Here is a 57073-nt window from a genome sequence, read left to right as displayed (position 1 = left end):
TCTGATAATCTCCCTTTTTCCCCCAGCCCTTCGCTTCTTCCATGAAGGAACCGAAGTCTTTTACAAGTGTATTCAGCAGGATGGCCTGTTCACCGGTTTGGCGACGGACACCGGAAGCATCAAACATGATGATAATGCTGAAGACACAGGAAACGGCAAAGATTCCGGAATCAAATCCCTCCTGCATCCCGATACCGGTTGATACCGCTGCAACTGCAGCGGAGTGGCTGCTTGGCATGCCGCCTGTACTGAAAGCCAAGCCAGGCTTGAATTCCCGTTCAGCTACCATATGAATCGGAACCTTTACTGCTTGGGCTATCACGATACCTGCCAAAGCAGCCAACAAGGGAAAATTGAACAATAAATCCATAAAACCATTACATCCTTTCCTGGCCAATATCTCGTCTTATAGTTTTCCCCAACATCCTGTCCACATAACGTTCGTTTTGCAAAAGTGCAGATGCATACGGCAGGCGTTTGAATTAAGTTCGATTATATCATAACTGAAAAGCAAACCGTAACAGAGAAAGGGCTGACCCTGCAAGCAAATCTTGTCTTGCGGGCCAGCCCCGGTTGGGCAATAACCTATGGAGTTTCCGGCAGTCCTTATTAAAGCAAAAAGGGAGATGGCAACTGTGGCTTTATACCTCTATTGTTTCCCACCTCCGGGCTGCGCTTCAACTGGTTGGCAGCGGATATATGAATAAAAGATTGCTTTTCAGCTGCTGTTGCCAGTTTTCTATCTTATCGGGGAGTGGAGGAAAAGGGAGCGGAACGGTGCTGCAAGCTGTTGGCTATTTTCAGCATTAAGGCAGCCGCGACCATTGTCAGGCCGACATCTTTTATCAAAAAAGGCACCATGCCGAGCCAGGCAGCTTGATAAGAAATGTGGAGGCCGAGCCACGTGTTCATTGCCACATACATATAATTGACGCCAATCAAGTAATTAGCGAGCACCCCGGCGAAAGCTGCCCCGGCTAATGGAAGCAACTTAGGGGGCTCCATCTTATCTGCAATCCACCCGGTAATAAAGGCGACAGCTAAAAAAGAGAGCAAAAATCCTCCAGTGTAATCAAACAGGACAAAAAGTCCCGATTTCATGTTGGCGAAAACAGGCACACCTGCAAAACCAATCATGATATATGTAAACATCGTAAATACACCTAACTTTTTGCCGAGCAGCAAACCCGCAAGGATGGCAAAAAACGTTTGTAGCGAAAGTGGAACAGAAACCCCTCCGATTGGAACCGCCAAAAAGGGGAACCAGACTGCGATATTGGCGCCAATGGCCATCAATCCAACAAAAACAGCTCCCATTGATAAGTCTGCAGCAGTAAATTTTTTCATTTCAAGCCCCTCCTTTTTATTAAGAATAGAACCATCTGTCTTTATTGTCAACCCATCGAATTAATCGGTTAACGTATTGATCAAACAAAGGCCGGCACCTTTGAAGAAGCCGGCGTGTTTCCTTACTTGATTGCAGTTTCCAGAGCAACTTCGATCATCTCATTGAAGGTGGTCTGTCTTTCTTCCGCACTTGTTTCCTCGCCAGTAAGAATGTGATCGGAAACAGTCAATACAGACAGTGCCTGCCGTCCGAATTTAGCTGCCAACGTATAAAGGGCGGTTGTTTCCATTTCCACACCCAGTACGTTATATTGAGCTAATTGTTTAAACAGCTCCAATCCATTATCCCGATAAAAGCTATCGCTGGTGAAGACGTTCCCGACACGAAGGTGAAGTCCCTTTTCGTTTCCAGTCTCATATGCATTTTTCAGCAGTTCAAAATCTGCTGATGGCGCGAAATCTATACCGCCGAACACCATCCTGTTGATTTGCGAGTCAGTCGTGGAAGTGGAAGCCAGGATGACGTCGCGGACTTTGACATCCTCTTGAATAGCCCCGCAAGTCCCGACACGGATCAACTTTTTCACATCATAACTTTGAATTAATTCATTGACGTAAATAGAGATAGAAGGGACGCCCATGCCGGTTCCTTGTACAGACAACTTCTCGCCTTTGTATGTACCGGTGAAACCATACATTCCTCTTACTTCATTATAGCAGTGGACATCTTCCAAAAAGTTTTCTGCAATATATTTAGCACGCAATGGGTCTCCGGGAAGGAGAATCTTATCGGCTATATCTCCTGGTTGCGCTCCAATATGTACGCTCATGGCAATACCTCCTGTTTGTTAGCTATGTACAAACTTAAGTTATCATAATCAAAATTTAAATACAAATAACGGACGAGAATTCCCTTTAGTTATTTCGGTATCGAAAAACAGGAGATTTTTGTTTCTAAATCAAAGGTTTTCGTATATAATAAATTGGAGTTCAACTTTTCACATATGGGTTTGAAACACATAGCTTATGGAAAAGTGATATATAAATGGGAAGACTGAAAGGATGGATAACAATGCAAGAAAGAAAATTCACTATTACAGACGACACAGGAGTTCACGCACGACCGGCTACTCTTCTTGTGAATAAAGCAGGTCAGTATGAATCAGAAATCGAAATGCATTACAACGGCAAAACAGTTAACCTTAAATCGATCATGGGCGTTATGTCACTTGGTGTGCCAAAAGGTGCTGAAATCACTGTTACAGCCGACGGAAGCGACGAAGAACAAGCACTCCAAGGCGTGGCAGAAGTTATTACAGAACATCTTGGTGAATAATTTCACTTATAGCAAGGAAGAAAAAAAGCTAGAGACTCTCTCTAGCTTTTTTTTACAGACAATTATGCAAGAAGTAAGCGAGGTGTACAAAAATGAATGTATCGGTTTCACAGTTGCCGGGGATTGGACAAAAAATCACGTTGAAGACATGCGAGGACAGCATGCTTGTGGTAGTGGTCCACCACTCGGGCAAACGGGAGTTGTACTTTTTTAATGATGCAGACAGCGATGAGGCTGATTTCGGTATGGACCTTACACCCGACGAAACGAGGGAGCTGGGAGCTCAACTGTTGGGGGCCACTTATCAGCCAGTCGATGCAGACAAATTGAAAATTTTTCAAAACCAAATTGTCATCGATTATGTGAAGTTAAAAGAAAGTTCGTCGCTGGCTAATAAAACAATCGAAGAATCTGGAGTGAGAAACAAGACAGGGGCTACTATCATCGGTATTGTCCAAGGGGGAGAAACGATTGCCATTCCTGAAACAACGACTAAATTGGAGCCGGGAAATCTGTTGATGTGTGTGGGCAAAAAAGACCAAATCGCCGCATTGACCGCTTTGTGCAAAGGGGAGGAATGATCGTCCTTGCATACTGAACTACCAGTATTACTGGGTGCTGGCTTAATCCTTCTGGGCATTTTCTACTTGGGTTTTTTAAGCTTGAAAATAAAATTCCCGAGTGTCATTTTATATATTTTGTTCGGGATTGTTCTGGCCGACTATTTGAATGACAATGAAATCCTTCACGTCGCCAGTGAAATCGGCATTGTACTGCTGTTTTTTTTACTTGGAATGGAATTCAGTGTTTCCAGGCTTGGCGGAATTGCAAAAAAAGCCTGGACTTCAGGGCTTTTGGATGTTGTATTGAGCTTTGGTGTTTCGATGATGATTGCGGTCGGTTTTGGAATGGACTTATTTTCTGCTTTTATTGTTGGCGGCGTGGCATATGCTACGAGTTCGTCCATTACGGCCAAACTGTTGGACGACAATAGCAGGATGGCCAACACTGAAACCGAATTCATTCTGGCTATTCTCATTTTTGAAGATTTGGTCGCCCCGGTGGTCGTGGCGATTTTGATTGGCATGGGAAGCGGTGGCAGTTTTGCCGCAAATGATCTGGTATTCTTGCTGGGGAAAATTGTCGGGCTGGCTCTGTTGGCGGTTTTCCTTGGTAAAGTGGTTTTCAAGAAGTTCGATCATTTGTGGGAGAAAGTTGAAGATGAAGATTTTAAAATGGCCCTGTTGGTCGGGATTGCTGTGGCTTATGGAGGATTGGCCCTGCTTCTCGGCTTATCGGAGGTGTTGGGGGCGTTTCTGGCCGGCATGATGCTTGCTGAAATCCGCTACCTTCACCGGGTCGAGCAAGCCGTTGTTCCGCTTCGGGATTTGATGCTGCCGACATTCTTCATCTACTTCGGAACCACCATTGAATTAGGCAATGGAATTCCGATGCCTTTGCTGCTGGTTTCCTTACTAGCTTGGTCGGTGGTTTCCAAAGTGTTGGTGGGCACCATCGGCGGTAGATGGTATGGATTGTCGAAAAAGGTATCATTACGTGCTGGTTTATCGCTATGTGCCCGCGGAGAGTTTTCCGTGGTGATGGCTGCCACAGCGGCCGGGACAGTAAAGGTAATGGCCGGTATCTATATTTTGGTTGCTGCTTTTTTAGGCATGCTGTTGTTTGAACAGGCTCCGAAAATAACCAATAAGGTTTACGGAAAAGCAAAGCCGAAGAAGAAGGATTTACGGGTACCTGGTACATAATGCCGAACAAGCCAAGCTGTTATCGGGGCAGTCTGTTCTTTTAATTGCCAGAGAAGCAAGCAAAGCCAAAGCCTCGGTGCCGGAAGCCCCGAGGCTTTTCTTGAGCATGTGGGCGCAAGGTGCTGACTACCTATTGAAAATAGGAACGTTCTAGTTCTTCAAGGCTTTTGATTGCCTTCTGGTTAAATGGATTATCTTGTTTGCTCAATTTCTTTTTCAATTCATCAACCGATTGTCGGAGGGATGATTCATAATCAGGGATCGAGTTTTCCGTATATGGATGGACTGCAGGTTTCGACACATTCATTTTTTCCTGCCAGCTCAATGCTTTTCGTTGATGGAAAAACACATCTTCTGTTTTTCCGTAATTGTGTAAGTCACCTTGTAACGGGTGCTTTGCGACTGCCAGCACTTTAATCAAGTAGTTTGCACCGCGATCCTCGATGACCTCTCCTATATATGTTCCCGATTTGTAATGGGCTTTGACGATTTCACCTATTGTGGCATTCTCCATTCAGGTCACTCCCTTTTGTAGGTTAATTCAATTTTGCCAGATGCAGAATATATGTACAAGAATTAACCCGTTTTGCTATAATGAGGGCAGAAGGACGTGATTTATCATGATGGAATTTTTATATTTTCCTGAGGATAAAACAGAATATATACCTGCTGTGATATCCTTGGTGATATTTTCTATCGGCGCCGCTGTCACCATGTACCTTATATACAAGCATTCGAAAAAAGAGGAAAGACGAATGGAAGAAAAGTACTCGATCGACTCTTCTTCTTCACCTATCTCGAATGAAAACCATCGTCCCAAACAGTGACCCGGTGAGCCTGGGACAAAAGCATCGAGACCAAAATAACAACCGAACGAATCCACCATTCGTTCGGTTGTTTTGATTAGCGGAAACTTATGAATATTGTAATGATCTATTCCCGCAAGGTATTTCGCTTTCAGTTCGTGCCAGACAAGATGGACAGTACCGTATTCTTCGATTCACTGATAAGTATCTAAACAGTGACGAAGGCAGGCATCGTGTAGAAATTAGAAATCTGACCACAAAAACGCAGCGATTCGAATCGCGTACCAAACAACAGGATTAAAAGAAGTTTACTAAAGAGATACAAATAAAAACCATATGAATTCGATTAGCTTTTGGAGTTTGTTCGTTTTTTGCTTGGTGACCATGCTTTTTTTGTCTGAAAGCACGTCTGAAAAAGGATAAATCCGCAGTTAACCGGCTATACTATTCCCATATGAAGTTTTGGGTGGGAGTTGATTTCTTGGTTAAGCTGTTACTGAAGGCAGCTCTTAGTGTGCCGTTGGTTTTCATGGTCGGCTGTCAGGAGGATACCCGATCCCCTTTAAAGATTGACATGTTGAATAGCGACGGAGATTCCCTGGGGACAGCTGAACTGTCAGAACAATCAGATGGTGTTCAAGTAAAACTGTCCTTGGAGGGGTTGGAGCCTGGCCTTCACGGCATTCATGTACATGAATTTCCTAAATGCGAAGGGCCGGATTTCACAACGGCAGGCAGTCACTTGAATCCAGAAGGTAAGGAGCATGGATTGATGCATCCAGAAGGCGCTCATCTTGGAGACCTTCCCAATGTGGAAGTGGCGGAGGATGGGATAGCCGAAGCGGAATTGATGCTCAGCGGTGCCACGTTGACCGATGGAAAAAATTCATTGCTCAAAGAAGATGGCACTTCCCTGGTCCTCCATGAAAGCCAGGATGATGGTGTAAGTCAGCCTGCAGGCGAATCTGGTGCCAGAATTGTTTGTGGAAAAATACAAGCAGAAGATTCCGCGGCTGAGCAGTCGCCGACAGATCCGACGGAAGATAATCAGGAGAAAGAACAAGAATAGGCTGTCGCCGAAACTGCTCCATTAAAAGCGGTTGCGACAGCCTGTTTTTTGGCATGTATTTTTCGTTTCATAAGAACTGGAGTTATTTTTTTCGGGCATCCAAGGCGGATAGAATCCGGTTCAACCCTTCTTCGACTGTCGCGCGGGGACAAGCGATATTGATGCGCATGAACCCTTCCCCATCTTTCCCAAAGGAGGCTCCGTCATTAAGTCCTACTTTAGCATCTTCCTGCATGAACCTTTTCAGTTCCTCCTGCGACATGTTTAACGACCTGCAATCAAGCCAGATAAGATAAGTGCCTTCGGCTGGTATAACATTTATTTCATCCCGGTTGTCAAAAGCTTTCTCGACAAGCTGCCTGTTCCCGTCCAACAGTCGCAGCAGCTGTTCCAGCCAATCATCCCCTTCGTTATACGCCGCTTCCAAAGCTGTTATTCCCATCGTATTGATCATTTTTATCCCTTGCTTATGGAAAAAGTGATCGATTTTTTCACGTTTATGTTTGTCTGGCGTAATCAAATAAGAAACTTGCAAGCCGGCCAAGTTAAAGGACTTGGTAGGAGACATGCACGTGATGGTGATCTGGTTTATTTCATCGGAAAGGGAAGCAATTGGAACATGTGTATGGCCAGGGTAAACTACGTCTGCGTGAATTTCATCGGAGAAGATCAAAACATTGTGTTTCAAACAGAGCTGGCCGATTTTTCGCAGTTCTTCTTCGGTCCATACCCTTCCGACCGGATTGTGCGGATTACAAAGGATGAGCGCTTTTACCCCTTGGCTCAAGGACGTTTCGAATGCATCAAAGTCAACTTCATAACGGCCCTCTTTCAATTTCAGCGGGCATTTGACCAGCTGTCTATCATGCATTTCGACAAGATCATAAAAAGGTGGATAAACCGGTGTTTGAATCATGATCTTGTCGTTTGCTTCTGTCAGTACCTGTACAGCCATATGGAGACTTGTGATAACACCCGGGCTATATAGCAGCCATGACGGTTTGATTTTCCATCCATGCCGTCTTTCCAGCCAACTGATGACAGAATCACTGATTGCTTTATCTGTCACCGTATATCCAAATATTCCATGTTCTGCCCTGTCTACGAGGGCGTTTTTGACGGAATCAGGTACGGCGATGTCCATATCGGCGACCCACATTGGCAGAACTTCTTCAGATCCATAAATAGATTTTAATAAATCCCACTTAACCGATCTGGTGCCGGTACGCTGTGGGGCTTGATCGAAATTAACCATGGTCTTTTCCTCCTTCAGTACTCTTAACTGCACTGGTGGTCCTTCAGCACGCCAACTTGCAGTCTTGTAAGTGCATAAAATCGTTTCACGGTTTGTTATCCTTTCATGCTCTTCTTCATTATATAAACAGGAAAAATAGATTGGAAACAATTTGAACTCATTTCTCTCTTCGGATGGTTTTAGCCAATATATAATCACAGATGAGTCCTGGGGCTTCTTCCGGCAAGAAGTGACCAGCCCTGCTTAACGTACACAATTCTGCATTTGGTAAATCACGCAAGAGTCGGTAACTGTTGGAAACAGGCAAAATCAAGTCCTGCTTTCCCCAAATAATCAGACATGGCTGGTCAATGGCACGCAGGCTGGAAGATGGCAAATCTCCTTCTCTGTCCCGGATCAATTTGGTGAGACACGGATAAATGTCGTATTCTAAAAAAGGTTTCGTATAGACAGCAATCATTCGTTTGGTGATCAATTTTTCATCGTGCATACACTTTTTCAGAATACCGTCGACACCCGCGCGGCGCAGAACCGCTTTTAAGAGTTTGGGGGAGGTGGGGAATGCACTAAAAGCATTCAGCATTTTGGAAGCTTTTTTCATGTAACAGGAAGGGGCCATCAAAATCAGTTTTTCTATTCTCTCCGGGTAACACATCGCGCAACGAAGTGCGATTTGACCACCCATCGAGTGAGCACCTATCCAAACTTTTCCGATGTTCAATGCATCAAGTACATATATAACCAAATCGGCCATATTTTGATAGGAATAATAAAAGGATGTCACTTTTCCGCTTTTTCCAAAGGGTGGGAGGTCGATGGTGAGTATATGGAAATGGCGGCGGAGTTGCGGAATCATCTTACGGAAGCAAAACTGACTGGATAAGAAGCCGTGCAGCAAAAAAAGGCAAGGGTTGTCTGATTTTCCGGTAGATTGATAAAGGCGATAGTGGATGTCGGCATTTTGAAAGTGAATGGTTTTTTTCTGTTTAGTGGTTTCCATGTAAATCCCCCGGTATTAAAAGATAAAGATTATTATTCCACAGTTTTTGCGGTTTATTTGAGTGTCGGAGTTGTTAAAAGACAAAAAAAAGACAAAGCAACGTTGCTTTGTCTTCAACAGGGGGAATACGAGAAAGTCTTACAGTTATAGGTATAACCGTATTGATCTCTTTTTAAACATTAAAAAACAAAAAAATTTTATCAAAAGGTTATTTTTTTATAATCGACGTCTGAAATTCCTCGGATTATGCATTTTTTTGCGGGAAAACACTTTATATGCTAAAATTGTTTATTGTGTATTAATCATAGAAAATAAAATCGGGAGTTGTTCAGCATGGCAGAGAAGTTTGAAACAGGACAAATTATTGAAGGTAAAGTAACAGGTATCCAGCCATACGGTGCGTTTGTGGCACTGGACGATGAAGTGCAGGGACTTGTTCATATTTCAGAAGTGACACATGGTTATGTGAAGGATATCAACGATCATCTTTCAGTTGGCGATCAAGTAAAAGTGAAAATTCTTCAAATAGATGAGGAAAAGAATAAGTATTCTTTATCCATCCGTGCTACAGAAGAGGCGCCGAAAAAGCCTGAACCGAAGCGACAAAAGTCTAATGCTGCCGTTCAGCAGGACAGCCAGCAAGCAGGTTTCAACACATTGAAAGACAAGCTGGAAGAATGGATCGAGCAGTCGAAAGAACGCGAAAACACATACAAAAACTAATTTGATTTTGAAACTGCCTTTTTTCAGGCAGTTTTTTTATATGATTAAAAAGTATAAAATTCAGGGATGTTTAGCGCAAGCGCCTGCCTTCTTGCAACTGTTAGGTTATTTATATGTGCAAATTCCTGACCAGTTTCTTTTTTCTTGTAAAGAACCGTCCTGTACTTTGGAAGTACAAGACGGTTGTATGCATTATCTTTCTGTTTCTGGTTCTCTTTTATCAGCAAATTGCTCGTCCGGTTTAAACAGCATCGATAAACAAATCAGCCCGCTGATGCCGACCAATGTGTATATGATCCTGGCAAAAGCACCGCTTTGCTCTCCGCCGCCGAATAAGGCTGCAACTAAATCGAATTGGAATAAACCTACAAGACCCCAGTTTACCGCACCGATGATCACAAGCAGTAAAGAAATACGCTGTAATGCATTCACACAGCATCCCTCCTTCAAATTTAACTTCCAGTAATAGCAATCCCCAGAAGGAAGGGAAATATGCAAAAAAATCACTGCCAAACAGGATAAGATGCGCGGAACGATCTCCGACTTCCTTTCATCTCTGGCCCGTGTGATGTTGGATGATGGGCATTGCTTGATTTACCGATTAGGTTTCGGTACATTTAAATCAGGTTGATTTTTTAATTTTGGAGGTAGAATGATGACACATATAAGCTTTGAATATGAACGCGCCCTATCATTTTTTGGCAAGCATGAAATTGATTATTTACAAGAGCCTGTGAAGCTTGCACACCAGGATTTGCATAATCAAACGGGAGCAGGCAGCGACTTTTTAGGCTGGCTCGATTTACCTGAAAACTATGATAAGGAAGAGTTCAGCCGGATTAAAAAGGCTGCAGAAAAAATCAAATCTGATTCTGACGTTCTGTTGGTGATCGGCATCGGCGGCTCTTATTTGGGAGCAAGAGCAGCAATCGAAATGCTCAATCATTCATTCTATAATGAATTGACTAAAGAGCAACGTGGAACCCCACAGGTTTTCTTCGTCGGAAACAGTATCAGCGCACCTTATATGAACGACTTGTATGACATGCTTGAAGGCAAGGACGTTTCGATAAACGTTATTTCCAAGAGCGGTACGACAACAGAACCGGCGATCGCGTTTCGTCTGTTCCGTAAATATCTGGAAGATAAATACGGTGTGGAAGAAGCAAGAAAACGTATCTATGCAACGACAGACAAACAAAAAGGTGCATTGAAAACACTGGCTAACGAGGAAGGCTACGAGAGCTTTGTCATTCCCGATGATGTAGGCGGCCGTTATTCCGTTCTAACTGCGGTAGGTTTGCTGCCGATAGCTGCAAGCGGGATTGATATCGATGCGATGATGGATGGAGCATACAAAGCGCAGCAGGAATTGTCCTCTGAAAACCTGGATGAAAACCCTGCCTATCAGTATGCTGCTGTCCGTAATATCTTTTACAATAAAGGAAAAAACATCGAAATGCTGATCAACTATGAACCAGCCCTCCAATATTTTGCGGAATGGTGGAAGCAGCTGTTCGGGGAAAGTGAAGGGAAAGACTTCAAGGGGCTGTACCCTTCTTCAGCCAATTTTTCTACTGACCTCCATTCATTAGGCCAGTATGTTCAAGAAGGTAGAAGAGATTTGTTTGAAACCGTACTTCATGTTGAAGAGCCGAAGTCGAACATCACCATCGAAGAAGATGCTCAAGACTTGGATGGTTTGAATTATCTTGCAGGTAAAACGATCGATGAAGTAAATCAAAAAGCATACCAGGGTACCATGCTTGCCCATACAGACGGACAAGTGCCTAATCTGATCGTTCACCTGCCGAAACTGGATGCCTACACTTTCGGTTATGTCGTCTATTTCTTTGAAAAAGCATGTGCAATCAGCGGCTACTTGCTGGGTGTCAATCCATTTGATCAACCAGGTGTGGAAGCATACAAGAAAAATATGTTTGCTTTATTGGGCAAGCCAGGATTTGAGGAACAAAAACAAGAATTGGAAAATCGTTTAAAAAAATAAATCGGCAATACAAAAAGGGAGTGTCAAAAAGTTTTTAACTTATTGGCACTCCCTTTTTTATTTGAGAGAAAAACCTTCGGCATGATGTGAATGAGCCCCTCATCACCTGCAGTGAATGTTGCTGAGGCAACCTTGCGCATTCCAATAGTGGCGCCAAGCGTACTCCCGAGCGTTTGACGAGTTCTCACCAAGGCTTTTCTTTACACCTCCATGACATTCAGCTTCTACAGGCTCATTGGATTTCTCATGAAATTGCTTGATCGGGGCAAGCTGATATCAAAGGAGGTAGTTGAAAATGATTCCAATACCATCTGATTTGGAAAATCGTGATTTTTCACTTCATGCACTGGAAGAAACATTAAAACCGATGGGCTTTTCCATCGGCGGCAACTGGGATTATGACCAAGGATCGTTTGATTACAAAATGGGGGTAGAGGACGGCTACCAGTTTTTGCGAATTCCCTTCAAAGCAGTAAAAGGCATGCTTGACTCACCTGGAGTGATAGTCAAATTGGGCAAACCGTTCGTGCTTTCCCATGTGTACCAGTCCGGAGTGGACGCAGACGGCCGCAATGGCGCCCTGAGGGGTGCGGTGGACCAATTTCAAACACCGGTGGATCCTGATGGAGAAGTAAATGATCAATTTGTAGAAGAGGGGAAAGAGCTTCTCCAGGAAGTGGAACGATCACTCATGGAGCGATGAAAGGACAATTAACGTGTCACCTTTTTGGAGCGTGGTGCTAAAAGCTGGATTGACGAGCATCTGCCCCTTCCTCATGATACCGATCAACAGTTGTTCTGAAACGGCATAATAATCGGCGCATTGTAAGAAAGTCTTATCATAAAGATTTTCAGGCAAAGGGAATTGATGGAACTGCTGATCTGCCAGTACTTGTATCAGCAAATCAAACGGTTTGACCGGTTTGTGCCGGAATAGCTCGTGGAATAACAGGGTACTCATAAAGTCATTTGACCGAATGATGGAATCTGCGCCAGCCCGGCTGGCGTTTTTGATTTGCTCTTTTGTCAATATTTCTGTGATCAGGACAATATCAGGATTGTTCCCTTTGATAGCGACTGCTGTCAGGATTGTCGACTGGTCGGCTTGAAGTTCTTTTTTGGAAGGATCAGCGGTGACGACAGCGTACTTGGCATCTTTTAAATTGGCTTTTTCCAATGTCTCATCCTCAAAGGCGGAGCCACGCACAAAATGCAATTGGTGTTTTTGATAAGGCAAATTATTCATGGTATGGTCGATCAACACGATTTGTTTTTTCATGTTCCTTTCCACAATCATTTCCATGAGCTGCTTAGTCCGTTCGTTCCAGCCTACTAGGATGATATGATCTTTGCCTCTGTACTTTACCAGTCCTTTTGAAAGGTCTCGTTCATGTTTGATTGTCCCTGCAGAGATGGTGGCCATATAAAATGTCACCAACCCACCGCCGGCGAGAATCAACAGAATGGCAACCAGTCTTCCGGCAGAGCTGAGCGGTACATAATCACCGTACCCAACCGTCGACCCGGTAACAAATGCCCACCAAATACCATCAAAAATAGTCGGAAAGTGAACGGGCTCCAGAATGTGAATAGCAATACCGAATAACATCATCAATAGAAGGACAGATGATAATAAACGGAAAAATATCGGCATGCGGAAATAAACCTGCAGAAGTGTTTGCATTGGGTAAGCTCACCTTTTGTTTTTTTACTATCCAGTATTTCCAAAATGTCTTTCCCATAGTATAAAAATCCCCGACTTGCGGCCGGGGAAAATAAGATTAGATTGCATGTTCTAAAGTGGAAAGAATGCTTTGATACGTTTGCTGCCAGAAGTCCTTATTGTCTCGAAATGATTTGGTTACGAAAGTGAACAATTCCCGCTGTTTTTCCTGGTAATCTGCAGCTTCTTTTTCTGGAAGATTGGCCAGGGATTGGTCGATAAACTGCTGGACCTCGGACGCCCGCGGCCCCCATTTTGCAATCTCCCGGCCATTTTCATCGATAAAGATGAAAATCGGAATGGAGCGAGCTTTTCCGTTTGTCAGATATTGATCCATCAACTCCAGGTTTTGATCACGGGCAAGCAGACGCACGTCCATTTCCGCCCGTTCGGCAAGGTGGAACAAAATCGGTACATTCATCATGGCATCCCCACACCAGTCCTCTGTTAAGACGATGACACGCAGGTTTTCTTTTGCAAGCTTCTCGAAAAGCAAATCGTCTTCAGGCAAAGTGAAATGATCATATACGTACAACAAGTTTTCTCTATGCTGTTGCATCGATTCTATATAGTCATCCGGATCGATCCCTTTTTGGTACCATGTTTCTAAATTCAACTGTATCACTCCTGATTTTTTGATTCAAAATGGATTCTGGCTTCACAACATTTAGTGTTTTCCCAAATTTTTGGTATCATTAACATATGTGATAAAGGAGGAACTACATATGGAACAAAACAGACAACAATTTTTAATGGACTTGCTGCGAACGCCATCTCCATCCAGTATGGAGATGAACATTCAAAAAAAGTGGATCGACTATGTAAAACCTTTCGCTGACAAAATAATCACCGACAATGCAGGGAATGCAATCGGTGTACTCAATCCGGAAGCTGAATTCAAAATTCTTTTGGCTGGTCACTGTGATGAAATCGCCCTTGTGATCAACCGGATTGATGAACAAGGATATCTTCATTTCGACAAAATGGGCGGCATCAATCCGAAAGCAGCCATTGGAATGAAAGTGACGGTCTTGGGCTATGCCCAGGAAATCACCGGAGTGATTGGAGTCAATGCCCAACATCATGGCGGCATCAAGGGTGATTTCGATTTAGAGGACTTGTTCATCGATTGCGGTGCACGCTCGAAAGAGGAAATGGAGAAATATGTCCAAATCGGTGATTTAGCCGTTTACAAAAGGGAACCGGAAGTGTTGCTTGATCGATATATATCCGGCCGCGGCCTTGATAACCGGACAGGCGCTTTCATAGTGGCAGAAGTGCTTCGCCGCCTGGCGGAGAAGGAAGTAGATGTGGGCGTGTATGCCGCCAGTACAGTAAATGAGGAAACCAATATGGGTGGTGCTTATTTTGCTGCCGCAGGCATTGAACCTGATATGGCTATTGCTTGTGATGTAACTTTCGCGACCGATTATCCAGGTGTGAACAAAAATAAATATGGCGACGTTCAATTGGAAAAAGGGCCGGTTCTGGCTAAAGGGGCACCGATCAATATCAAAATCAACCAGCTGTTGGAGAAAGCAGCCCGTTCTCTGAATATGCGGGTGCAATACGAATTGACCCAACGAGCGACAGGAACGGATGCAGACAAGATGCGTCTTACGGGTCGGGGAGTTCCGGTCGGACTTGTCTCCCTTCCGCTGAGGTATATGCACTCACCTGTGGAAACGGTCAGTATCAAGGATATGGATGAAGAAATTGATTTGTTGGTCAAAATGATTGCCGAGATGACCGGCAATGAAAGTCTGAATCCGCTGGAGGACTGATCAAACGTTTCTATTTGCAAAAGTTTGGAAAGGTAGTATAATAAGATTACCAATTAAATATCGAATCTATCTTCGGGGCAGGGTGAAATTCCCGACCGACGGTGAAGAGCTTGAGCTCTAAGTCCGTGACCTGTCCGGCTAACGCCGGATGGCTGACCTGGTGCGATTCCAGGACCGACAGTTACAGTCTGGATGGGAGAAGATACGGAACAGAAAAGGCATGGATAAGACTGCCTTTTATTTCCCTCTGAACATAAACCCTGAAGCTTCTATACGCTTCAGGGTTTTCTGATGGATTTCTTGATTCATGGGAATTCTGTTTCACCTTCATCGCCAGATAGGATTCGATGCACAAGATGAAGGAGGAGAAGATATTGGCTACAACAACCAAGCAATCTTCAAATTTATTAAAATTGATTATTTTGGCACTGCTGGGAACTATTTCAATGATGTTGATGTTTTTGAATTTTCCCCTTCCGATGCTGCCGCAATATTTGAAAGTTGATTTCAGTGAAGTACCGGCATTGATTGCCGCCCTGATTTTTTCCCCTGGGGCAGGCATCATAGTGGAAGCAGTCAAAAATTTGCTTTATTTGATTTATACAGGTGCAGGTGATCCGATCGGCATTGCTTCCAATTTCCTCGCCGGTGTTCTGTTTGTAGTGCCTGTATCCATGCTCTATCATAAGTTCAAAGGGGTAAAGAGTCTGGTTTCCGGGTTAGTGACAGGCACGGTTGTCATGGCAGTGGGAATGGGGCTGCTGAATTACTTTGTCCTTTTGCCCGCTTACAGTATGTTTATGGGGTGGGAATCGATGAGTGACCAAGTGAAACTGGTGACGGTAACGGGAGGTATTCTTCCCTTTAATGTAATCAAAGGAATCGTTATCGGTGCGCTTTTCGTGCCGCTGTTTATAAAGTTGAAACCATGGCTGGAGAAAAAAAGGATGGCTGCGTCTTAATATCTCCTGAAAAGAAGCTGGGACAGAAGCAAAGTGCAAAATAAAAGCCGAACGTTTTCCATAAAAAGTACCCTATAAGAAGACTCTTTTTAAGTGTCTGCTCTATAGGGTGCTTTTTATTTCGGGCATTTAGAATTCGCTCGTTTTTTTGCTTTGGCGGCCGTGCTATTGTCCCGGCCGCTTTCAATTTATTAGTCGTTTCCGTCGACTTCCTCGACTAGATAACGCGCCGTCGGTTCTATTTCCAGACGCTCTTCGGGAATTGGTTTTCCTGACGATTCACTGAAACCGTAAGTGCCTTTGTCGATTTTATCCAAAGCATGTTCGATTTCGCTTAATCGTTGACGTGCTTGTGAGTTGAGGGTGGCCGCCTTTTCCCGCTCGAACATTTCCGTTCCCAAGTCAGCCGGGTGGTTGTCATAGTTGGTGAACTCTCCGATCGAGTCGTCCGGATATTCTTTATCCAGATTATAGCTGTCGGCATTTTGACCGAGTTCTTCTTGTGCCTCTTTTTTCATCGTTTCCAATAATTGTTTATAGTGTGCGAGTTTTTCTTGATCCATTAACGATACTCCTTTCTTGCAGGTTCAGAGGATAAGAGCAGATGTGATGGAAAGGACAAAGCGCTCCATGCTGTTCTTGTCTAGCTCCGGCGCCTTTCTCCTCACGTTCATAAGCCGATTCTTTCTGTGGTAGAAGACGCCGCCCCGTTGTCGGAGGCCCGCAGACGGAGTCATGCAGGCGTTGGTGCCACAGGCCGTGCGGGACTCTCTGCGCTTTTAAACAGGCGTCTTGCTCTTTTCTTAGTTTTTCAAGGGTACGACTCCCACTGTGCAGCGTGAAACAGAAATGAGTCGCTCTTGTTCGTCCACAATTTTAATGTCCCAAACCATAGTCGTCTTGCCGAGGTGGAGCGGGGTAGCTCTTCCGGTAACGATTCCGGAACGTTTGCTTTTTATGTGGTTGGCATTGATTTCTATACCAAAAATCTGGTGTTTGTCTGCATCTATATTCAAGAAAGAAGCGATGCTTGCTGCTGATTCTGCCAATGCAACGCTGGCACCTCCATGCAAATAACCCATTGGCTGGTGCGTTTGTTTGTTTACCGGCATGGTTATTTCGACTAAATTCTTCTCCTGTGTGATTACCTGCATTCCAAGTGCTTCCATCAAGGTGTTTTCAAGATTCATAGTGAACATCCTTTCTATCATATTTCCCCGGGACAATAGGTTGAAACGTCCATTTTCTTCCTGGCTATCCCGGCATTACGTATTATGGAATAAAAAAACGACAAGTCGGCAGCTTGTCGTTTACTTCGGTGTACTTAAAAATGAAATGGAATGAAATATTCAATCAGCAACGACAGTCCCAGCAGCAACCCGAAAAAGGTGTTCGTCTGCGCTGTTGCCTTCATTGCCGGCATCATTTCCAAATTGACGGTTTTTCCTTTAAAGCCTTTGACTGCACTTACCGCTTTTTTTGTTCCAAGCAGGGTGATGAAGGACCAAATAGGCAGAATTCCTGTAAACACATAAACTGCCATCAATAAATAACTGATAGTAAATAAGGACGCTAGCAGTAACACCGCATTTTTTCTGCCGATTAAAATAGCGATTGTTTTTCTGCCGTTTTCTTTGTCGCCCTCCAAGTCCCTGATGTTATTAGAAAGCATGATCGTGCCGATAAAGATGGCTACAGGAATGGAAATCCATACAACGGAGCCGGTCACTTCCATTGTTTGAATAAAGTAACTAATCCCGATGATGACTGTTCCCATGAAAAAACCGGCGATCAGTTCCCCAAAAGGGGTATATGCGATTGGATAAGGTCCCCCTGTGTATAAATAGCCGCACAACATGGAAATGATTCCGATTGCGGCAATCCACCAGCTGGATTCAAGGCAAATATAGACGCCGAGCATGACAGCTATGGCGAAGAAACTAAGCGCCAAACGAAGCACCGTTTGAGGAGCGACCCCGTCCCGGACAATGGTGCCGCCGATTCCGACAGATTTCTCGTTGTCCAACCCTCTGACAAAATCGTAGTATTCATTGAACATATTGGTTGCCGCCTGGATGAGCATGGAAGCCAACAGCATTGCTGCAAATAACCAGAAATTAACGGAAGCATCCAGCAGTGCTGCCATGGTACCGACAAAAACTGGTACAAACGAAGCGGTAAGAGTATGCGGTCGTAGCAGACGCCACCAGACTTGAAACCCTGCTTTTTCATTGAGCGCACTGCTGATTGCGTTTTTATCAAGGGATTGCATATGGTTCTCTCCTTACATAAGCCTTCAAATCGTGGTATATCATATTAAGTTTAGGGAAACGACAAGACCGTGTCAATTATCTATTATAATAATTTACTAGGAATTAGTGGCAATTGTTGAGAAACGGACGAAAAGGGAATAAAATAGATAGTGGTTCTCAAGTCTGCAGTGCAGGTGTGAATACTTGATTTTATAGCTTGGAAGTTATATTTTTTATTAATGTGCCTTATTTATGGGTAAATAGATACATGGGCCGGTTTGCCAGTCGAGGGACCGGTGCTCGTTTCTGTACTTATATTGGAAGAAATAATCACATACTTTCTCCCTATTGTATTGGAGGGTATCATACATGATTCAAACAGAATTGAAAGAATTGGGACTTGCTGTCGAGGAGGCGGTCACCGCAGCCAGGTCAAATCAGGAGCCCCAGTTATTAAGTTTTACCGAACCGGTTCCTGCAGTCAATCCGATTTCTTTTTTCGCCAATGGGTCTTCGTTTGATGGCGGCCGGATTTTTTGGGGGAATTCTGCAGGCAGTCTCATGCTGGCAGGAGCGGGAGAAGCCCATGCTTTAATTGCTTCAGGAGAAAAACGGTTCGAACAAATGGAGAATAAATGGAAAAAGATGATCCAGCAGGCGATCATCCACAATCCTCAGCGTCAACCGGGAACAGGGCCGATTGCCTTCGGCGGTTTTTCTTTTGATCCTGCTAAACCGGCTACTTCCCTTTGGAAGTCTTTTCCCGACAGCAAACTTCGAATTCCCGCTTACTTGCTTACAGTCGTAAACGGGAAACATTATTTGACTAGCAACATCGTTGTTTATCAGGACGATAGGGCAGCTGACATCGAACAGCGCATGGATAAAGACAGACGGTTGCTGTTATCTTCTGCTACATTGCCGGAGGGGCCTGTTGTTTCGGAAAAAAGCGAGGTGGAACCCATGGCGTGGAAACAGCTCGTTCGGGAAGCTACGGAAACGATCAAGCAAGGGGAAACCGAAAAAATCGTGCTTGCGCGTGAGCTCCGCGTACAATTTTCGGACAAGGCACATGTGGCCCCTGTCTTGAAAGCATTGACAGAATCCCAGACGAATAGTTACATTTTTGCCTTTGAAAACGACGAAGATTGTTTTTTAGGTGCCACACCGGAACGGTTGGTGAAGGTGGAAGATCAAAAGCTGCTGTCGACGTGTCTCGCTGGTACTGCGCCCAGGGGAACGACCGAAGCAGAAGATAACCGGATCGGCGAGCAGCTCTTGACCGATGAAAAAAACCGCAGTGAACATCAGTTTGTGGTGGAAATGATCAAGAAAGCTGTATCCGCATGTTGTGATCACGTCCGGGTTCCGGATGAACCAGTTTTATATCCGTTGAAAAATTTGCAGCATCTCTATACCCCTGTGGAAGCCGTCCTGCATGATGGCTATACCATACTCGATATTGTGAAACGGCTCCATCCGACGCCTGCATTGGGTGGTCTGCCAAGCGAGGAATCGGTTGCATTCATCCGTGAACACGAGCACCTGGATCGCGGTTGGTACGGAGCACCGATTGGCTGGTTGGATGCCTATCAAAACGGAGAATTCGCCGTTGCAATCCGTTCGGCACTGATCCAGGACGACCATGCTTCCCTATTTGCCGGATGCGGCGTTGTTAAGGACTCAAACCCGGAGGAAGAGTATCAGGAGACAAATATAAAGTTCACACCGATACTGTCTGTTTTAGGAGGACGATCATGAGTTATACCGAGGCGTTGACCAGATATACTGCCAATTTTGTCGATGAACTGTATCAAAGTGGACTGAGAGATGTAGTTGTTTCACCAGGTTCACGATCGACCCCGCTCGCTGTCACTTTCGCAGAACATCCGCATATCAGTCATTGGGTGAATATGGATGAGCGATCTGCGGCCTATTTTGCTCTCGGTATGGCAAAGCAGCAAAACAAACCTGTCGCCATTGTCTGTACGTCCGGGACAGCAGCGGCCAATTATTTTCCTGCGGTTGTAGAAGCATATTACAGTCGTGTGCCTCTCGTGGTATTGACGGCGGATCGTCCGCATGAACTTCGGGATGTCGGGGCCCCTCAAGCAATTGAACAAATCGAAATGTATGGAAAATACGCCAAATGGTTTCAGGAAATGGCGCTTCCGGAGCAGGAGCCGGCCATGCTGCAATATGCACGAAGTAAAGCAGCCAGGGCTTTCCATACTGCAGCGGAAGGAAACCCTGGGCCTGTGCATTTGAATTTTCCATTCCGCGAACCTTTAATGCCCGATTTCTCTTTGGAGAATATATGGGGAGACAGTAACGGCAAGTCCCACCATCAAACATATACGGGCGGAAAAAGATTGGAGCAACACCAGCTTGATAAACTGATTGAACAGCTGTCTGTGCATCAAAAAGGCTTGCTTGTCTGTGGTCCTCAATTCGATCCGGATTTGGCAGAGGCCGTTTGCCTTTTGGCAGAAAAGTGGCAGCTTCCTGTACTTGCCGATCCATTGTCCCAGTTGAGGGCAGGACAGCATGACAAAGTGAACGTCATGGAAAGCTACGATGCTGTACTGAAAAGTAAGCAAGTCAGGGATCGGATCGACCCGGACTTTATTATCCGATTTGGGGCTATGCCTGTTTCTAAGCCGTATTTGCTGTTTGTCAAAGAACATCCGGGTATCGAACATTTTGTGGTAGAACCGCATCATGGGTATCGGGAACCGGCTGGTACATCGGCTCAATTCATTTATGCCGATCCCATCCAGCTCTGTCGGGATCTAGCGCATGTTGGAACTGTTCCTCCATACAACCAGCAATGGCTGCAAACTTGGAGGGAAATGAATAAAACGGCCAAAGCCAAGCTTTTGGAAGAAAATGCAGAACCATTTTCTTTAACCGAGGGACATACGGTGAAACAACTGGCAGAAGCAGCTCCGGAGAAAAGCACTATTTTTGTCGGCAATAGTATGCCCATCCGGGATATGGACACCTTCTTTATGGCTACGCCGAAATCAATCCGCGTACTGGGCAATAGAGGAGCCAATGGGATAGATGGCACCACTTCTTCTGCGCTTGGGGCTGCTTCCCAAGGGGAAAGAGTGACTCTTTTATTAGGTGATGTAACCTTTTTCCATGATCTCAACGGCTTGATGGCGGCCAAACAATATCAACTCGATTTAACAGTGGTATTAATCAACAACAACGGTGGAGGGATATTTTCCTTTTTGCCGCAGGCAGGGCAGACCAGCCACTTCGAGACCATTTTCGGCACCCCGTTGGATCTTGATTTTAAACATGCGAGTGCGTTGTATGAAGGGAAATACACGAAGCCGGAAACTTGGAACGACTTGCGGCAAGCCTTATCTGACAGTTATCGTTATGAGGGATTGTCCATTATCGAAGTTCAAACGAATCGGCAGGAAAACGTGGAATGGCATCGAGAAAAATGGAATGAAATCGAACATCGTTTGCTAGATTATCTTGGCGGGTGATAAGGATGTATTACACAATCGACAGGAAACAATATTGGTTGAAAGAGGTTGGCAGCGGCCCTCCTTTGCTACTGCTGCACGGTTTTACCGGCAGCAGTGAAAGCTGGCAGCAATATGTCGAAAAGTGGAAGGATCGGTTTCGGGTTTTGCTGCTCGATTTGCCTGGTCACGGAAAGACGAAGACCCAAGCCCCTATCCGGATGGAGGATTTCTGTGATGATCTGGGACAATTGCTGGACCAGCTTTCTATTTCAAAGGTTAATTTGCTTGGTTACTCACTAGGTGGGAGGACGGCATTATCTTTTACGGTAATGAAACCTGAACGAGTTCAGTCATTGATGCTGGAAAGTGCATCCCCTGGTCTCGGTTCGCCTGACGAACAGCTTGCGAGAAAGACAAAAGACGAGGCACTGGCCGAAAGAATTCTGGAACAAGGTGTGACTTCGTTTGTGGACTATTGGGAGAACCTTCCCTTGTTTGATTCACAAAATAAACTTCCAGATTCCATCCAAAATCGCATCCGCCAGGAAAGATTAAGTCATACAGAGCGGGGACTTGCAGATTCGCTGATCGGGATGGGGACGGGGGCGCAGCCATCCTGGTGGGGAGAACTGGGCGACATTCGCTTGCCGGTTTTACTTCTGGCGGGTGAAATGGATCAGAAGTTCGTCGGCATTGCAGAAGAGATGCATCAGAGTATGCCTTCCAGCAAGTTGAAAATAATTCCTTTATCCGGGCATGCAATTCATGTGGAGCAACCACAAAAATTTGATACAATAGTACATGAATTCTTGTTGGAAAATGTCTGAGGAAGCTAATGGAGCATAGAAATCAGGGAAGTGCTTTTATGATTTTTCTATGAGGTCTTTCCCGAATAGCCCCCTTAGCTTCCCGGGAACAAGAAACCAAAACAATCTTGAATGGAGGGTATCCCTATGGCAATTGAATGGGTTACAGAACGGGAATACGAAGATATTCTTTACGAATCTTATAATGGAATCGCAAAAATCACGATTAACCGTCCAGAGGTACGCAATGCATTTCGTCCAGAAACAACGAATGAATTGATAGACGCGTTTACCCGGGCGCGTGACAACTCCAATATCGGTGTTATTGTCCTTGCAGGTGCAGGTGATGAAGCGTTCTGTGCAGGAGGAGATCAGAAGGTCCGCGGTCATGGCGGTTACGTCGGCGAGGATCAAATCCCCCGCCTGAATGTGCTGGATTTACAGCGATTGATTCGCGTTATTCCAAAACCGGTAGTAGCAATGGTTTCCGGTTATGCAATCGGAGGCGGCCATGTTCTACATATTGTATGTGACTTGACGATTGCTGCCGATAATGCGGTGTTCGGGCAGACAGGACCTAAAGTCGGGAGTTTCGATGCTGGTTATGGCGCCGGTCTTCTGGCGAGAATTGTCGGTCATAAAAAGGCAAGGGAAATCTGGTACTTGTGCCGTCAATACAGCGCAAAAGAAGCCGAGGATATGGGCTTGGTGAATTCGGTAGTGCCGTTGGATAAGCTCGAAGAGGAAACTGTTCAGTGGTGCCAGGAAATGCTGGAAAAATCACCGACTGCCCTCCGTTTCTTGAAAGCTTCTTTCAACGCTGATACAGATGGTTTGGCTGGCTTACAGCAAATGGGCGGCGATGCGACATTGCTGTATTACACCACAGATGAGGCGAAGGAAGGAAGAGACGCTTTCAAAGAAAAGCGTAAACCGGACTTCAAGCAATTCCCTCGTTTTCCTTGATAAGAACCAAGAACTGGGACAAAAGCATAGCGACCATCAAAAAACCGGACGATGATTGAAATCGTTCGGTTTTTGCTTTTGATCACACTTGGTACAAAATGCTGTTCGGCTGAGCTCGGGCCTTACGTTAATCCGCTATGCGGCAAAAGCCGTTGATTTAATCTTATCGGATATTTATGAAGTGCAAATCGAAGCAGAAAAGCAGATAAACTGATCGGGAGTTAGTTTCATTTGCATATAGTTGATTCTGGACATTTCCCTTCTTTTCACTTTAGGATAAAGATAAGGGTCTACTCATTATTTAGAGAGGATGAAAGCAATGAAAGTTTTAGTTGTTGGAGCAAACGGACAGATAGGCAAGCATCTTGTCACGATTATGCAGAATAAGGACAATCTGGAAGCGAAGGCAATGATCCGGAAACAGGAACAGGCTGCGGTTTTTGAAGAACTGAACGCTGAAACAGCAGTAGTGGATTTGGAACAGGACATCGATACTATCGCAAAAGCTGCCGAGGGAACAGACGCCGTTGTTTTCACCGCAGGTTCCGGCCCACATACGGGAAAAGACAAAACGATCATGGTTGACTTGGACGGAGCTGTCAAAACAATTGAAGCTGCCAAAGCGGCTGGCGTGAAACGCTTTATAATGATTAGCTCGTTTGATACTAGAAGGGAAGCAATACAGGCTGCTCCTTCCTCGTTTGCGCCTTATGTTGCTGCAAAACATTACGCAGATGAGTGGCTAAAGCGGACGGACTTGGATTATACAATCATTCATCCTGGTGCATTGACAAATGAGGAAGGAACAGGGAAGGTAAAGGCAGCAACTGAAGTGGAAAGAGGAGAAGTTCCACGGGAAGACATTGCAAACGTCATCGCTGCCAGTCTGGAGAACGATTCGACAATCGGCAAAGAATTTCAAGTAGTGGGTGGAACTACGCCGATTAACGAAGCAATCCGCGCCTTATAGAGCGCAGCTGTCAACCTGATTCAATTCTATAATCACGAGAAAAGGGCTGCAAACGCAGCCCTTTTCTCTCTATTTTACTTTTGCGCAAATGATAAACTACGCAGTAATTGTAATTGGGAGTACCATAGCCTATGTAAAAGCGTGTTAACCCCCGCTTCGGTAGCATACTTCGCTTTCAGCTCGTATTTTTCGTCATCAATAACATGTTGAAACGCAGCTTCGACCTTTTCTGTATTTACGTCCTCGACTCCGCTCATTTTTAATACCCGTTCAACATCCCGATAGTCTAACTTTGGTGTTTCTTCTTCTTCATTGTCTTCCATTACGCGGTTGATTTCCTCATAAACATTGGCGAGTGTGGATGTATTCAATTGATCTCCCGTTACATCCTTTACAATTTCCTCGAAAACGGTCTTATCCTCTTTGGCGGTGATTGTTTCTTGTGCATTCAACACTTCTTCTACGAAGCTTGGGTCTGGCTCATTCACTTTGCCGGCTGAATAGAGGATATGGTTGACGTCTGCGGCATTATCCGTGATACAAGGGAACAAGAACCCTGCCATCGGGGCGTTCAAGTTGATGATCGGATCGACGACGACATTGTATTTGAATTCCTTCTCGACATAATCAAAAAGCAGCTCCTTCTTTGGATCTTGTGTTTTGTTGATGCTGCAAAGAATAAACGGATTGGAAAAAACGGTATCCCGTTCACTTTCCTCCGACTCCTCACTCTGGCGTTTCATCGGTTTCAGATACTCTGCCTTGATAAAGGTGACTACGATATCCATCTCGTATTGTTTGTTTTGCAGCATTTTCTCAACGATATGCAGCATCCGCTGTTTCCAGTCTTCTACATCGCTGCTCAGCAACCCTTGATGTAAAACAAGCTGACTGCTGTTTTCTATGTCCCTTTCGAATTTCAGTTCGAATAGTTTTTCATCCAATTGTCCAGTAAGCAGTTTTTTAAAATTGTTCATGAATAATTCCTGCTGATCTTGTTCCAGCATTTCAAAAGGCTGGCTTTGATGATGATAAATTTCACTTGATTCCTTCATAATATAAACATTGAATATGTCAGATATTTTTAGTAAATCATTGTCTACTTTAAATTGCTTGCGGATAGCAGCGACATCTTTTTTGTTCATTGATAAACCCACCTTTATTTATGTGATTGCTATATCGAACAGCATGAGAAAGTGGAGAGCAAATAGTTGGTGTACCGCTTCATTCACTCTCCACCGATTTAGTATTTTTTTATTTTAACATAAGGTGTTAAAGATGACGTGATGAAATTGTTACTTAATTTGGATAGAAGGCCATCCGCTTTTGGATGGCCAAGCTTTTATTTTTTTCCGTTGTTCGATAAAATTGTGACATACTAGTTATCAGGTTTTTAAAGAAAGGATTCGAACATCATGACAGAAACTATTCCTCATTGGCTCAATAAACAAGCAGATTTATCACCAGATAAAACAGCAATTGAAACATCGGATGGAGAGGAGCTGACGTTTCTGCAGCTGCGGGATAAAAGCAGGTCCCTGGCAAGGAAAATAGCTGCCTCTGGTGTGCGGAAAGGAAACCACGTTGCTTTATTGGCTGCGAACTCTTCAGATATGGCGGCCGCCATTCATGCTTTGTCATATCTGGGGGCTGTCGCCGTTTTACTGAATGTCCGTCTTTCTGCTAGAGAACTCGCTTATCAATTAAATGATGCAGAAGTTTCGTTTCTGCTATATGACGAGGACCACACCGAGCTGGCCCTTTCTACTGTCTACCAAACCGATTGTCCAAATTTCAGCAGTTTTCAGGAGATTGATGAACAAACAGAAGCAACTGTCGATTTGCGGGAAGAGTTGGGACTGGATGAGCTGTTTACGATCATTTATACATCTGGAACTACCGGTTTTCCAAAAGGGGTGGAACATACCTATGGTAATCATTGGTGGAGTGCGGTATCTTCCGCTCTCAATCTAGGGTTGAGCAGAAATGATAAATGGCTGGCTTCCCTTCCACTGTTTCACGTTGGGGGTCTATCGCTGTTAGTGAAAAGTGTCGTCTATGGCATGCCGATTTATTTAATGAAAAAATTTGATATCGACCTGGCCCATCAGGCGATCATTTCAGGAAATGTCACCATTGTTTCCGTGGTAACAGTGATGCTTGAACGGCTGATCGACAAATTGGATGGAGGGCGTTATCCCGATTCCTTCCGGTGTATGCTTTTAGGCGGCGGACCGGCTCCGGAGCCGTTGTTGAAGAGGGCGAAAATACAAGAAATACCAGTTTTTCAAACGTACGGCATGACGGAAACTTCTTCGCAAATTGTCACGCTTAGCCCAGACTATGCCTTATCCAAGCTGGGGTCGGCAGGAAAACCCCTGGTTCCTGCACAATTGAAAATCATGCTGGATGGAAAGCCCGCTCCTGATGGAACGGTCGGAGAAATAGTAGTCAAAGGCCCGATGGTGACAAAAGGTTATTATCAAAATGACTCAGCCACCAGCAAAGCATTTCAGGATGGCTGGCTGGCCACCGGGGACCTGGGAAAATTGGATGAAGACGGTTTTCTTTATGTAATGGACAGACGGAAGGATTTGATCATTTCCGGCGGTGAAAACATTTACCCAGCTGAAATCGAGAGTGTTCTTGCCGGGCTGGATGGAGTAAAAGAGGCAGGCGTCATCGGCAGGGAGGACGATCAATGGGGGCAGGTGCCCGTTGCCTTCATCGTCCCATCCGATGCCGATTTAACCAAAGAGCAAGTTTTCCGGTACTGCAGGGAGCGTCTGGCTAAATTCAAAGTGCCGAAACATGTTTATTTTATTGCTGAATTGCCACGCAATGCATCAAATAAGCTCGTCAGGCACAAGCTTGTTGACCTGGCGGGGGATGGAGAATCCTAAGAGAGGAGCTGGGAAATGGGCCAGGAAAATATTTTGATTCGTCAGATCGAGGAAAGAGATTTGGAAACACTGTGGAAATTGGCTTACAGTGAAAAGTCACCTGAGTGGAAAAAGTGGGATGCCCCATACTTTGCCCATCGTCAAATCTCCCTGGATGAATATCTTGATAAAAAAGATCAGTTGATCCACCAGGATGAACGCTGGGTTGTTACAGTGGATGACAAGGTGATCGGTATGGTCAGCTATTATTGGGAGCATAAGCCTTCGCTATGGTTGGAAATGGGAATTGTCATCTATCAGCCCCAGTATTGGAGTGGAGGATATGGAACAGAAGCCCTGCGTCTGTGGATCAATCATTTGTTTCAGACCATGCCGCTGGTCCGGGTGGGTTATACTACTTGGTCCGGAAACCAGCGAATGATAAAAGTCGGGGAGAAGCTAGGCATGACCATGGAGGCAAGGCTGAGGAAGTGCCGTTATTATAATGGGAAGTTTTATGATTCGATCCGGATGGGTCTGCTTCGGGAAGAATGGGAAGCCAACCCCATCTTCCAATGATGCTGCCGGTTTTCCTCAGGCTTTGTGGCCGCCGATTTTATGGGTGCGGTTAAGGGTGACACCCAGATCCGTAAAGCTGGTGGCCCGAAGCAGGGAAGCGGCCCCGTGCTTTTGCCGGATTTGATCCATGACATAACCAAGATCTTTTTGTTTGGTTTTGTCCATGAACAAATCCAGCTGGGTTTCCTCATCATTTGCTAAGTTGTCCAAGGTGACGAACACGCGGCGGATTTTGCTGACACCGTCATAAAATTCACGGAACAACTGCATGCACACTTTGTATATTTCCATGGTGATGTTTGTCGGAAGTGCCACTGAACGGGACCTGCTGAATCCTCCGCCGTTTTCCCGGGAATAACCGATACCGAGATGGACCGTTCTGCCAGTCTGGCCGGCGGTCCTTGCTCTTCGGCACACTTCTTCGCACAAATCAAGAATACAGGCGAAAACTTCATCACCACGATAATCCCGCAGCAATGTAATTCCATGTCCGAATCCTTTTTGCTCCTGTTTTTGAAAATCGCCGATGACTGGGCTTGAATCGATGCCCCACGCGTGCCAATACAGTTGTTCTCCCATAATGCCAAATCGCTTCTTAAGCCGCTCCACGGGAAAGTCCGCCAGCTGACCCAATGTGACAATTCCCATTCGATTTAAATTACGCATCATCCGTTTCCCGATTCCCCAAATCTGTTCAATCGGTACCGGCCAAAGCATTTTTTCTACATCTTCGTACCGGCACTCGGCAATCCCTGTCTCTTTGGCGTACAAGTCCATGACAACTTTCGCCAAAAATTTGTTATCCCCAATCCCGATCGAACAGGTCAACCCCATTGTTTCCAGCAATTCTGCTTTGATCATCCGGGCGACTTGCCAGGAGTCCCCGTATAGCTTCTCCAGACCGTTCACCGTCACCCACAGTTCATCCACGGAGTACTGATGGATTGCTTCTTTCGGGACGTATTGGTTGACGAGCTTGGTTATTTCCATGGACACTTGTAAATAATCGCCCATTTTCGCTTCTACGATATGGATGTCCGGATCATCCGGAAGTTCGAAAAAGCGGCTCACATTTTTTATTCCGTGTTTTTTCTTCAATCGAGGGGATGCTGCCAGAATGATACTCCCTGACCGCTTTTTATCGCCTACGACTGCGAGCATATCCTGCATGGGGTCCAAATTGTTTTTCATGCATTCTACGCTGGCATAAAAAGAACGCATATCGATACAAAGAACATTATTTCTAGGAAGCTTCAGGTTTGTCGGCAGCATGTAATCCCTCCTATCGAAGAACGTATGTTCGTTTTGATTATAATATAACCCAGCTACAAGGATTTAAACAGCGTTAATTTATTCCAGACAGGCCCGGGCCTGCTTGTTTTTGTATAGAAGGCAGCCGAAGTGCGAACAATGCGGAAAAGACGAAAGACGAAGGCCTGTAAATCTCTGTCCATCCCCCTCGATGACACGCTAAAAGAAGCAGGGGCAGATAACCGGAAAAAAACTATATAAACAAACTGTATTTTTTGGTAAACTTACATTGCTGCAATTGAAAGGCAAGGAGAATCAAGATGAACATTTTTTCGCGATTATTTAAAGCAAGTCACCTATCGACAATCCGTTTGATTGTTTTGTTTTATTTGATGACCGTCCTTATATCGACTCTTTTGTTGGGCATCCCGCTTTTTCATCAGGGTGGTTTCAGCATATCCTTCATTGATTTGGTGTTTACAGCAGTAAGTGCCGTCAGTGTGACTGGCCTTACAGTTGTTTCCACAGCAGATACATTTAATGCTGCAGGAAAAATTGCATTGACGGTGGTACTTCAGTTCGGCGGTATCGGGATTATGACCCTGGGGACGTTCATATGGATTTTGCTGGGGAAAAAAATCGGTCTTCGGGGCAGACAGCTGATCCAGATTGATCAAAACCGGACCACTTTATCCGGACTGGTGAAATTAATGCTCAAGATTCTGAAGATCATTGTGACGATTGAAGTCATTGGTACCATTATATTAAGCACTTATTTTCTATCCTATTTTGATACATGGCAGGAAGCATTGCTGCAAGGTTTTTTTGCCTCGGTGAGTGCCACGACCAATGCAGGATTCGACATAACCGGAGCATCCCTGATTCCCTTTGCGGATGACTATTTTGTTCAGTTTGTCAATATTATCTTGCTGATTTTGGGGGCAATCGGTTTTCCTGTATTGATTGAAGTGCAGGAACTGATGAGAGGTCATCAATCGGAGATTAACCAGAAATATACGTTTTCCTTGTTTTCAAAGTTGACGACATTGACATTTTTTTCATTGATTTTGGCTGGTTGGCTATTGATATTCGTACTGGAACGAAATGCTTTTTTGGCTGATAAGATTTGGCATGAAAAAATTTTCTATAGTCTTTTTCAATCAGTCACCACGAGAAATGGAGGACTGGCTACCATGGATGTGGCCGATTTCACTTCACCGACTCTGGTAGTGATTTGTGTTCTGATGTTCATTGGCGCTTCTCCAAGCAGTGTCGGCGGTGGAATAAGAACCACCACCTTCGCGATTATGCTGTTGGCCATATACAATTATGCCAAGGGCAACACCAGCATAAAAGTGTTCGGAAGAGAACTTGATCAGGAAGATGTAATGCGGTCTTTCATTGTCATTACGACAGCGGCGATGCTTTGTTTAGGATCCATTATCGCATTGACATATTTGGAGCCATTCCCGCTAATATCCATTGCGTTCGAAGTGTGTTCAGCGTTTGGAACAACCGGGTTGTCGATGGGGATAACTCCCGATTTATCGACGGCGGGGAAAATCATCATCATTTTCCTTATGTTTATCGGGAGGATCGGGATATTCTCCTTCCTGTTCTTGCTGAGAGGTCGTGTTACAAAAGATATTTATCATTATCCAAAAGAACGGGTCATCATCGGTTAAGTGCATCGTCGACATTTCGTTGGAGGAAGGGCAGAAAAGGACATTACCTGGGCCGAGCCGCATAGCGGTTTGGTCTTTGGTGAGGTCAGGGATGTGCGTAACCTTTCATATGAAGAGAATCCAAACATTTGAGCGGAGTAAAGGAAATAAAAAGCTCCGTTTATGTCCCTTTACGAAAACCGGGCACAAAAAATAAATGAGAACAATTATCAAAATCATTGACGCCGAGCTCTAAAGCAAATAAACTGGTAATAGAGTAAAAACGATTAGGGAACGGCATTTTCGTTGAAATAGCTTTTAAGCCATCGCTCGTAAGGGAGAGATCGCGAAATGGAAACATTGACAGCAAAGGATTTGACCCTCGGATACGGAGAGGACATAATCATTGATGATTTAAATATAACTATTCCTAAAGGGGAAATTACAGTCTTCATTGGTGGAAATGGCTGCGGAAAATCGACACTGTTGCGCTCGATGGCAAGGTTGTTGAAGCCAAAACAAGGCGGTGTGATTCTCCATGGCGAGGAAATTGCCAAGATGCCGACAAAGGAAGTCGCCCAAAAGCTGGCGATTTTGCCGCAAAGCCCTGTAAGTCCGGAGGGATTATCGGTCCTGGACCTGGTAAAGCAGGGGAGACATCCATACAAAGGCATGTTTAAAAAATGGTCAAAGGATGACGACCAGGCTGTTGAGGAAGCGTTGCAGGCGACCAACATGAAAGAACTTCAGGATCGGCCTGTCGATTCTTTATCCGGCGGTCAAAGGCAAAGAGCATGGATTGCGATGACGCTTGCACAAAAAACAGATACCATATTATTGGATGAACCGACTACTTATTTGGATATGACCCATCAAATCGAAATTCTCGATTTATTATTTGAATTGAATGAGCGGGATGGACGCACCGTCGTAATGGTATTGCATGATTTGAACTTGGCTTGCCGTTACGCACATCATATCGTCGCCATCAAAGATAAACAGGTATATGCACAGGGAAGACCTGAAGAAATCATCAGCTGCAACATGGTGCATGATGTGTTCAACATGAAATGTGATGTGACATATGATCCGATGTTCGGAACGCCTATGTGTATTCCGCATGGTAGAGGCCGCTGTTTGATAAAAAGTGCTGTGGAAGAAGCACGCCAGGCCCGTAAAGCAGAATCACTTGCATAAAATGATTGACTCACTGATCTTGTCAGTGGGTTTTTTTATGACAAATTTGTCTCATCAGGGGCTGAAACAATCTTTGTTTCCAGCTTATTGTTTAGATAGCCGCCTAATATTTCATCCAGTTCATCTTTGGGACAACCTTCAAAAACTTCCAGTAAATCCTCATGATCCATTTGTTCTAAAACAGAGTGAATAAATACTTCTAAAAATTCCTTTTCTTCAAAGTGTCGCAAATATAATTCAAAAAGGTTGTCTGCGAATTTCATGTTACCCTTTCCTTTCTAAGCTTGTTTGTAACTTACCATATGCAGAAACATAAAAAAGTTGTTCATAAATTCCTGCAAATAGCGAAAATTAAAGGGTAGGAGGGTGAAAGATGGAAAAGAAAAGATACTTTGTCAACATAGGTACTTTGGAAATTTCACAGGTGGAGTCGGGGAATAACAATGATTTCTCGATTCTCGCAAGCGATGAAGAGGTTTTCCAGTTAAGAGAAATTTTCAACGAAATGTACAATTCCGATATTACTGCCTTTTTTCGCACCCATTTACCAATACCTTATCATAAGGATTCTGCCAATGATCGTTATGACACAGGAATTGTATCGGCTTTTCAAAAGCTTTACGAGTTAGGCGATGAAAAAACAAAAAGTCACATCGATAGCATGCACATTCTTCCTGAATAGTCTTCTGGACCGGAAAGTATCTGAGCAGGCACCCGGAGATTAACTGCAGTCAAATGTTCCTCCTGGAAGAATTGCGGCAATTCAAACGTTGACTTTCTTATCTTTAAAGTAAGACCTTGCCCCAGTGCGGGCAAGGTCCATTGAGCTTATATGGGATTTTCCATTTCGATCGCGGTATCGGTTACTTCCTGAGGAACTTCGATGCTATCCAATTCATTGAAGTTACGGTAGGTGGATTCCATTTTTTGAGAGATGTTGGTTGTTTCTCCGTTTTCTTCTATATCGATGTCCATGTCCACCGTCATCGATTCTGGGTAATACGTATCTTTGTTCACGGCAATGGTGTAATCAAGTTTGTTGATTTTCAGGGTGTCGAGTAGTTCCTCTGTGACCTCTCCTTCCGGCAGGTTGTTCATCTGCTCTTTCAGCAGCTGATCGAAACCTTCTCCGGATGCGCTCAATGATAAGATGTAACGGTTATCTTTTTCCTCCATGTTGAAGTCATCTGCATAGGCTTCAAGTTGTTTTAATTGATCAGAAGGATTCTGTTGCTGCTGGACCGCTGCTGTATTCAGTTGATCAGCCAATTCTTTCGGACCTTTCATCCATTGTCCTTGTTGCGGGTCTTTGAAAAACATCCCTTCTTCTGTATAGTACATTTCCACTTCCTGGCCCATTACATCCATTGTTTGGTGAAGGGCAAGAGGTTCTAGCTGGATTTCAGCGTTAATGGTGGTCGAAATTGACGGCATTTCCATTCCACCGCCAGCGATTTCCTGATCCACATCTGCTTCCATCTCAAAATTTTTCAATTCCTCGGAAGCCGCGAGCGTCTCCTGATAAATATCTTCGAGTTCGGCCTTTTCCTCCGCGCTGCAGGCAACCGTGAAAAGTATCAGGAAAGCCAAACTACACACTGGTAAAATGAATTTTTTCAAAAATATCTCTCCTTTTTTTGGCTTTTTCGCATCGATTGTTGGTGTATCGTCAAAAGGGAAAAATCCCCTCTTAAAAGAAGCTCATTGGGTCTCTGCATTGTTCATTGCTGCGGAAAACACTCCCTTTCCGGGGGACGGTCAGGCCCTTGGGGTCTGCATCTCCAGGAGTTAAACTCCGCGGGTTTCTTCGACCAAATGGGGCAAAGGACGTGTTCAAGTAGACCCCAGACCTCGTCCGCTGCCGCTGAAGTTGTGCGCCAAACTATCATCAGGACGACAGCGGTTACTGCACAGTTTCTCTCTTGGTCCACCAACGATCTCTGGATAAGAGCCTTAAAATACTGTCCCATTGCACCCATAAAACAGGAGCAACAGGTAATTAAATCGTTTCATTAACCATACGTTAAGAAGAAAGAAAAGGTTTCACCGGTAATTCAATTTTAATAATGGTTTAAAAAAATGGGAATAAAGGTATAAAAAACTATCGAGCATGATGAATCTAAAGGGGGAGGCTACATGAGAAAAACAGCAGCAACAATCCTGGCGACATTTGTACTTATTTTGATTATACCACTACTGATTTTGTCCGGGCAGGGTGATAAAGCAGATATCCTCGCATCGAATAACATAGAGCACGCAAGCCAGGCAAAGACAAGTCCGGCACATGAAAGCCCCGGCGAAGATGAACCAACAAAAGAAAGTACCCCGACGCATGAGGAGTTGGTTTCCGTTACGGAGACGTTTATTGATTTGCTTGTGCAGGAAACAGATGACAATTACCGGGTGACGAATTATCACTCGATCGATGAAATAACGGACGCATTTACCAAGGTAGCCACGCCAAGTGCAGCAAAAAAATATATCGATTATTATTATGAAGAAAAAGGGGACGGGTTATATCTTTTGCCGGCTGAAACGCCGCCATGGTTTCAAAGTGAGTCTGAATATGAGATGATAGAATCAGGAGATGGAACAGTGAAAGTCATTCAGGACAACCAGACTGATTTGCACGGGAGCTATACGCTAGAGCTTGAATTAACTTATGACGACAGCTGGAAGATCACCGATACGAAACATTCTTGATATTCAAGTTCTAAAAGGCAGTTGAACCAATAATGAACACATTCACAGATTACTACAATAACGAAGTAAAGCTTTCTTTCGATGATCATCCTTTTTCAAAAACTCCAAAGCATGTTTGGGTGATTTGCCGGTCAGAAAACCGTTGGTTGTTGACAAGGCATAAAGAGCGGGGAATCGAATTTCCCGGGGGCAAAGTGGAACCAGGTGAAACAGCCGAACAGGCGGCTGTCCGGGAAGTCCACGAGGAAACCGGAGGTATCGTCAAAGATCTGGTCTATATCGGTCAATACCATGTAGCTGGAAAAGGCGGAACCATTATAAAAAATGTTTACTTTGCTACAATCGAACAAGTAATAGAACAACCCACCTACTATGAAACCGAAGGGCCGGTATGGCTTGATGAATTTCCGAAGCATATGAAAATAAATCCGGATTATAGTTTCATGATGAAGGATCAAGTGCTTCCATTAAGTTTGAAGCGTGTATATATGTTAGCTCAGTTTAGTTGACCAGGTTCTGATCCTAAAATGACCTTCCGGTTGTCGAAGTTTCATTCAACACTTTCAACTTAAAAAAGTTGCGGGTACAAAAACATGGCTGCCAAAGCAAAAACCGAGCGAACTCTAAATGCTGAGTGAATTCGCTCGGCTTTTTTGTAAAGCTTGACTGCCTATTTATACTGTTGTTTGATTCGCGCATCGCTATGTGTGGAGAGTTCCACTATTGAACGGTTTACTCTTTCCTAATCAAAGAACCGAACGAATATCGTTCGGCTTTGATTTTTGGTCAGGGTGCTTTTGTTCCAGGCTTTTCAACAGAGTAGATAGATTATTGCCTGGCATTTTTGATCAGCCATTTTTCAAGTTTTTCAACAAGCTGATACATGATCGCGGCCAGAATTGCAATGATCAGCAAGCTATAAAGAACGAGGGTGAAATCGAAGACTTGAAAGCCATAGACAATCAGGTAGCCCAGGCCTTTGGCGGAAACAAGGAATTCCCCTACAATCACTCCAACCCAGGAAAGTCCGACATTCACCTTCAGGGTGGAAATCATAGACGGGAAGGAGGCGGGAAGGATGGCTGCTGTAAAGCATTGTCTCTTGCTGGCTCCGAAGCTTTTCAACACTTTCACATAGTTTTCGTCCACTTCCCGGAAGGCAGAGTAGACAACCAAGGTTGTAATGATGACACAGATGATCGCTCCCATTGCAATGATCGAAAAGTAGCCCGGTCCTAAGGCAACAATGATAATCGGCCCTAAGGCAACCTTCGGCATGGCATTTAGTACGACTAAGTAAGGATCTAAAATTCTGGATAGTTTTTCGGACCACCATAAGATGGCAGCAAGAATGATCCCGAGCAAGGTACCGGCCGCGAAACCGATAATCGTCTCAATAAGCGTAACGCGAAGGTGAAACCAGAGAGACCCATCCAGCAGATTTTCTGTGAACAGCAAACCGACTTGGGATGGGGAACTGAAGATCAACGGATCAATCCATTCCTGTCTGCTCGCCAATTCCCAGCAGGCAAAGAATACAACAAAAATAATGCACTGCCAAAAAATAACGCTTTTACGATAAGACTTGCGGCGTTTTTGGTGTAGTTCAAAAAGTTGATCGTCAGACTTGCTGTTTGTTTTCAAGGGAATTCAACTCCTCCCATATACGATCGAACAATAATTGATATTTTAGATGCTTCCTTGCTTGAAAAGGAGGCAAATCTCTTAGTTCGATCGGTACTTCAAAAACCTCTGCTATTTCCCCGGGATTTGCTTTCATCAAGTATATTTGATCACTCATCGCGATGGCTTCGCCAATGTCGTGGGTAACAAGTACCGAGGTCTTATGGTATTCCTTCAATAGACGTGAAACCAAGTCCTCCAGCTTCAATTTTGTTTGATAGTCGAGTGCAGAAAACGGCTCATCCAGCAATAACAGTTTCGGATCAGTAATAAGCGTGCGAATCAGTGCAGCACGCTGCCGCATGCCTCCGGAAAGTTCGGAGGGGTAGGCATGAATAACAGTCCCCAGACCGATCTCCTTCAAAAAATCCATTGCCTGTTTTTGTATGGCTCCCGTTAATTTTTGCTGGACTTTCGGGCCGATGAGGACATTATCAAGAATCGTTTTCCAAGGGAACAAATAATCTTGTTGAAGCATGTAGCCAATCTCCGCTTCTGCATCTGTTACGTTTTTATCACCGAGTGTCACTTCCCCCCGGGTAGGCTGGATCAGGCCTGAAATGATGGAAAGCAATGTTGTCTTTCCACAGCCACTTGGACCTAAAATGGAGATGAACGAGCCTTCTTCCACTGTCAAGGTGATATTATCCAATGCTTTTGTATAGCTTTTTTCCGTAAAATACTGATGGGAAATGTGATTGAGAGCCAGGAAAGCCATTGTCTTCTCCTCCTATTCTGTCATCACATCTTCGGCAATGGTAGTGTTTACAAGTTCTTCATACGGGATATCTTCGGGGAGTTCCCCTGCTTCCTCCATAATTCCTTTGAGATTGGTCCATTCCTCTTCATCCAAAATGGGATCTTCTGCAAAGGATCCTTGGCTTTTATAGCGTTGGATGGAGGAGCTGAGCAGCTCTAAATCTACATCTTCAAAATAAGGTGCTACAATTTCAGCTATTTTTTCAGGTGACTGTTCCTGGATATAGGTTTGCGCTTTGTAAATGGCTCTGGTGAATTTTTGCGCCGTTTCTTCATTGTCATTGAGAAAACTTTGTTTTGCCATAAACACCGTATATGGCACATGGCCCGATTCTTCACCGAACGAAGCAACAATATAACCGTTTCCTTCCGCTTCGAACTTACTTGCTTGCGGCTCGAATAACTGGACGTATTCTCCGGTCCCGGAGGTGAATGCTCCAGGAATATTTGCAAAGTCGATGTTCTGAATCAGGTTCAAATCTTCGTGCGGGTCGATTCCGTGCTGTTTCAACACATATTCACCGACCATTTGCGGCATACCGCCTTTTCGTTGTCCGAGAAAGTCACTTCCGATTAAATTTTCCCAAGTGAAATTTTCATCTGGTTTCTTTGCTACCAGGAAAGTGCCATCAGTCTGGGTCAATTGGGCAAAGTTGATAACCGGATCGTTGGCCCCGCGCGAAGCTACGTAAATCGATGTTTCGGATCCGACCAATGCTACGTCTGCATCATCGGATAACAACGCCGTCATGGTTTTGTCTCCTCCCCAAGTCGTCTGCAGCTCGACTTTCAGTCCCTCATCTGCAAAATAGCCTTGTTCCAATGCGACATATTGAGGAGCATAAAAAATACTGCGGGTGACCTCGGCGATTTTCACCGACGTTTTTCCTCCATTCGAGCTGCACGCTGTTAATGCAAGCGCACATACAAGTATAAATAAGCCAAACAGTTGTTTTCTTTTCATATCGGTCAACCTTTCGTTGAAATATGTTCGGTTGGGTTATTGTATGCGCAAGCCCAAAGTGTGTGAAATGCCCAGGCGAATAGAATCAAAAATAAGCAGGCATAATGCCCACTGGTAGAGGAAGTTAAGAACAGTCGGCCGATTTTCCTGCAGGTTAATTAAAAATATTTGCTATTTTATTTAGCTAAGCATCTCATTTGTGAAGGATTGTGGGATAGTTCAAAAAAGGAGAAATGAAAATCCTGCAGAAAATCAGAAGATTCTCTGCAGGATTTGGGCGAGTACAATGGAGTGGCGGTTCTGAAGGCACTGTGTCCATCTACCTGGAGTACACAGGGCCGGCATTTTTGATTTCTTCACTTACCTTTGCAAAAGACCGGAAATTATCATGGAACTTAGCCGCAAGCTGTGCTGCTTTTTCCTGATAAGAGGAATAGGAATCCCATGCTTCCCATGGTTTCAGCAATTGACTGGGAACACCGGGAATGGATTCCGGTATATGGAGACCGAAGAAGTCATCCGGTACTGTGTTTATTCCATCAAGTTTATGTTCGAGGACGGCGTCGACCATCGATCTTGTATAAACGAGCGGGATTCTTTCTCCGATGCCGAACGGTCCTTTTATCCAACCGGTGTTGATCAGATATACATCTGCATCATATTCGTCTATTTTGTCACCGAGCATGTCTGCGTATACCGCTGGAGCAAGCGGTAGAAAAGGTGCACCGAAGCAAGCGGAAAAAGTTGCTTCCGGCGCGGTGACCCCCCGCTCTGTACCAGCCAGCTTGCTGGTGTATCCGCTCAGAAAATGATACATGGCCTGTTCCTTTGTCAATCTGCTGATCGGCGGAAGGACACCGAACGCGTCGGCAGTCAGGAATATAATCGATTTGGGATGCGATCCCTGGCTCGGAAAAATACTATTGTCAATGTGGGTAAGTGGATAAGCCGCCCGTGTGTTTTCCGTCCTTTCCGTATTTGAATAATCGGGCCTTCCATTATGACAGAAAACGTTCTCCAGAACTGCACCATGTTTGATGGCATGGTATATTTGAGGTTCTTTCTCCTCGCTCAGTCCGACACACTTGGCATAACATCCCCCTTCGATGTTGAAAATGCCATTGGCTGACCACCCGTGCTCGTCATCTCCGATAAGGCGGCGGTCAGGGTTTGCTGACAAGGTTGTTTTGCCAGTACCAGACAAGCCGAAAAACAAGGCAGTATCTCCCGTCTCTCCAGTATTGGCAGAACAGTGCATAGGGAGCACTCCCTGTTGCGGCAACAAGTAATTCATAACCGAGAAAACAGCTTTTTTAATTTCCCCGGCATATTCGGTTCCACCTATCAGGATGACTCTTTCTTCAAAAGAAATAATAATGAAAGCTTCTGAATTGGTGTTATCCCGTTTCGGATCCGCTTTGAACGTGGGGGCGGAGATGACAGTGAACGCATCATGATGATCGGCATTGCTTTTTTCTTCGCGGATAAAAAGCTGTCGGGAAAATAAATTGTGCCAGGCAAATTCGGTGATGACTTCAATCGGCAGCCGGTAGTCTGTATCAGCTCCTGCCCATCCGCTGAAACGGAACACTGTATCCTGGGAGTGAAGATATGCGATTACGCGTTCATACAAGGCGTTAAAGCTGTCTTTATCCATCGGCTTGTTGACAGAACCCCAATCGACTTGTTCAGAAGCTTCCCCTTCGTTTACAATGAACTTGTCTTTCGGAGAGCGCCCGGTATATTTTCCGGTAGTGACGCTGACTGCCCCATCGGCAGTTATGCTGCCTTCGCCGCGTTCCTCGATGATTTCGACCAGTTCTTCTGTTGAAAGATTGAGTCTGCAGTTCTGCAGGGAATCGGATAATTTAGAAGCGCTTTCATTTGTGTGGTTCACATGCTCACTCCTTTGTATGAATTGATGGCTTGATAACGAGTAGTATAACATAATGGTTAATATATAACATACTTAATGACAAATTGAAAGATGATCGTTTAGATTTCCGCTATCGTTTTATTTTCGTTAAAATAAAGGGTAAAGGATTAAAAAGACAAGAAAAGCGCATCAAGCGGCTGTGGGAAAAAGAAGTACGGGCTTAGACATTCTCTGAGATTTTTATTTATCTTTTAAAAAAGGCGGGATAATATGGAACATAAATCAATTGTACTTTATGATGGAGATTGTTATTTGTGCCGTCAAACAAAACAAGCAATTGAAATGCTGGACTGGTTTGGTGCTTTTCGCTGGTTATCGCTGCAGGAATATGAAAAAAGGCAAACCATTTCGGACAAACAACGGGAGGCGATGATGGGTGAAATCCATATCGTGAAGCCGGACGGGAAAATAAGCACAGGTTACCATGCAGTCCGGTTTATGCTTGCGCGCTGCCCTTTGACTGCCCCTCTCGGAGTCTTGATGTACTTGCCAAAGGCCGAAGTGGTAGGAGATCCAGTATACCGGTTGATAGCCAGAAACCGTTATCGCATTTTCAAAAACAAATGCACAAACGGCGTGTGCAAACTCCCGCAATAGGAGTGTTTAATTCCAACCAAAAAGGTGGTAATTTATTGACATCGCCGGCTTGTTTCGTTACGATAAAGTGCGAACGGATACTCTCTTATCCAGAGACGGCGGAGGGACAGGCCCGAAGAAACCCGGCAACCATCACGAAGATGAAAAGGTGCCAACCTGATGCAAGGTTTTACCTTGGACGATAAGATGAGAAAGGCCATTTTCCTTTCCTTCTCCCTATTAAGGAAAGGTTTTTTGTTTGGTAAAAGGTAATTTACCGTGCGCATATGATTTTATTCGTATAGAGGACAAAAAACAGTTGAAACGGAAATGGAAATTCACCTGCTGAATGAATTTGTAATAACATACCTAGGAAAGAGCGGTTCCGTATTATTTGATGAAATGAAGGAGGATTTAGCAGAATGACTGCAAATCGTCGATTATTCACCTCAGAATCGGTTACAGAAGGACACCCGGATAAAATATGTGATCAGATTTCTGATGCCATTTTAGATGAAATTTTAGCAAGTGATCCCGATGCTCGTGTGGCATGCGAGACAACCGTTACGACGGGACTTGTTTTAGTTTCGGGGGAAATCACTACCAGTACTTACGTGGATATTCCAAGCATTGTTCGCAAGACAGTGAAAAATATTGGGTACACAAGAGCAAAATATGGCTTTGATGCAGAGACCTGTGCTGTCCTTACTGCAATTGATGAACAGTCCCCAGATATTGCAGGGGGGGTTGACCAGGCATTGGAAGCACGCGAGGATACAAGCTACGATGAAGAAATCGAAGCAATCGGTGCTGGTGACCAGGGCCTCATGTTCGGATATGCAAACAATGAAACACCAGAGCTTATGCCGCTTCCCATTTCACTTGCCCATAAAATCAGTAAACGTTTGTCCGATGTGAGAAAAGAAAACATCCTGCCATACTTGCGTCCGGACGGAAAAACCCAGGTGACGGTCGAGTATGATGAAAATGACAAACCGGTAAGAGTGGATACCATTGTCGTTTCCACTCAGCATCATCCGGAAATCGAGCTCAAGCAAATTCAACAGGACATTAAAGAATTCGTCATTAAGCCGATTGTGCCAGAAGCGTTACTGGACGATAAGACAAAATACTTCATCAATCCTACCGGAAGATTTGTAATCGGTGGTCCACAAGGAGATGCCGGCTTGACCGGCAGAAAAATCATTGTAGATACTTACGGGGGCTATGCCCGTCACGGAGGCGGAGCATTCAGCGGAAAAGATGCCACAAAAGTGGACCGCTCGGCTGCATATGCTGCGCGCTATGTAGCGAAAAACATCGTAGCAGCGGAACTGGCCGAATCCTGTGAAGTGCAGCTTGCATACGCAATCGGTGTTGCAGAACCGGTATCTATATCGATCAACACTTTCGGCACGGGAAAAGTGACGGAAGATGAATTGGTGAAATCTGTAAGGGGATTGTTCGACCTTCGCCCTGCCGGTATCATCAAGATGCTTGATCTTAAACGTCCTATTTACCAAAACACAGCTGCCTATGGACACTTCGGCAGAACTGACGTCATGTTCCCCTGGGAACAGACCGATAAGGTCGACAGCTTGAAGAAAATTTTAAATCAATAAGAGCGGCCGGGGGAAAACCGTGACCCCCTGAAAACCGAACGATGATTCGAAGGACGACCTTCGAACTCGTTCGGTTTTTCTTCTTTTGTGGTATTTTACCGGTCCCTGTAATAAAGCGCCCTGAAACATACCTTCCTCCGTATAACATTTGAGTGTTTCAAAAAAGTTACTGGAATCTGAAACAAATAAATTTCGGCTTTCGTCTATAGATGGAGCTACTTGAGAAAGGTGGAAAAGAGGGGAGTCATGGAAAAAGACGAAAAAGAAGCTATCTTGGAAGAAATGATGATAAAACATGGAAGTGATTTAGTCAGATTGGCATTCAACTACGTGAAAGACAGGGAAACCGCAAAAGACATGGTTCAGAATTCTTTCATTAAATGTTATGAAAACTTAGATGGCTTTCGGTGCGATTCTTCGATGAAAACATGGTTATACCGAATCACGGTCAACCAGTGCAAAGATTATTTAAGAAGCTGGCATTACCGAAAAGTCCAAACGAAAAGCGCTTTTGTAAATGCGATCAAATCTATTTCCTCCTTGACAGAAAAGGAGGTCATAAAAAAATCGGAATCTGAAGAAATGAAAAATATTATGTTTTCTTTACCCGCAAGCTACAGGGAAGTTATTTATTTATATTATTACAAAGACTTGGCCATCACGGAAATAGCGGAAGTCACTGGTTTGAATTTGAACACCGTTAAAACGAGACTGAGAAGAGGGAAACAGAGACTGAAAAATTTACTTGAGGAGGCTGAGGTGTATGGGGAAATTCACTAAGCGAATATCAAGGTATGAAGACAATCAGGATTTGACGTTCACTAAAAAAGACAGGTTGGAAACGTTTAAAAGAATCCAGCGGAGCCCTGCCCCCTATCATCAAAGGAGCACTACCTTGCGCCGTATTGGTAAACGGTATGTCGGCCCCATATTGGGCACTTTGATGGTAGTGCTCATAATGATCGGTTTCCTTTTACCTGAATTTTATCAAACCAATGAAACAAAGGTACCGAGTTCGAATCAGGCCTCTGAGCAGAAAAACACATCATTTTCCGCGTTACTGATCGGAAAGGAAGCGGTTGAGGACAATAGTGGTAGAACTTCGATTCATATTTTGCTGACCTATAATAGCATCGATAAAAGTGTAAAGTTAGTGCCCATCCCAAGTGATGCTTATGTGGATATAAGTGATCCTGCAGGAGAAATGACCCAGAAAGACAAATTAATGCATGCTTATGCTTATCATTCCTCCCCAGAAGCTGTTTTGGCAACAGTCTCTACACTTTTCGATATGCCCATTGATTACTATTCCATTTTTTCCGAAGAAGAAATATACGGGATGTTGGGAATAAAGGAAGACGACCGCAAGAATGGTCCAGTCCAGCTATATAAAATGAGAGATTTACTGGAAGAGCGATTATCCGGTTCACAAATAAACAAGATATTAGAAGTGAGTGAAACGGATATACCCGACAACATTCTTAACCATTTCCAAGTGGATGGGAGTAATGCTGCATCCGTCGAGGTCATGGATATGGAAAAGGGTACGGAGGAAACATTCATTAATGGAATTTACTATGTAAAAATCAATCAAGACCTGTTGGAATCTACAGCTAACAAACTCAAACAGCATGTCGGATACCGAGAATGAAAACCCAATAAACACAGAAGGGCAAATGGTTTTGAAAATCAAAATCCGCAGCAATTCTGGTCCAACCGCCCGATTGGGCTGGGGGGATGGTTTCATATAATGGCTGTAACCGGCGTATGAAGAACTCATGGAAAGTTCTAGATGCCAGGCAAAGGAGGTTATTCTTTGAGCCATTTTGAAACGTGCAACAGAAATATTGGGGAAGCGGTCAAGATTACCTGTCATGATGGCACTGTGCATCGGGGAATCATCGATAGAGTGCACAGGGACCGTGTGTTTATCCGCCCGATCGAAGAAAGAGTCGGAGATCCTGGTCCCGGCGGTCCGGGCTTGTTTTTATATGGACCGGGCTGGGGATGGGGCTACGGAGCTGCATATGGAGTAGCATTCGCCTCCATAGCGGCACTTACCTTGCTTCCTTTCCTTTTTTGGTAGGAGAAACTGCCGAAAACCCGTCCAGGTTTCCGAAAAAATATTTAGGAAGCCTGCCGGGTCTTTTGGCAGGTTTTTTGTGATATTGCACTTTCCGCCCCTTTTTCGGTTAGTATTGAAATTTGGATTGTGCTATAATTAACAAGATGTAAACATATAGAAAGAGAGGCAAGATTATGTGTGGTTTTATCGGAATGATCCGCAACCAACCTCAAGCACCAGAACAAGACAACAAAAATACCTTTCAAAAGCAAAATAACATTATTTCCCATAGAGGGCCCGATGACGAAGGGTATTTCTATGATGAATATATTTCACTTGGCTTTAGAAGATTAAGCATAATCGACATAGAAAGCGGTCAGCAGCCGTTCAATTATGATGACGACCATTATTGGATGATTTTCAATGGAGAGATTTACAATTATATCGAGCTGCGCGACCGATTGATCGAAAAAGGATACACGTTTACCACCGAATCTGATACGGAAGTTATCATTGCTATGTTCAAAGAGCACGGAACCGCCGCTTTTGAACAACTAAGAGGAATGTTTTCTGTGTTGATTTGGGATAAGCAGACGCAAGTACTGTATGGGGTTAGAGATCCTTTCGGGATCAAGCCGCTCTTTTACAGCGAAATGGACGAGGGTACATACTTCGCGTCCGAGAAAAAAAGCATTACCATGATGATGGAAAGTGAGCAAGTTGATACTGCAGCCCTGCAGCACTATTTAAGCTTTCAGTTCGCTCCAGAACCACTGACATTGACCAAGGGCATCGGAAAGGTGGAACCGGGCCATTTCTTTGTCAAAAAGCCAGGCGAACCGATTGAATTCACACGCTATTGGCATGCCAAATTCGCGCCGGTTTTAATGGAAAAAAACGAATGGATCAAACGTATCCAGGATGTTATGTATGATTCTGTCAATGTTCATATGCGCAGTGATGTCCCGGTCGGTTCATTCTTATCCGGCGGGATTGACTCTTCATTGATTGTAGCAATGGCCAGGGAGTTCAACCCCGATATCAAAACCTTTTCGGTAGGATTTGAAAGAGATGGCTATTCCGAAGTGGATGTAGCGAAAGAAACTGCGGAAAAACTGAATGTCGAAAACATCTCGTACACGATCACGCCGGAAGAATATGTGCAAAAACTGCCGAAGATTATGTGGCATATGGATGATCCGCTGGCAGATCCGGCATGTGTACCGTTGTATTTTGTCGGAAGAGAAGCCAGTAAGCATGTAACCGTTGTGCTTTCCGGTGAAGGTTCTGATGAATTGTTCGGTGGATATAATATTTACCGCGAGCCGGAATCGTTGAAATTGTTCGAGTCGATTCCGTCACCTGCCAAAGGATTGCTTTCCAAAGTGGCGGCCGTGCTTCCTGAAGGTGTCAGGGGCAAGAGCTTCTTGGAACGAGGAACCACGCCACTGAAGGATCGGTATATCGGCAACGCAAAAATGTTCGAGGATGAGGAGAAAAAACAGCTGTTGAAAGCCTATCATCCTGATTTGTATTACCAGCAAATCACCAAACCGCTTTATGCCAACGTAGCAGGTGAACATCCGGTGAATCAAATGCAATATATCGACATTCATACGTGGCTTCGCGGGGATATTTTATTGAAAGCAGATAAAATGACCATGGCCCACTCTCTTGAATTGCGTGTGCCATTCCTGGATAAAGAAGTGTTCCGTATCGCAAGTGAAATTCCCGTCGACTTAAAAATCGCTAACGGGACAACTAAAAGTATTTTGCGCGAAGCATCAAGAGGCATCGTGCCTGATCATGTCCTTGATCGAAAGAAACTTGGGTTCCCAGTACCGATTCGTCACTGGCTGAAGGATGAGCTCTATGATTGGGCAAAAAACCTGATTGCCGAAAGTGAAACAGATCACTTGCTTCATAAAGGGTACATTGAGAACCTTCTCGAGGAGCACTGCCAGGGCAAAGGCGATTATAGCAGAAAAATATGGACGGTATTGATGTTCATGTTGTGGCACCAAATTTATGTGGAAAGAAAGTATTCTTTCGAGGAATTGCAAGAAGAAGACCAAACAAAAAGCAAGCTTACGGTTTAACCGTAATTGCTTGCTTTCCCATTTGCACCCACGCTTCTTTGAAGTCATTGATGGGTGCTTTTCTTTGTTTTTTGGCAAGTGGATCATTGAAATAAATGTACGTTTCATCATATCCGGTTACCAAGACGGAATGCTCCTTCATCGTTATCTTGATACTTCCCTGTTCCGTATTCCAAGTTTGAAATTCTTTTTCTGGCAGTTTTTTAAAGGTTGTATTGGTGATGACCCAAACCGGTTGGCGGTTATGGAGATAGTTGAAAATTTCGTAAAAGTGTCCGCCGCTGAAATCGTGAACCCGGTCACCCAGGTATCTTTCTGCAAGTCGTGCGATGGGCTGGTGATAAACCCCGAACCCGGGCTTGTCCAGAGAATACATGTCACCGACAAAACCCTTGGAAGGATTGCCGAAGAACATTTCCTTTTCATTTTTATGAAATGGAGTGGGATCTTTTTCAACTTGATCAGCTAGTTTCAATTTGGATACTTCTACTCCATTATATTGGAGAAGCATGGCCAGGCTGGTCACCTCGCAACCGCGTGGCAGTTCCGGGTATTGCATAATCAGAGGTGCATCCAATTGAACAGACTCGGGAAGTTGAAATTGTTCTATCAAGGGGAAAACAGGCTCCAATTCGGCTGTAGGAAGCTCATCTGCCAGGGCCCGTACTGGATTGGCCTGTTCTTTTATCCATTCTGTCGCTGCCGGCTGCCAGGCCGTCCGATTATGATAAAGAATGATCAGTGAAACTGTAACAGTGCAAAGCGCAAACAGTAATGCGTTGGATTTATAAAAAAGCCGCCAAGTTGTTTTTTTCGCTTTTCGATGAAAATATGTGAGCATGAGTGTCATCAGGAATGCAAAAAACCCGATAAATAATAGCACGGTACACTGCACCTCCTGTTTATAGAATAACGCATTTCGACAAAATAAACAGGAAGCAATTTTGACAATTTGACGTTATTTTTCCTGCTGATTTTTATAATACTGCCCTTTTTCCACATAAGATTGTCTGATTCTGCCCATTTCTTTGAAATCCTCTTCGGTCAGTTCGCGGACCACTTTGGCAGGCCGTCCGAAAGCCAGAGTGTTTGGCGGTATAACTTTGCCGGGAGGGATAAGGCTTCCCGCACCGATGAAGGCGTGCTCTCCAACTTCTGCGTCGTCAAGTATGATGGAACCCATTCCAATCAAGGCTGCTTCCCTGATTTTGGCTGAATGCAACGTCACCTGATGGCCGATCGTAACACCGTCTTCGATGACAAGTGGAAGACCGGGGCTTTGGTGTAACAGGCTGAGATCCTGGACATTTGCCTGTTTTCCGATATGGACGGGAGCGACGTCGCCTCTGATAACTGTTTTGAACCAGATGCTCGCAAATGCTTCAATGGTCACTTCTCCAGTGATGACAGCATCTTCGGCTATAAAAGCGGAGTCATGAATGACAGGTTTTTTCCCTTTATATTCGTAAATCATTTGAATCCCCCTGTAAATTATGGTGATATAGATAATAGTATCATAAATGCAAGCGGCCATTTAAACCAAATTCAGATGACAAAAATGTTTTAAAGAAACAGAAAGAGGGAGAAACTTTGCCATACAGCATCCCGCGAACTTCGCCAATTTTAATGAAAAATGTGTACACAAGAATATTCCCGCAGGTCGATCGTGAGTTGTCTTTCTGGAAAAACAGAGCAAACGAGATTCCGGATCACGAATTGCGTAAACAAGCACAAGACAGCATAAGAGACAAAAAGTTCCACTGTCAAGGCGGGGCTGTTTATAGTATTTTGGCCGGTCCATATTGGCGAGAAGCCGTCCGTTTTATCGTTGCTTATCAAACAATCAGTGATTACCTCGACAACTTATGTGATCGGAGCACCTCGCTTGATCCAAGAGATTTCCGGATGCTTCATCAATCGATGCAAGACGCATTGAAACCGGCTGAATCAATAAAACCTTATTATTTTTACCGAGATGAACAGAATGATGGAGAGTACTTATCAGACTTGGTAAGGACCTGTCAAAACTGCCTGCGCAATCTGAGCGGTTATCCGTTGATAAGTACTCATATTCAACAGCTTGAGGGACTTTATGCCGATCTCCAGGTACATAAGCATGTGAAGGAAGAAGAACGAATTCCGCGATTGGAAGAATGGTTCGAGGAGTACAGGGAAAAATGGCCTTACTTAAGCTGGTATGAATTTTCAGCATGCAGCGGTTCCACACTCGGTATTTTTTGCCTTGTTTCCTACACGATGGGTGGCAGAATGTCTCAGTCGCTTGCCGATGAATTGTTTGAAAGTTATTTTCCTTTCATGCAGGGGTTGCATATATTGCTGGATTATTATATCGATCAGCAGGAGGACCTTGAAGAAGGCGACTTGAATTTTTGCAACTACTATAAGACACCGGAAGAAATGAAGCGGCGTCTCCTATTTTTCATTGAACAAACAAACAAAAATGTACAACGGCTGCCAGACCGTCAATTTCATGAAATGGTACATAACGGACTTGTCGGACTCTATTTGGCAGACCCTAAAGTTGCCCACTTGTCCGGAGGAAGGGAAGTGACCAGGAAGCTTTTGCGGGCCGGGGGGATCAGGTCGGCTTTTTTCCATCTGAACGTGAAAGTGTACAATCGCTTCAAACGATGAGAAAAAGCACAAGGCAGAACAATCGGCCTTGTGCTTTGTTTATCCCTTTTTTTGAAGAGCAAGCAGAAACGGCGGATTGTTTTGCTGATTGATAAATGCGTACTGCAGGACAGAAAACTCCTTTTGATCCAAACCGGCAAGATGATCGAGCAGTTCCTGTTTCTCCAGTTGGCCGCCTTGATGACCATAATAGACGACGATAGCGATTAAACCACCGGGTTTCATGATATCGGCTAAAGCTCGAATTGCCCCTATTGTGCTCTCCGGGGTCGTAATCGTCTGTTTGTCGCTTCCGGGCAGATAGCCTAAATTGAATATCGCCCCGCCAATTTGCCCATGAGATGTCGCTGGTATGTAAGTTTTCACATATTGATGATCAGCCAACAAGAGGCGGACATTGAAAATTCTTTGTTGTTCAAGTAACAGCCTTGTCCGGTCAATTGCTTGCTGTTGGATATCCAGAGCGTAAACGGTACCCTTGTCGCCGACAAGCTTACTCAAGAATGCTGTATCGTGTCCATTGCCGCAAGTGGCATCAACCACTATCTCTCCGGGTTTTACGGTTTCTCTTAATAAGTCATGTGCAAATGGTATAACCTTTTTCACGATTTCCTCTTTCCCTTCTTTTGAAGTGGAAGCAGTCCATATTTTATCATAACCTCCTGTTGGGGAAAATAGCACAGCTATAGCAAGAGTATGAAAATAGCCAAGAATGCACACCTTATAAAGGGGTGATGAAATTGGCTACCAGACAATCAATCGATGATCTAATTGCCAGAACAAATGACTGTATATCAAATGCAGAAGAACAGCTCGATATCACCAATCGAAATGGCTATTCAGTCGATGCCGATTATTCTGAAGCGCAGGCAAAGTTGACCCAAATGGAAGCGGAAATCGCCAAATTAATGGACAGCTCCAACGCTCAGCAACGTGAACAACTGCACCGGCTGCATTTGAAGGCCAGCCAATGCTTGAATGATATGATACTGGATCAAAACGATTTAGCTGGTGAATAATCAAGAATACCGCCACAGTTCATACTGGGACACTGAAATGCCCCTGTTAATCGAATCTGCTGTCAACGTTAGTTTTTGACTCCGCGAATCGCTTGGCGGTGGCTGCTGGGCAGCGGGTCCGGCCTCAGTCGACTTGGTCAAGAGGGACACTTGATTAAGTGGATCTTCTACTCGCGCTGTCCCCGCAGGCATCACCGATCGCTCATCGTGAAATCAACAATGGTCAAGCTGAAAAGAGTGATTTTCTTGTATCCAACAATGAAAATCACTCTTTTTTATTGTATGGGAAATTAAAAAGTAACTGTCTGTGGATAATTATTGGCCGAAACAGCCACGTCCAGCTCCAGCGCCTACCCCTCGAAGTCTTGAGCCCCACCCTCTGTGTGGCAAAAGCGCCACGCCGAGGCTGTTCTTAAGCTTGTCGGAGGCCCACACGATATGGGTCATGCAGGCGTTGCTACAGGACGTGGCGGCTTTAGCCTGTACACCTTTAAATAGGCGCTTGCGCTTTTCCATCTGTGTGATAAATAGAAAAAATATTTTGAATTTATTTTTAAAAGTGAAATCCGGGAAGGCATCCTTCACATATTCACTCAATTCCCGATATTACCTTTGGGACTATTTTTAAAGGGGAGTTTTTACACAAATGAAAAAAATCGCATTAGTTGCTTTATTTGCTCTGATATCGGTTCTTTTTGTCGCCGGATGCAGTCAACAGGAAACTGCCGAAGGAGAGGAAGAACCATTGAAAGTCGGGATTATGCTCTCGGATGTCGGTCTTGGCGACCAATCGTTCAGTGACTCTGCATTCACCGGGTTGATCAAAGCCAGAGATGAGCTTGGCATTGTGTTCGATTACAGGGAGTTAGATGAATCAGGCAGTTATGAACCAGGCTTGAACGAGCTGATCGCAGAGGATAATGATATTATTATCGGGCTCGGGTACATGGTGCAAGAGGAATTGGAAAAAGTCGCAGAAGAAAACCCAGACCAGCAATTTGTATTAATCGACGCCGTTTCAGGATTAGAGAATGTAACCTCGGTCACTTTTAAAGCTGACCAGGGTAGTTATCTGGCAGGGGTTCTGGCGGCCTTGACTTCCGATAGTAATACAATCGGGTTTATTGGAGGGGAAAACAACGATACGATCAACCAGTTTATGCATGCATACAGAGAAGGGGCAAGATCGGTTTCCAGCGACATCAATGTGTTGGTAGAGTATGCCGGTGACTTTGGTAACGACCAGCTGGGAGCAAAACTTGCAGGCGAAATGGCAGACAAAGATGCAGATGTCATTTTCGCAGCCGCCGGGTTTACAGGAACGGGCGCCTTAAAGGAGGCCCAGAATCTGGGGATATATGCAATTGGCGTGGACTCGGATCAATATTTCCATGCCGAAAAAGCGGTGATTACTTCTGTCATGAAGAATATTGATGCCGCGGTTTATGAACTTGCTTCCCAATTAGTGGAAAATAATGAAATTAAGCAGGGACAATTGGACCTCGGGTTAGAAGAAAAAGGTGTGGGATTGGCTCCTGTTCGGATTGTTAACCTGACCCAGAAAGAAAATGAGTTGTTGGAAGATGCAAAGCAGGAATTAATGCAATAATGCTAGGGGGATATCATGACGATTAAGAAAAAACTTTTACTCAACTCACTCGGAATTTTATTGCTAGCTTGTTTAATCGTAGGATTTATTATTTATAATATGTTGCACATTCAATCATCATCATCCGACCAAGTTTCCATCCTGTTGAACATTGAAAAATTTCAATCAGAAATGAATGGGACAAAGCAAAGCTTGAGCAATTTTTCTTTTTCAGGAACCGATGCCTTAAAACAGGAATCGACTAGGCAAATGGAAGCAAGTCAGGCATTGCTTGAAGAATTAAAAGCGTCAGTAACCGACCAATCGAGCCTAGGTTATCTGACAAAGGCAGAAACGAAATTCGCCGAATGGAAGGAGGGAGTTGCTGCTTCCCTTGAGGAAAAGGACCTCGGTGAAGCAAAGCGTCAATCGATCCGGACAGATGGCATACTGAACGATATCTACATGCTTAGCCAATCGGCTGAAAGGAATTACCAGGATATACAACAGCAGTTGAAAAACCAAATCCGGTTTACGATCGTTTCTTCCTTGATCGGTTGTATCGTACTGCTGATTCTTGCTTCTTTCTCTACCCTGAAAGTGACGAATTCTATTTCGACTACCCTGCGTAGGCTTGCCGATAATGCCGGAAAGATAGCGACTGGGAATTTGGCAGTCCGCCCACTGGATTACAATAAGCAAGACGAACTGGGAGCGTTGAATGTTTCGTTCAGTAAAATGACGGGACAGCTGCGCGACTTGATTTCCTCCATTGACGGGGTGAGCAAAGATGTTGAAAACTTTGCAGCTGTAATCGATGAAGAGAATAAGTCTCTGACTGAAGTGAGTAAACAAGTTGCTGTATCCACCGATGAGCTATCCGCAGGTACCCAGTCCATTTCGGAAGATTTGCAGGATGCCGTGACCTTGATTGAACAAATGGATCATGACTTTTCAGAAAATGTGGAACACACGCAACAAGCCGTTACATTCGGAAATGCTGCCGGGGAAGCAGTCGTAATCGGACAAAAAGCAATTCAATCTCAACAACAACTAGTAGTGGAAAATGCCAAGACATCGAAGGAAATAAGACAAGCAGCTGAGACTTTTGCCAACTATACAGGAGAAATCAACAACATGGCTAAATCGGTTGCCGAGATTGCCGACCAAACGAATTTGCTTGCATTGAATGCTGCCATAGAGGCGGCACGGGCAGGGGAAGCCGGGAAGGGCTTCGCAGTTGTTGCAGAGGAGGTGCGCAAGCTTGCGGAAGACTCTTCGACTGCAACGGGGCATATTTTTGAAATGGTAAAGTTAATCGAAGAAGGAATCAGCGATATTACCATTTCAGCAGAAAGAGGAGCCGGTATCGTACAGGAGGAGCAGGCTTCCATGGATAAAACAACTTCCGCTTTTGCCAATATCGAACAGAAGGTGGAAGGTTTCAGCGAAGAGTTATCGATTTTGCTGGATGGCATTCAACGCTCGAAAGAAACTGGGCAAAAAGTGCTGGAAAATGTGGAAAGCATCAGTGCAGTTGTGGAACAGTCAGCTGCTGGAAATGAACAAATTTCCGCTTCTACACAAGAACAATTGACAGCTTTCAATCATATGGTAGAGCAAGTTGCGAAGTTGAGAAAACTGACAGATGAATTGAACGAAACAGTCGATACATTCCAACGTTAAACGGACTTGTATGCCCGTCTTGTCACAAACCTTGACAAATACCTGGGGTTTCTTTACAATACGGTTACATTAACAAATGAACGACTTGGATAAGGAGTAGTAATAATGTTTCCGGGTGTCAGAGAGACAGCGGCCGGTGCAAGCTGTTCCCGGACATTATGAACTCGCCTTTGATGTCGCAGAAGTGAATCTGCCAGTAGCTTTTGCCGTCGGCCGCGTTAAGGCTTCAAGCGGGCGCTTATTGCGCTAAGTTGGGTGGTACCGCGGGATTAATCTCTCGTCCCATTATGGGATGGAGGGATTTTTTTATAGCTTTTTTGCAGTTTTTTGCGGCTTGGGGGGCAGGTCGAATCAATTGAAGGAGGAATGACCCATGTCATTTGATCATCGAAGAATAGAAGAAAAATGGCGAAATTATTGGTTGGACAACAAGACATTTAAATCAGACAGTGATACAAACAAGGATAAGTATTATGTCCTCGACATGTTCCCTTATCCATCCGGTGCAGGCTTGCATGTTGGTCATCCGGAAGGTTATACAGCAACCGACATCATTGCAAGGATGAAACGAATGCAAGGCTATGAAGTATTGCATCCCATGGGTTGGGATGCCTTCGGTCTACCGGCTGAGCAATATGCATTGGATACAGGGAATGATCCGGAAGAATTCACTCGCCAAAATATAGAAACCTTCCGCAGGCAAATCCAGGAGCTCGGTTTTTCATATGATTGGGATCGGGAAATCAACACTACTGATCCTAATTACTATAAATGGACACAATGGATTTTTCTGAAGCTATATGAAAAAGGACTTGCTTATATAGATGAAGTACCTGTTAATTGGTGTCCCGCGCTTGGTACCGTTTTGGCCAATGAAGAGGTGATCGATGGAAAAAGCGAGCGTGGCGGCCATCCGGTCGAGCGGAGACCCATGAAGCAATGGATGCTGAAAATAACAGCCTATGCCGATCGGTTATTGGAGGATCTGGAGGAGCTTGACTGGCCTGAAAGCATCAAAGATATGCAGCGAAACTGGATCGGCCGTTCTGAAGGAGCAGAGGTTTATTTCGGAATCGAAGGTATGGAAGATTCATTCACTGTGTTCACGACTCGTCCTGATACATTGTTCGGTGCCACTTATGCAGTCATGGCACCGGAACATCCGTTGGTTGACAAAATTGTCTCCCATGAGCAAAAACAAAAAGTCGCCAATTATATCAAGGAAATCCAGGCGAAAAGCGATTTAGAGCGTACAGATCTTGCGAAGGAAAAGACCGGGGTTTTCACTGGTGCGTTTGCGGTGAATCCGATCAATGGAGAAAAGTTACCGATATGGGTTGCCGATTATGTACTGATGAGTTATGGTTCAGGTGCCATCATGGCAGTTCCTGCTCATGATGAAAGGGACCATGAGTTCGCTGTCAAATTCGAACTTCCGATCGTCCCGGTGGTCGAAGGCGGCGATACGGAAAAAGAAGCATATACAGGAAGTGGTCCTCACATCAATTCTGCATTTCTTGACGGATTGGATACGCAGGAAGCCATCGTTAAAGCAATTGAATGGCTGGAAACCAATGGAAAAGGGGAGCGCAAGGTAACCTACCGCCTTCGTGACTGGCTGTTCAGCCGTCAGCGTTACTGGGGGGAACCTATCCCGATTATCCATTGGGAAGACGGAACCATGTCTGCAGTAAAGGAAGAGGATCTGCCGCTTGAACTTCCAAAAACAAAGGAAATAAAGCCATCAGGAACCGGCGAGTCTCCACTGGCCAATATAGAAGATTGGGTCACTGTAGTCGATCCGAAGTCCGGCAAAAAGGGCCGGCGTGAAACGAATACGATGCCGCAATGGGCGGGAAGCTGTTGGTATTTCTTGCGCTACATCGATCCTCATAATCCAGATGCACTTGCGGATTATCGGAGATTGGAAAAATGGCTTCCGGCAGACACGTATATCGGCGGAGCGGAACATGCTGTTCTTCATCTGCTTTATGCTCGCTTCTGGCATAAATTCTTGTATGATATCGGAGTGGTTCCAACAAAAGAACCATTCCAGAAACTATATAACCAGGGAATGATTCTCGGAGAAAACAATGAGAAAATGAGTAAATCCAAGGGCAATGTCGTAAATCCTGATGAAATTGTTGCTTCTCATGGAGCAGATACACTCAGACTTTATGAAATGTTCATGGGACCGCTGGATGCAGCAGTAGCCTGGAGCACGAATGGACTGGACGGAGCAAGACGCTTCCTGGACCGAGTCTGGCGTTTGTTTGTGACAGAGGATGGAAAGCCTGCTGCAAAAATCGTCGCGGACTCAAGCAATACGTCCCTAGAAAAGGCCTATCATGAAACGGTCAAAAAAGTGACGGAAAACTTTGAGGCTCTACGTTTCAATACAGGGATTTCCCAAATGATGGTGTTTATTAACGAAGCATACAAAGCAAAAGAAATCCCTCAACTTTTCGCGGAAGGGTTTGTAAAGCTTCTTTCCCCTGTAGCGCCACATTTGGCGGAAGAAATCTGGGAGGCACTTGGGCACAATGAAACACTTGCATACCAAAGTTGGCCTGCTTTTGACGAAGCGAAGCTTGTAGAAGATGAAGTCGAAGTAGCAATACAGGTAATGGGTAAAGTCCGCGCCAAAATGATGGTTTCTAAAGACGCTTCAAAAGATGATTTGGAGAAACAGGCGTTGGAACTAGAGAGTATCCAAGACTGGCTTGAAGGCAAAACAGTCCGCAAAGTCATTGCCGTGCCAGGTAAACTGGTTAATATTGTGGCTAATTAAAAAGGTGAAAATCGGCATAAAAGCATAGCCAAACAGAAACCGAACGGTTATTCTAAGTCGTTCGGTTTTTGTAATCGGGTAGCGCGATCAGCAGGGTCCAACACAGTTTTTTCATACTATCCATTGTATTTTACTTTCGATGTTAAATGTTTTTCTTATCCCGCCCTCCTTGTTGTCTCTTGAAGTCTATCCTTTTATAATATAGCTGGTGACTGATTTAAAATTCAGGTTTTAAAGAAAAGGAGAATCAAATGATGGAACCCATAAAGGAAATAACTGCAGCAGAATTGCAGGAAATGTTGGAACAAGATACAAAAGTATCCTTGATAGATGTAAGAGAAGAAGAAGAAGTCGCTACTGGAATGATCGAAGGGGCTGTGCATATCCCTCTGCGCGAGATACCGGAAGCGATAGAATCGCTGGACAAGCAAACAGAATATATAGTGATTTGCCATTCGGGGGTGAGGAGTATGAATGCTGCATTGTTTATGAAAGATGAAGGTTTTAACGTTCATAACCTTGCAGGTGGAATGATGAAGTGGAATGGAGAATTGATTTTTTAACGTTTTAAATGGTGGGAAGTGGGGTATAGGCAGATATCTGAACTTCCCATCCTATAAAACAGCGAAGATTTTAAAATCCTCTTGATTTTTTCAGCTACACATAGTAATATATTTATTGCTGTCGCGTTGAACTTATCAACTGACAAAACATCCTAAAAATTGGAATTGACATCAAGTGACAATGATGATAAAATTTAATTACTGTCGCTGATGCGGCTTTGATCTTTGAAAACTGAACAAAACAACCAGTATGTCAAGCAAGATATACAAGCTAGTTTTTTGAACGAGCAAGCAAGCTCATCTTTTTATGGAGAGTTTGATCTTGGCTCAGGACGAACGCTGGCGGCGTGCCTAATACATGCAAGTCGAGCGCGGGAATCAGGCGGATCCCTTCGGGGTGAAACCTGTGGAACGAGCGGCGGACGGGTGAGTAACACGTGGGCAACCTGCCTGTGAGATCGGGATAACTCCGGGAAACCGGGGCTAATACCGGGTAATACCTTTCTCCGCATGGAGAAAGGTTGAAAGGC

General features: G+C 44.5%; 58 protein-coding genes, 1 rRNA gene, 2 riboswitches and 1 other annotated feature (1 of these 62 cut by a window edge). Of the genes, 35 read left to right on the top strand and 24 right to left on the bottom strand.

What is annotated here, in order from left to right; all coding sequences use genetic code 11:
- The 3 genes from ABVF09_RS12810 to deoD form a co-directional block, all read right to left on the bottom strand.
- Window positions 1-370, bottom strand: the 5' portion of a protein-coding gene (locus ABVF09_RS12810; protein ID WP_026569593.1) for a divergent PAP2 family protein. The gene continues 104 nt to the left of window position 1, outside the view; the window shows 370 of its 474 coding nt (coding positions 1-370); its start codon is at window positions 368-370; its stop codon lies beyond the left edge, outside the window.
- Between the two features lie 374 nt (window positions 371-744).
- Window positions 745-1347 (bottom strand): biotin transporter BioY, encoded by a 603-nt coding sequence (locus ABVF09_RS12805; protein WP_371069362.1) that lies wholly within the window; start codon window positions 1345-1347, stop codon window positions 745-747.
- A 122-nt stretch (window positions 1348-1469) separates the two neighbouring features.
- A complete protein-coding gene (gene deoD / locus ABVF09_RS12800) occupies window positions 1470-2177 on the bottom strand; it encodes a purine-nucleoside phosphorylase (RefSeq protein WP_026569595.1) in 708 nt (235 codons plus the stop codon).
- Between the two features lie 242 nt (window positions 2178-2419).
- On the opposite strand from deoD, the gene ABVF09_RS12795 reads away from it, so the two are divergent.
- From ABVF09_RS12795 to ABVF09_RS12785, 3 genes are all read left to right on the top strand, one after another.
- Window positions 2420-2683 carry a phosphocarrier protein HPr gene (locus ABVF09_RS12795; RefSeq protein ID WP_026569596.1) on the top strand — a complete coding sequence of 88 codons (264 nt, stop codon included), beginning with the start codon at window positions 2420-2422 and terminating at the stop codon, window positions 2681-2683.
- A gap of 92 nt (window positions 2684-2775) precedes the next feature.
- Window positions 2776-3264 carry a cation:proton antiporter regulatory subunit gene (locus tag ABVF09_RS12790; protein WP_026772381.1) on the top strand — a complete coding sequence of 163 codons (489 nt, stop codon included), beginning with the start codon at window positions 2776-2778 and terminating at the stop codon, window positions 3262-3264.
- A 6-nt stretch (window positions 3265-3270) separates the two neighbouring features.
- On the top strand, window positions 3271-4449 hold the full coding sequence (locus tag ABVF09_RS12785; protein WP_026772382.1) for a cation:proton antiporter: 1179 nt from the start codon (window positions 3271-3273) through the stop codon (window positions 4447-4449).
- A 130-nt stretch (window positions 4450-4579) separates the two neighbouring features.
- Here ABVF09_RS12785 and kapB read toward each other — a convergent pair whose 3' ends face one another.
- Window positions 4580-4963 (bottom strand): kinase-associated lipoprotein KapB, encoded by a 384-nt coding sequence (gene kapB / locus ABVF09_RS12780; protein WP_026569599.1) that lies wholly within the window; start codon window positions 4961-4963, stop codon window positions 4580-4582.
- 106 nt (window positions 4964-5069) lie between these two features.
- On the opposite strand from kapB, the gene ABVF09_RS12775 reads away from it, so the two are divergent.
- A complete protein-coding gene (locus ABVF09_RS12775) occupies window positions 5070-5276 on the top strand; it encodes a hypothetical protein (RefSeq protein WP_037329406.1) in 207 nt (68 codons plus the stop codon).
- Window positions 5277-5736: 460 nt separating this feature from the next.
- Window positions 5737-6324: a superoxide dismutase family protein gene (locus ABVF09_RS12770; RefSeq protein ID WP_035426648.1), complete on the top strand. Its 588-nt coding sequence runs from the start codon at window positions 5737-5739 to the stop codon at window positions 6322-6324.
- A gap of 82 nt (window positions 6325-6406) precedes the next feature.
- Here the strand turns inward: ABVF09_RS12770 and ABVF09_RS12765 are convergent, their stop codons facing one another.
- Together ABVF09_RS12765 and ABVF09_RS12760 are read right to left on the bottom strand one after the other, a co-directional pair.
- Window positions 6407-7579, bottom strand: coding sequence for a MalY/PatB family protein (locus ABVF09_RS12765; RefSeq protein ID WP_026569601.1), 1173 nt, complete (start codon window positions 7577-7579; stop codon window positions 6407-6409).
- A 157-nt stretch (window positions 7580-7736) separates the two neighbouring features.
- Window positions 7737-8579 (bottom strand): alpha/beta fold hydrolase, encoded by an 843-nt coding sequence (locus ABVF09_RS12760; RefSeq protein ID WP_026772383.1) that lies wholly within the window; start codon window positions 8577-8579, stop codon window positions 7737-7739.
- A gap of 333 nt (window positions 8580-8912) precedes the next feature.
- Here ABVF09_RS12760 and yugI point away from each other — a divergent pair, with 333 nt between their 5' ends.
- Window positions 8913-9302: a S1 domain-containing post-transcriptional regulator GSP13 gene (gene yugI, locus ABVF09_RS12755; RefSeq protein WP_026569604.1), complete on the top strand. Its 390-nt coding sequence runs from the start codon at window positions 8913-8915 to the stop codon at window positions 9300-9302.
- Window positions 9303-9494: 192 nt separating this feature from the next.
- On the opposite strand, the gene ABVF09_RS12750 is transcribed toward yugI, so the two are convergent.
- Window positions 9495-9734: a DUF378 domain-containing protein gene (locus tag ABVF09_RS12750; RefSeq protein WP_026569605.1), complete on the bottom strand. Its 240-nt coding sequence runs from the start codon at window positions 9732-9734 to the stop codon at window positions 9495-9497.
- Between the two features lie 223 nt (window positions 9735-9957).
- Between ABVF09_RS12750 and ABVF09_RS12745 the strand changes: the two genes are divergently transcribed.
- Window positions 9958-11310, top strand: coding sequence for a glucose-6-phosphate isomerase (locus ABVF09_RS12745; protein ID WP_371069361.1), 1353 nt, complete (start codon window positions 9958-9960; stop codon window positions 11308-11310).
- Window positions 11311-11605: 295 nt separating this feature from the next.
- Complete coding sequence (locus tag ABVF09_RS12740) at window positions 11606-12013, top strand: YugN family protein (protein WP_026569607.1); 408 nt, start codon at window positions 11606-11608, stop codon at window positions 12011-12013.
- Here the strand turns inward: ABVF09_RS12740 and ABVF09_RS12735 are convergent.
- Both ABVF09_RS12735 and ABVF09_RS12730 read right to left on the bottom strand, forming a co-directional pair.
- On the bottom strand, window positions 11996-12994 hold the full coding sequence (locus ABVF09_RS12735; protein WP_026569608.1) for a potassium channel family protein: 999 nt from the start codon (window positions 12992-12994) through the stop codon (window positions 11996-11998). The two genes, ABVF09_RS12740 and ABVF09_RS12735, sit on opposite strands and share 18 nt — an antisense overlap.
- 97 nt (window positions 12995-13091) lie before the next feature.
- Window positions 13092-13649 (bottom strand): thioredoxin family protein, encoded by a 558-nt coding sequence (locus ABVF09_RS12730; protein WP_371069360.1) that lies wholly within the window; start codon window positions 13647-13649, stop codon window positions 13092-13094.
- 109 nt (window positions 13650-13758) lie between these two features.
- On the opposite strand from ABVF09_RS12730, the gene ABVF09_RS12725 reads away from it, so the two are divergent.
- Together ABVF09_RS12725 and ABVF09_RS12720 are read left to right on the top strand one after the other, a co-directional pair.
- Window positions 13759-14817, top strand: coding sequence for a M20/M25/M40 family metallo-hydrolase (locus ABVF09_RS12725; protein ID WP_026569610.1), 1059 nt, complete (start codon window positions 13759-13761; stop codon window positions 14815-14817).
- Between the two features lie 64 nt (window positions 14818-14881).
- Window positions 14882-15025: riboswitch (FMN riboswitch) on the top strand.
- 166 nt (window positions 15026-15191) lie between these two features.
- Window positions 15192-15779, top strand: coding sequence for an ECF transporter S component (locus ABVF09_RS12720; protein WP_035426649.1), 588 nt, complete (start codon window positions 15192-15194; stop codon window positions 15777-15779).
- A gap of 191 nt (window positions 15780-15970) precedes the next feature.
- On the opposite strand, the gene ABVF09_RS12715 is transcribed toward ABVF09_RS12720, so the two are convergent.
- The 3 genes from ABVF09_RS12715 to ABVF09_RS12705 form a co-directional block, all read right to left on the bottom strand.
- Complete coding sequence (locus ABVF09_RS12715; RefSeq protein WP_026772386.1) at window positions 15971-16342, bottom strand: TraR/DksA C4-type zinc finger protein; 372 nt, start codon at window positions 16340-16342, stop codon at window positions 15971-15973.
- A gap of 240 nt (window positions 16343-16582) precedes the next feature.
- On the bottom strand, window positions 16583-16969 hold the full coding sequence (locus ABVF09_RS12710; RefSeq protein ID WP_035426650.1) for a hotdog fold thioesterase: 387 nt from the start codon (window positions 16967-16969) through the stop codon (window positions 16583-16585).
- Window positions 16970-17103: 134 nt separating this feature from the next.
- Window positions 17104-18051 carry a 1,4-dihydroxy-2-naphthoate polyprenyltransferase gene (locus tag ABVF09_RS12705; protein WP_026569614.1) on the bottom strand — a complete coding sequence of 316 codons (948 nt, stop codon included), beginning with the start codon at window positions 18049-18051 and terminating at the stop codon, window positions 17104-17106.
- Between the two features lie 349 nt (window positions 18052-18400).
- Between ABVF09_RS12705 and ABVF09_RS12700 the strand changes: the two genes are divergently transcribed.
- From ABVF09_RS12700 to ABVF09_RS12680, 5 genes are all read left to right on the top strand, one after another.
- Window positions 18401-19792, top strand: a complete 1392-nt coding sequence (locus tag ABVF09_RS12700; RefSeq protein WP_026569615.1) for an isochorismate synthase — start codon at window positions 18401-18403, stop codon at window positions 19790-19792.
- Window positions 19789-21537 carry a 2-succinyl-5-enolpyruvyl-6-hydroxy-3-cyclohexene-1-carboxylic-acid synthase gene (gene menD / locus ABVF09_RS12695; protein WP_153465255.1) on the top strand — a complete coding sequence of 583 codons (1749 nt, stop codon included), beginning with the start codon at window positions 19789-19791 and terminating at the stop codon, window positions 21535-21537. Before ABVF09_RS12700 ends, menD begins: the two co-directional genes overlap by 4 nt.
- Window positions 21538-21542: 5 nt before the next feature.
- Window positions 21543-22346, top strand: a complete 804-nt coding sequence (gene menH / locus ABVF09_RS12690) for a 2-succinyl-6-hydroxy-2,4-cyclohexadiene-1-carboxylate synthase (protein WP_371069359.1) — start codon at window positions 21543-21545, stop codon at window positions 22344-22346.
- A 126-nt stretch (window positions 22347-22472) separates the two neighbouring features.
- Window positions 22473-23291 carry a 1,4-dihydroxy-2-naphthoyl-CoA synthase gene (gene menB / locus ABVF09_RS12685; protein ID WP_371069358.1) on the top strand — a complete coding sequence of 273 codons (819 nt, stop codon included), beginning with the start codon at window positions 22473-22475 and terminating at the stop codon, window positions 23289-23291.
- 319 nt (window positions 23292-23610) lie between these two features.
- The gene (locus ABVF09_RS12680) at window positions 23611-24261 is read left to right on the top strand and encodes an SDR family oxidoreductase (RefSeq protein ID WP_371069357.1); all 651 of its coding nucleotides are present in this window, start codon (window positions 23611-23613) and stop codon (window positions 24259-24261) included.
- A 74-nt stretch (window positions 24262-24335) separates the two neighbouring features.
- Here ABVF09_RS12680 and ABVF09_RS12675 read toward each other — a convergent pair whose 3' ends face one another.
- Window positions 24336-25406 carry a DUF4317 family protein gene (locus ABVF09_RS12675; protein ID WP_371069356.1) on the bottom strand — a complete coding sequence of 357 codons (1071 nt, stop codon included), beginning with the start codon at window positions 25404-25406 and terminating at the stop codon, window positions 24336-24338.
- A 270-nt stretch (window positions 25407-25676) separates the two neighbouring features.
- Here ABVF09_RS12675 and ABVF09_RS12670 point away from each other — a divergent pair, with 270 nt between their 5' ends.
- Together ABVF09_RS12670 and ABVF09_RS12665 are read left to right on the top strand one after the other, a co-directional pair.
- The gene (locus ABVF09_RS12670) at window positions 25677-27164 is read left to right on the top strand and encodes an o-succinylbenzoate--CoA ligase (RefSeq protein ID WP_371069355.1); all 1488 of its coding nucleotides are present in this window, start codon (window positions 25677-25679) and stop codon (window positions 27162-27164) included.
- 15 nt (window positions 27165-27179) lie between these two features.
- Window positions 27180-27722, top strand: a complete 543-nt coding sequence (locus tag ABVF09_RS12665; RefSeq protein WP_026569622.1) for a GNAT family N-acetyltransferase — start codon at window positions 27180-27182, stop codon at window positions 27720-27722.
- Window positions 27723-27737: 15 nt separating this feature from the next.
- Here ABVF09_RS12665 and ABVF09_RS12660 read toward each other — a convergent pair whose 3' ends face one another.
- Window positions 27738-28994, bottom strand: coding sequence for a DNA polymerase IV (locus ABVF09_RS12660; protein ID WP_371069354.1), 1257 nt, complete (start codon window positions 28992-28994; stop codon window positions 27738-27740).
- A 299-nt stretch (window positions 28995-29293) separates the two neighbouring features.
- On the opposite strand from ABVF09_RS12660, the gene ABVF09_RS12655 reads away from it, so the two are divergent.
- Both ABVF09_RS12655 and ABVF09_RS12650 read left to right on the top strand, forming a co-directional pair.
- A complete protein-coding gene (locus ABVF09_RS12655; RefSeq protein ID WP_026569624.1) occupies window positions 29294-30658 on the top strand; it encodes a TrkH family potassium uptake protein in 1365 nt (454 codons plus the stop codon).
- A 330-nt stretch (window positions 30659-30988) separates the two neighbouring features.
- Window positions 30989-31834: an ABC transporter ATP-binding protein gene (locus ABVF09_RS12650; protein ID WP_026569625.1), complete on the top strand. Its 846-nt coding sequence runs from the start codon at window positions 30989-30991 to the stop codon at window positions 31832-31834.
- Between the two features lie 35 nt (window positions 31835-31869).
- On the opposite strand, the gene ABVF09_RS12645 is transcribed toward ABVF09_RS12650, so the two are convergent.
- Window positions 31870-32097, bottom strand: a complete 228-nt coding sequence (locus tag ABVF09_RS12645; RefSeq protein WP_026569626.1) for a DUF6154 family protein — start codon at window positions 32095-32097, stop codon at window positions 31870-31872.
- A 110-nt stretch (window positions 32098-32207) separates the two neighbouring features.
- Between ABVF09_RS12645 and ABVF09_RS12640 the strand changes: the two genes are divergently transcribed.
- Window positions 32208-32516, top strand: coding sequence for a hydrolase (locus tag ABVF09_RS12640; protein ID WP_371069353.1), 309 nt, complete (start codon window positions 32208-32210; stop codon window positions 32514-32516).
- 146 nt (window positions 32517-32662) lie between these two features.
- Here ABVF09_RS12640 and ABVF09_RS12635 read toward each other — a convergent pair whose 3' ends face one another.
- Complete coding sequence (locus ABVF09_RS12635; RefSeq protein ID WP_371069352.1) at window positions 32663-33454, bottom strand: DUF6612 family protein; 792 nt, start codon at window positions 33452-33454, stop codon at window positions 32663-32665.
- A gap of 516 nt (window positions 33455-33970) precedes the next feature.
- Between ABVF09_RS12635 and ABVF09_RS12630 the strand changes: the two genes are divergently transcribed.
- On the top strand, window positions 33971-34537 hold the full coding sequence (locus tag ABVF09_RS12630) for a hypothetical protein (protein WP_026569628.1): 567 nt from the start codon (window positions 33971-33973) through the stop codon (window positions 34535-34537).
- Between the two features lie 32 nt (window positions 34538-34569).
- Complete coding sequence (gene ytkD, locus ABVF09_RS12625; RefSeq protein ID WP_026569629.1) at window positions 34570-35046, top strand: RNA deprotection pyrophosphohydrolase; 477 nt, start codon at window positions 34570-34572, stop codon at window positions 35044-35046.
- A gap of 319 nt (window positions 35047-35365) precedes the next feature.
- Here ytkD and ABVF09_RS12620 read toward each other — a convergent pair whose 3' ends face one another.
- From ABVF09_RS12620 to pckA, 4 genes are all read right to left on the bottom strand, one after another.
- Window positions 35366-36181, bottom strand: coding sequence for an ABC transporter permease (locus ABVF09_RS12620; protein WP_035426653.1), 816 nt, complete (start codon window positions 36179-36181; stop codon window positions 35366-35368).
- On the bottom strand, window positions 36159-36938 hold the full coding sequence (locus ABVF09_RS12615) for an ABC transporter ATP-binding protein (RefSeq protein ID WP_153465239.1): 780 nt from the start codon (window positions 36936-36938) through the stop codon (window positions 36159-36161). Before ABVF09_RS12615 ends, ABVF09_RS12620 begins: the two co-directional genes overlap by 23 nt.
- Window positions 36939-36950: 12 nt before the next feature.
- A complete protein-coding gene (locus tag ABVF09_RS12610) occupies window positions 36951-37943 on the bottom strand; it encodes an ABC transporter substrate-binding protein (protein WP_371069351.1) in 993 nt (330 codons plus the stop codon).
- A 319-nt stretch (window positions 37944-38262) separates the two neighbouring features.
- Window positions 38263-39840 carry a phosphoenolpyruvate carboxykinase (ATP) gene (gene pckA, locus ABVF09_RS12605; protein WP_035426654.1) on the bottom strand — a complete coding sequence of 526 codons (1578 nt, stop codon included), beginning with the start codon at window positions 39838-39840 and terminating at the stop codon, window positions 38263-38265.
- Window positions 39841-40089: 249 nt separating this feature from the next.
- Between pckA and ABVF09_RS12600 the strand changes: the two genes are divergently transcribed.
- The 6 genes from ABVF09_RS12600 to asnB all read left to right on the top strand — a co-directional run bounded on the left by ABVF09_RS12600 (window position 40090) and on the right by asnB (window position 46241).
- Window positions 40090-40476, top strand: a complete 387-nt coding sequence (locus ABVF09_RS12600) for a thiol-disulfide oxidoreductase DCC family protein (RefSeq protein ID WP_371069350.1) — start codon at window positions 40090-40092, stop codon at window positions 40474-40476.
- Between the two features lie 82 nt (window positions 40477-40558).
- Window positions 40559-40664: riboswitch (SAM riboswitch) on the top strand.
- Between the two features lie 213 nt (window positions 40665-40877).
- Window positions 40878-42077, top strand: coding sequence for a methionine adenosyltransferase (metK, locus tag ABVF09_RS12595; RefSeq protein WP_026569634.1), 1200 nt, complete (start codon window positions 40878-40880; stop codon window positions 42075-42077).
- 246 nt (window positions 42078-42323) lie between these two features.
- Entirely contained in the window at window positions 42324-42857 is a 534-nt protein-coding gene (locus ABVF09_RS12590) for a sigma-70 family RNA polymerase sigma factor (protein WP_026569635.1), read from the top strand.
- Window positions 42841-43728, top strand: coding sequence for an LCP family glycopolymer transferase (locus ABVF09_RS12585; RefSeq protein ID WP_371069349.1), 888 nt, complete (start codon window positions 42841-42843; stop codon window positions 43726-43728). Before ABVF09_RS12590 ends, ABVF09_RS12585 begins: the two co-directional genes overlap by 17 nt.
- A gap of 165 nt (window positions 43729-43893) precedes the next feature.
- The gene (locus ABVF09_RS12580; RefSeq protein WP_026772396.1) at window positions 43894-44163 is read left to right on the top strand and encodes a hypothetical protein; all 270 of its coding nucleotides are present in this window, start codon (window positions 43894-43896) and stop codon (window positions 44161-44163) included.
- 173 nt (window positions 44164-44336) lie between these two features.
- Window positions 44337-46241: an asparagine synthase (glutamine-hydrolyzing) gene (asnB, locus tag ABVF09_RS12575; RefSeq protein ID WP_371069348.1), complete on the top strand. Its 1905-nt coding sequence runs from the start codon at window positions 44337-44339 to the stop codon at window positions 46239-46241.
- Here asnB and ABVF09_RS12570 read toward each other — a convergent pair.
- Both ABVF09_RS12570 and ABVF09_RS12565 read right to left on the bottom strand, forming a co-directional pair.
- Window positions 46231-47124 (bottom strand): C39 family peptidase, encoded by an 894-nt coding sequence (locus tag ABVF09_RS12570; RefSeq protein ID WP_371069347.1) that lies wholly within the window; start codon window positions 47122-47124, stop codon window positions 46231-46233. The genes asnB and ABVF09_RS12570 overlap by 11 nt on opposite strands.
- A gap of 75 nt (window positions 47125-47199) precedes the next feature.
- Window positions 47200-47715, bottom strand: coding sequence for a gamma carbonic anhydrase (locus ABVF09_RS12565; RefSeq protein ID WP_371069346.1), 516 nt, complete (start codon window positions 47713-47715; stop codon window positions 47200-47202).
- Window positions 47716-47831: 116 nt separating this feature from the next.
- Between ABVF09_RS12565 and ABVF09_RS12560 the strand changes: the two genes are divergently transcribed.
- Window positions 47832-48896: a tetraprenyl-beta-curcumene synthase family protein gene (locus tag ABVF09_RS12560; protein ID WP_026569639.1), complete on the top strand. Its 1065-nt coding sequence runs from the start codon at window positions 47832-47834 to the stop codon at window positions 48894-48896.
- 39 nt (window positions 48897-48935) lie between these two features.
- On the opposite strand, the gene mnmM is transcribed toward ABVF09_RS12560, so the two are convergent.
- A complete protein-coding gene (mnmM, locus tag ABVF09_RS12555; protein WP_337189845.1) occupies window positions 48936-49502 on the bottom strand; it encodes a tRNA 5-(aminomethyl)-2-thiouridylate-methyltransferase MnmM in 567 nt (188 codons plus the stop codon).
- 134 nt (window positions 49503-49636) lie between these two features.
- Here mnmM and ABVF09_RS12550 point away from each other — a divergent pair, with 134 nt between their 5' ends.
- On the top strand, window positions 49637-49915 hold the full coding sequence (locus tag ABVF09_RS12550) for a DUF2524 family protein (RefSeq protein WP_026569641.1): 279 nt from the start codon (window positions 49637-49639) through the stop codon (window positions 49913-49915).
- 315 nt (window positions 49916-50230) lie between these two features.
- Here ABVF09_RS12550 and ABVF09_RS12545 read toward each other — a convergent pair whose 3' ends face one another.
- Window positions 50231-50512 carry a hypothetical protein gene (locus tag ABVF09_RS12545; RefSeq protein WP_371069345.1) on the bottom strand — a complete coding sequence of 94 codons (282 nt, stop codon included), beginning with the start codon at window positions 50510-50512 and terminating at the stop codon, window positions 50231-50233.
- A gap of 49 nt (window positions 50513-50561) precedes the next feature.
- On the opposite strand from ABVF09_RS12545, the gene ABVF09_RS12540 reads away from it, so the two are divergent.
- The 5 genes from ABVF09_RS12540 to ABVF09_RS12520 form a co-directional block, all read left to right on the top strand.
- Complete coding sequence (locus tag ABVF09_RS12540; RefSeq protein ID WP_153465225.1) at window positions 50562-51524, top strand: BMP family lipoprotein; 963 nt, start codon at window positions 50562-50564, stop codon at window positions 51522-51524.
- A 15-nt stretch (window positions 51525-51539) separates the two neighbouring features.
- Entirely contained in the window at window positions 51540-53189 is a 1650-nt protein-coding gene (locus ABVF09_RS12535; RefSeq protein ID WP_153465223.1) for a methyl-accepting chemotaxis protein, read from the top strand.
- A gap of 77 nt (window positions 53190-53266) precedes the next feature.
- Window positions 53267-53477 (top strand) — a binding site (T-box leader).
- An 85-nt stretch (window positions 53478-53562) separates the two neighbouring features.
- Window positions 53563-55980, top strand: coding sequence for a leucine--tRNA ligase (gene leuS / locus ABVF09_RS12530; protein WP_371069344.1), 2418 nt, complete (start codon window positions 53563-53565; stop codon window positions 55978-55980).
- 254 nt (window positions 55981-56234) lie between these two features.
- Window positions 56235-56543 carry a rhodanese-like domain-containing protein gene (locus ABVF09_RS12525; protein WP_026772404.1) on the top strand — a complete coding sequence of 103 codons (309 nt, stop codon included), beginning with the start codon at window positions 56235-56237 and terminating at the stop codon, window positions 56541-56543.
- 304 nt (window positions 56544-56847) lie between these two features.
- Window positions 56848-57073, top strand: a 16S ribosomal RNA gene (locus ABVF09_RS12520); the annotation flags it as partial.

Source organism: Sediminibacillus sp. JSM 1682029 (assembly GCF_041366435.1).
Lineage (GTDB): Bacteria > Bacillota > Bacilli > Bacillales > Amphibacillaceae > Sediminibacillus > Sediminibacillus terrae.
Note: the sequence above shows the minus strand (reverse complement) of the source record. Positions and strands in the feature narration are given on the sequence as shown.

Excerpts from the sequence above, each read along its gene's own strand:
- ABVF09_RS12650 (WP_026569625.1), top strand. The coding sequence starts at position 30,989 with ATGGAAACATTGACAGCAAAGGATTTGACCCTCGGATACGGAGAGGAC.
- yugI (WP_026569604.1), top strand. The coding sequence starts at position 8,913 with ATGGCAGAGAAGTTTGAAACAGGACAAATTATTGAAGGTAAAGTAACA.
- ABVF09_RS12725 (WP_026569610.1), top strand. The coding sequence starts at position 13,759 with ATGGAACAAAACAGACAACAATTTTTAATGGACTTGCTGCGAACGCCA.
- asnB (WP_371069348.1), top strand. The coding sequence starts at position 44,337 with ATGTGTGGTTTTATCGGAATGATCCGCAACCAACCTCAAGCACCAGAA.
- ABVF09_RS12665 (WP_026569622.1), top strand. The coding sequence starts at position 27,180 with ATGGGCCAGGAAAATATTTTGATTCGTCAGATCGAGGAAAGAGATTTG.
- menH (WP_371069359.1), top strand. The coding sequence starts at position 21,543 with ATGTATTACACAATCGACAGGAAACAATATTGGTTGAAAGAGGTTGGC.
- menD (WP_153465255.1), top strand. The coding sequence starts at position 19,789 with ATGAGTTATACCGAGGCGTTGACCAGATATACTGCCAATTTTGTCGAT.
- ABVF09_RS12760 (WP_026772383.1), bottom strand. The coding sequence starts at position 8,579 with ATGGAAACCACTAAACAGAAAAAAACCATTCACTTTCAAAATGCCGAC.
- ABVF09_RS12710 (WP_035426650.1), bottom strand. The coding sequence starts at position 16,969 with ATGAATCTTGAAAACACCTTGATGGAAGCACTTGGAATGCAGGTAATC.
- ABVF09_RS12525 (WP_026772404.1), top strand. The coding sequence starts at position 56,235 with ATGGAACCCATAAAGGAAATAACTGCAGCAGAATTGCAGGAAATGTTG.
- ABVF09_RS12735 (WP_026569608.1), bottom strand. The coding sequence starts at position 12,994 with ATGCAAACACTTCTGCAGGTTTATTTCCGCATGCCGATATTTTTCCGT.
- deoD (WP_026569595.1), bottom strand. The coding sequence starts at position 2,177 with ATGAGCGTACATATTGGAGCGCAACCAGGAGATATAGCCGATAAGATT.
- ABVF09_RS12535 (WP_153465223.1), top strand. The coding sequence starts at position 51,540 with ATGACGATTAAGAAAAAACTTTTACTCAACTCACTCGGAATTTTATTG.
- menB (WP_371069358.1), top strand. The coding sequence starts at position 22,473 with ATGGCAATTGAATGGGTTACAGAACGGGAATACGAAGATATTCTTTAC.
- ABVF09_RS12805 (WP_371069362.1), bottom strand. The coding sequence starts at position 1,347 with ATGAAAAAATTTACTGCTGCAGACTTATCAATGGGAGCTGTTTTTGTT.
- ABVF09_RS12705 (WP_026569614.1), bottom strand. The coding sequence starts at position 18,051 with ATGCAATCCCTTGATAAAAACGCAATCAGCAGTGCGCTCAATGAAAAA.
- ABVF09_RS12795 (WP_026569596.1), top strand. The coding sequence starts at position 2,420 with ATGCAAGAAAGAAAATTCACTATTACAGACGACACAGGAGTTCACGCA.
- ABVF09_RS12700 (WP_026569615.1), top strand. The coding sequence starts at position 18,401 with ATGATTCAAACAGAATTGAAAGAATTGGGACTTGCTGTCGAGGAGGCG.
- ABVF09_RS12675 (WP_371069356.1), bottom strand. The coding sequence starts at position 25,406 with ATGAACAAAAAAGATGTCGCTGCTATCCGCAAGCAATTTAAAGTAGAC.
- ABVF09_RS12540 (WP_153465225.1), top strand. The coding sequence starts at position 50,562 with ATGAAAAAAATCGCATTAGTTGCTTTATTTGCTCTGATATCGGTTCTT.
- ABVF09_RS12745 (WP_371069361.1), top strand. The coding sequence starts at position 9,958 with ATGACACATATAAGCTTTGAATATGAACGCGCCCTATCATTTTTTGGC.
- ABVF09_RS12645 (WP_026569626.1), bottom strand. The coding sequence starts at position 32,097 with ATGAAATTCGCAGACAACCTTTTTGAATTATATTTGCGACACTTTGAA.
- leuS (WP_371069344.1), top strand. The coding sequence starts at position 53,563 with ATGTCATTTGATCATCGAAGAATAGAAGAAAAATGGCGAAATTATTGG.
- ABVF09_RS12640 (WP_371069353.1), top strand. The coding sequence starts at position 32,208 with ATGGAAAAGAAAAGATACTTTGTCAACATAGGTACTTTGGAAATTTCA.
- ABVF09_RS12590 (WP_026569635.1), top strand. The coding sequence starts at position 42,324 with ATGGAAAAAGACGAAAAAGAAGCTATCTTGGAAGAAATGATGATAAAA.
- ABVF09_RS12630 (WP_026569628.1), top strand. The coding sequence starts at position 33,971 with ATGAGAAAAACAGCAGCAACAATCCTGGCGACATTTGTACTTATTTTG.
- ytkD (WP_026569629.1), top strand. The coding sequence starts at position 34,570 with ATGAACACATTCACAGATTACTACAATAACGAAGTAAAGCTTTCTTTC.
- ABVF09_RS12600 (WP_371069350.1), top strand. The coding sequence starts at position 40,090 with ATGGAACATAAATCAATTGTACTTTATGATGGAGATTGTTATTTGTGC.
- ABVF09_RS12765 (WP_026569601.1), bottom strand. The coding sequence starts at position 7,579 with ATGGTTAATTTCGATCAAGCCCCACAGCGTACCGGCACCAGATCGGTT.
- kapB (WP_026569599.1), bottom strand. The coding sequence starts at position 4,963 with ATGGAGAATGCCACAATAGGTGAAATCGTCAAAGCCCATTACAAATCG.
- ABVF09_RS12610 (WP_371069351.1), bottom strand. The coding sequence starts at position 37,943 with ATGAAAAGAAAACAACTGTTTGGCTTATTTATACTTGTATGTGCGCTT.
- ABVF09_RS12585 (WP_371069349.1), top strand. The coding sequence starts at position 42,841 with ATGGGGAAATTCACTAAGCGAATATCAAGGTATGAAGACAATCAGGAT.
- ABVF09_RS12670 (WP_371069355.1), top strand. The coding sequence starts at position 25,677 with ATGACAGAAACTATTCCTCATTGGCTCAATAAACAAGCAGATTTATCA.
- ABVF09_RS12615 (WP_153465239.1), bottom strand. The coding sequence starts at position 36,938 with ATGGCTTTCCTGGCTCTCAATCACATTTCCCATCAGTATTTTACGGAA.
- ABVF09_RS12660 (WP_371069354.1), bottom strand. The coding sequence starts at position 28,994 with ATGCTGCCGACAAACCTGAAGCTTCCTAGAAATAATGTTCTTTGTATC.
- ABVF09_RS12740 (WP_026569607.1), top strand. The coding sequence starts at position 11,606 with ATGATTCCAATACCATCTGATTTGGAAAATCGTGATTTTTCACTTCAT.
- ABVF09_RS12680 (WP_371069357.1), top strand. The coding sequence starts at position 23,611 with ATGAAAGTTTTAGTTGTTGGAGCAAACGGACAGATAGGCAAGCATCTT.
- metK (WP_026569634.1), top strand. The coding sequence starts at position 40,878 with ATGACTGCAAATCGTCGATTATTCACCTCAGAATCGGTTACAGAAGGA.
- ABVF09_RS12775 (WP_037329406.1), top strand. The coding sequence starts at position 5,070 with ATGATGGAATTTTTATATTTTCCTGAGGATAAAACAGAATATATACCT.
- ABVF09_RS12565 (WP_371069346.1), bottom strand. The coding sequence starts at position 47,715 with ATGATTTACGAATATAAAGGGAAAAAACCTGTCATTCATGACTCCGCT.
- ABVF09_RS12715 (WP_026772386.1), bottom strand. The coding sequence starts at position 16,342 with ATGGATCAAGAAAAACTCGCACACTATAAACAATTATTGGAAACGATG.
- ABVF09_RS12655 (WP_026569624.1), top strand. The coding sequence starts at position 29,294 with ATGAACATTTTTTCGCGATTATTTAAAGCAAGTCACCTATCGACAATC.
- ABVF09_RS12790 (WP_026772381.1), top strand. The coding sequence starts at position 2,776 with ATGAATGTATCGGTTTCACAGTTGCCGGGGATTGGACAAAAAATCACG.